The organism is Microvirga sp. KLBC 81 (genome assembly GCF_003075415.1).
In the GTDB taxonomy this organism is placed as follows: domain Bacteria; phylum Pseudomonadota; class Alphaproteobacteria; order Rhizobiales; family Beijerinckiaceae; genus Microvirga.
Genome location: NZ_QDAH01000029.1, coordinates 1 through 55,454 on the forward strand (window position 1 = coordinate 1; position 55,454 = coordinate 55,454).

General features: G+C 62.2%; 60 protein-coding genes (1 of these 60 running past the window's edge). 25 read left to right on the plus strand and 35 right to left on the minus strand.

The features are described 5' to 3' along the window. Window positions 1–83: 83 nt before the first annotated feature. From DC522_RS17590 to uvrC, 9 genes are all read right to left on the minus strand, one after another. Window positions 84–689, minus strand: coding sequence for a glutathione S-transferase (locus DC522_RS17590; protein ID WP_116530042.1), 606 nt, complete (start codon window positions 687–689; stop codon window positions 84–86). 78 nt (window positions 690–767) lie between these two features. Beyond that, window positions 768–1,616 (minus strand): 23S rRNA (adenine(2030)-N(6))-methyltransferase RlmJ, encoded by an 849-nt coding sequence (locus DC522_RS17595; RefSeq protein ID WP_116529977.1) that lies wholly within the window; start codon window positions 1,614–1,616, stop codon window positions 768–770. A gap of 10 nt (window positions 1,617–1,626) precedes the next feature. Further along, entirely contained in the window at window positions 1,627–2,289 is a 663-nt protein-coding gene (locus DC522_RS17600; RefSeq protein ID WP_245444263.1) for a ribonuclease T2, read from the minus strand. Further along, window positions 2,286–2,738: a hypothetical protein gene (locus tag DC522_RS17605; protein WP_116529978.1), complete on the minus strand. Its 453-nt coding sequence runs from the start codon at window positions 2,736–2,738 to the stop codon at window positions 2,286–2,288. The genes DC522_RS17600 and DC522_RS17605 overlap by 4 nt, the downstream gene beginning before the upstream one ends. 81 nt (window positions 2,739–2,819) lie before the next feature. After that, entirely contained in the window at window positions 2,820–3,875 is a 1,056-nt protein-coding gene (locus DC522_RS17610; RefSeq protein WP_116529979.1) for an extensin family protein, read from the minus strand. Between the two features lie 782 nt (window positions 3,876–4,657). Beyond that, complete coding sequence (locus DC522_RS17620) at window positions 4,658–5,110, minus strand: molybdenum cofactor biosynthesis protein MoaE (protein WP_116529981.1); 453 nt, start codon at window positions 5,108–5,110, stop codon at window positions 4,658–4,660. Window positions 5,111–5,115: 5 nt separating this feature from the next. After that, entirely contained in the window at window positions 5,116–5,367 is a 252-nt protein-coding gene (gene moaD, locus DC522_RS17625; protein ID WP_116529982.1) for a molybdopterin converting factor subunit 1, read from the minus strand. 5 nt (window positions 5,368–5,372) lie between these two features. Then, window positions 5,373–5,951, minus strand: coding sequence for a CDP-diacylglycerol--glycerol-3-phosphate 3-phosphatidyltransferase (pgsA, locus tag DC522_RS17630; protein WP_245444265.1), 579 nt, complete (start codon window positions 5,949–5,951; stop codon window positions 5,373–5,375). 91 nt (window positions 5,952–6,042) lie between these two features. After that, window positions 6,043–8,058 carry an excinuclease ABC subunit UvrC gene (uvrC, locus tag DC522_RS17635; RefSeq protein WP_116529984.1) on the minus strand — a complete coding sequence of 672 codons (2,016 nt, stop codon included), beginning with the start codon at window positions 8,056–8,058 and terminating at the stop codon, window positions 6,043–6,045. A gap of 296 nt (window positions 8,059–8,354) precedes the next feature. Here uvrC and DC522_RS17640 point away from each other — a divergent pair, with 296 nt between their 5' ends. The 3 genes from DC522_RS17640 to DC522_RS17650 all read left to right on the plus strand — a co-directional run bounded on the left by DC522_RS17640 (window position 8,355) and on the right by DC522_RS17650 (window position 11,168). Beyond that, window positions 8,355–9,515, plus strand: coding sequence for a benzoate/H(+) symporter BenE family transporter (locus DC522_RS17640; protein ID WP_116529985.1), 1,161 nt, complete (start codon window positions 8,355–8,357; stop codon window positions 9,513–9,515). 61 nt (window positions 9,516–9,576) lie between these two features. After that, complete coding sequence (locus tag DC522_RS17645) at window positions 9,577–10,080, plus strand: hypothetical protein (RefSeq protein ID WP_116529986.1); 504 nt, start codon at window positions 9,577–9,579, stop codon at window positions 10,078–10,080. Window positions 10,081–10,235: 155 nt separating this feature from the next. Beyond that, on the plus strand, window positions 10,236–11,168 hold the full coding sequence (locus DC522_RS17650) for a ribose-phosphate pyrophosphokinase (RefSeq protein ID WP_116529987.1): 933 nt from the start codon (window positions 10,236–10,238) through the stop codon (window positions 11,166–11,168). A gap of 89 nt (window positions 11,169–11,257) precedes the next feature. Here DC522_RS17650 and DC522_RS17655 read toward each other — a convergent pair whose 3' ends face one another. Further along, window positions 11,258–12,028: a hypothetical protein gene (locus tag DC522_RS17655; protein ID WP_116529988.1), complete on the minus strand. Its 771-nt coding sequence runs from the start codon at window positions 12,026–12,028 to the stop codon at window positions 11,258–11,260. Window positions 12,029–12,248: 220 nt separating this feature from the next. Here DC522_RS17655 and DC522_RS17660 point away from each other — a divergent pair, with 220 nt between their 5' ends. The 4 genes from DC522_RS17660 (at window position 12,249) to DC522_RS34875 (ending at window position 14,996) form a co-directional block, all read left to right on the plus strand. Next, entirely contained in the window at window positions 12,249–12,863 is a 615-nt protein-coding gene (locus DC522_RS17660) for a 50S ribosomal protein L25/general stress protein Ctc (RefSeq protein WP_116529989.1), read from the plus strand. Between the two features lie 86 nt (window positions 12,864–12,949). Further along, window positions 12,950–13,561, plus strand: coding sequence for an aminoacyl-tRNA hydrolase (gene pth / locus DC522_RS17665; protein ID WP_116529990.1), 612 nt, complete (start codon window positions 12,950–12,952; stop codon window positions 13,559–13,561). Window positions 13,562–13,643: 82 nt separating this feature from the next. Beyond that, the gene (gene ychF / locus DC522_RS17670) at window positions 13,644–14,741 is read left to right on the plus strand and encodes a redox-regulated ATPase YchF (protein WP_116529991.1); all 1,098 of its coding nucleotides are present in this window, start codon (window positions 13,644–13,646) and stop codon (window positions 14,739–14,741) included. Window positions 14,742–14,831: 90 nt separating this feature from the next. Beyond that, the gene (locus DC522_RS34875; RefSeq protein ID WP_160310434.1) at window positions 14,832–14,996 is read left to right on the plus strand and encodes a hypothetical protein; all 165 of its coding nucleotides are present in this window, start codon (window positions 14,832–14,834) and stop codon (window positions 14,994–14,996) included. Between the two features lie 35 nt (window positions 14,997–15,031). Here DC522_RS34875 and DC522_RS17675 read toward each other — a convergent pair whose 3' ends face one another. The 3 genes from DC522_RS17675 to DC522_RS17680 all read right to left on the minus strand — a co-directional run bounded on the left by DC522_RS17675 (window position 15,032) and on the right by DC522_RS17680 (window position 16,265). Next, complete coding sequence (locus DC522_RS17675; RefSeq protein WP_165820194.1) at window positions 15,032–15,439, minus strand: DUF2335 domain-containing protein; 408 nt, start codon at window positions 15,437–15,439, stop codon at window positions 15,032–15,034. Beyond that, window positions 15,420–15,689, minus strand: coding sequence for a hypothetical protein (locus tag DC522_RS34880; protein WP_165820195.1), 270 nt, complete (start codon window positions 15,687–15,689; stop codon window positions 15,420–15,422). The genes DC522_RS17675 and DC522_RS34880 overlap by 20 nt, the downstream gene beginning before the upstream one ends. A 150-nt stretch (window positions 15,690–15,839) precedes the next feature. Further along, entirely contained in the window at window positions 15,840–16,265 is a 426-nt protein-coding gene (locus DC522_RS17680) for a group III truncated hemoglobin (protein ID WP_116529993.1), read from the minus strand. A 158-nt stretch (window positions 16,266–16,423) separates the two neighbouring features. Here DC522_RS17680 and nfi point away from each other — a divergent pair, with 158 nt between their 5' ends. Together nfi and DC522_RS17690 are read left to right on the plus strand one after the other, a co-directional pair. After that, window positions 16,424–17,092, plus strand: coding sequence for a deoxyribonuclease V (nfi, locus tag DC522_RS17685; RefSeq protein WP_116529994.1), 669 nt, complete (start codon window positions 16,424–16,426; stop codon window positions 17,090–17,092). 47 nt (window positions 17,093–17,139) lie between these two features. Further along, on the plus strand, window positions 17,140–18,156 hold the full coding sequence (locus tag DC522_RS17690; RefSeq protein ID WP_116529995.1) for a MaoC family dehydratase: 1,017 nt from the start codon (window positions 17,140–17,142) through the stop codon (window positions 18,154–18,156). An 89-nt stretch (window positions 18,157–18,245) separates the two neighbouring features. Here DC522_RS17690 and DC522_RS17695 read toward each other — a convergent pair whose 3' ends face one another. From DC522_RS17695 to DC522_RS17735, 9 genes are all read right to left on the minus strand, one after another. Further along, complete coding sequence (locus DC522_RS17695) at window positions 18,246–18,824, minus strand: HD family hydrolase (RefSeq protein ID WP_116529996.1); 579 nt, start codon at window positions 18,822–18,824, stop codon at window positions 18,246–18,248. A gap of 15 nt (window positions 18,825–18,839) precedes the next feature. Continuing rightward, entirely contained in the window at window positions 18,840–19,385 is a 546-nt protein-coding gene (locus tag DC522_RS17700) for an adenine phosphoribosyltransferase (protein ID WP_116529997.1), read from the minus strand. A 73-nt stretch (window positions 19,386–19,458) separates the two neighbouring features. Then, complete coding sequence (locus DC522_RS17705; protein WP_116529998.1) at window positions 19,459–20,337, minus strand: S-methyl-5'-thioadenosine phosphorylase; 879 nt, start codon at window positions 20,335–20,337, stop codon at window positions 19,459–19,461. A gap of 204 nt (window positions 20,338–20,541) precedes the next feature. After that, a complete protein-coding gene (locus DC522_RS17710; RefSeq protein WP_116529999.1) occupies window positions 20,542–21,150 on the minus strand; it encodes a 2'-5' RNA ligase family protein in 609 nt (202 codons plus the stop codon). Between the two features lie 102 nt (window positions 21,151–21,252). Then, a complete protein-coding gene (locus DC522_RS17715) occupies window positions 21,253–21,618 on the minus strand; it encodes a hypothetical protein (RefSeq protein ID WP_116530000.1) in 366 nt (121 codons plus the stop codon). A gap of 109 nt (window positions 21,619–21,727) precedes the next feature. Beyond that, entirely contained in the window at window positions 21,728–22,612 is an 885-nt protein-coding gene (locus DC522_RS17720; RefSeq protein WP_116530001.1) for a cytochrome c1, read from the minus strand. A 23-nt stretch (window positions 22,613–22,635) separates the two neighbouring features. After that, on the minus strand, window positions 22,636–23,916 hold the full coding sequence (locus DC522_RS17725) for a cytochrome b/b6 (protein WP_116530002.1): 1,281 nt from the start codon (window positions 23,914–23,916) through the stop codon (window positions 22,636–22,638). A 25-nt stretch (window positions 23,917–23,941) separates the two neighbouring features. Next, window positions 23,942–24,490 (minus strand): ubiquinol-cytochrome c reductase iron-sulfur subunit, encoded by a 549-nt coding sequence (petA, locus tag DC522_RS17730; RefSeq protein WP_245444269.1) that lies wholly within the window; start codon window positions 24,488–24,490, stop codon window positions 23,942–23,944. 209 nt (window positions 24,491–24,699) lie between these two features. After that, a complete protein-coding gene (locus DC522_RS17735; RefSeq protein WP_116530004.1) occupies window positions 24,700–26,565 on the minus strand; it encodes an ABC transporter ATP-binding protein in 1,866 nt (621 codons plus the stop codon). A 99-nt stretch (window positions 26,566–26,664) separates the two neighbouring features. On the opposite strand from DC522_RS17735, the gene DC522_RS17740 reads away from it, so the two are divergent. Together DC522_RS17740 and hemF are read left to right on the plus strand one after the other, a co-directional pair. Beyond that, on the plus strand, window positions 26,665–27,144 hold the full coding sequence (locus tag DC522_RS17740) for a tRNA (cytidine(34)-2'-O)-methyltransferase (protein WP_116530005.1): 480 nt from the start codon (window positions 26,665–26,667) through the stop codon (window positions 27,142–27,144). A 150-nt stretch (window positions 27,145–27,294) separates the two neighbouring features. After that, window positions 27,295–28,191, plus strand: a complete 897-nt coding sequence (gene hemF, locus DC522_RS17745) for an oxygen-dependent coproporphyrinogen oxidase (protein ID WP_116530006.1) — start codon at window positions 27,295–27,297, stop codon at window positions 28,189–28,191. A gap of 336 nt (window positions 28,192–28,527) precedes the next feature. Here hemF and DC522_RS17750 read toward each other — a convergent pair whose 3' ends face one another. Genes DC522_RS17750 through DC522_RS17765 form a run of 4 tightly spaced genes read right to left on the minus strand, consistent with a single transcriptional unit; the run spans window position 28,528 to window position 31,263 of the window. Continuing rightward, window positions 28,528–29,775 carry a CCA tRNA nucleotidyltransferase gene (locus tag DC522_RS17750; protein ID WP_116530007.1) on the minus strand — a complete coding sequence of 416 codons (1,248 nt, stop codon included), beginning with the start codon at window positions 29,773–29,775 and terminating at the stop codon, window positions 28,528–28,530. After that, entirely contained in the window at window positions 29,772–30,029 is a 258-nt protein-coding gene (locus DC522_RS17755; RefSeq protein WP_116530008.1) for a DUF6111 family protein, read from the minus strand. The genes DC522_RS17750 and DC522_RS17755 overlap by 4 nt, the downstream gene beginning before the upstream one ends. After that, the gene (locus tag DC522_RS17760; RefSeq protein WP_116530009.1) at window positions 30,026–30,664 is read right to left on the minus strand and encodes a CoA pyrophosphatase; all 639 of its coding nucleotides are present in this window, start codon (window positions 30,662–30,664) and stop codon (window positions 30,026–30,028) included. Before DC522_RS17760 ends, DC522_RS17755 begins: the two co-directional genes overlap by 4 nt. Beyond that, a complete protein-coding gene (locus DC522_RS17765; RefSeq protein WP_116530010.1) occupies window positions 30,661–31,263 on the minus strand; it encodes a DUF1285 domain-containing protein in 603 nt (200 codons plus the stop codon). The genes DC522_RS17760 and DC522_RS17765 overlap by 4 nt, the downstream gene beginning before the upstream one ends. Before the next feature lie 198 nt (window positions 31,264–31,461). Here DC522_RS17765 and DC522_RS17770 point away from each other — a divergent pair, with 198 nt between their 5' ends. Genes DC522_RS17770 through DC522_RS17785 form a run of 4 tightly spaced genes read left to right on the plus strand, consistent with a single transcriptional unit; the run spans window position 31,462 to window position 38,314 of the window. Continuing rightward, complete coding sequence (locus DC522_RS17770; RefSeq protein ID WP_116530011.1) at window positions 31,462–32,478, plus strand: MoxR family ATPase; 1,017 nt, start codon at window positions 31,462–31,464, stop codon at window positions 32,476–32,478. A gap of 11 nt (window positions 32,479–32,489) precedes the next feature. Beyond that, a complete protein-coding gene (locus DC522_RS17775) occupies window positions 32,490–33,416 on the plus strand; it encodes a DUF58 domain-containing protein (protein WP_116530012.1) in 927 nt (308 codons plus the stop codon). A gap of 3 nt (window positions 33,417–33,419) precedes the next feature. After that, window positions 33,420–36,224, plus strand: coding sequence for a DUF4159 domain-containing protein (locus DC522_RS17780; RefSeq protein ID WP_116530013.1), 2,805 nt, complete (start codon window positions 33,420–33,422; stop codon window positions 36,222–36,224). A gap of 17 nt (window positions 36,225–36,241) precedes the next feature. After that, the gene (locus tag DC522_RS17785; protein WP_116530044.1) at window positions 36,242–38,314 is read left to right on the plus strand and encodes a hypothetical protein; all 2,073 of its coding nucleotides are present in this window, start codon (window positions 36,242–36,244) and stop codon (window positions 38,312–38,314) included. Here the strand turns inward: DC522_RS17785 and DC522_RS17790 are convergent, their stop codons facing one another. Together DC522_RS17790 and DC522_RS17795 are read right to left on the minus strand one after the other, a co-directional pair. Further along, window positions 38,315–38,824: a GNAT family N-acetyltransferase gene (locus DC522_RS17790; protein WP_116530014.1), complete on the minus strand. Its 510-nt coding sequence runs from the start codon at window positions 38,822–38,824 to the stop codon at window positions 38,315–38,317. It lies immediately after the preceding gene. Window positions 38,825–39,096: 272 nt separating this feature from the next. Further along, window positions 39,097–39,579, minus strand: a complete 483-nt coding sequence (locus DC522_RS17795) for an NUDIX domain-containing protein (protein ID WP_116530015.1) — start codon at window positions 39,577–39,579, stop codon at window positions 39,097–39,099. 627 nt (window positions 39,580–40,206) lie between these two features. Between DC522_RS17795 and DC522_RS17800 the strand changes: the two genes are divergently transcribed. Both DC522_RS17800 and DC522_RS17810 read left to right on the plus strand, forming a co-directional pair. Beyond that, complete coding sequence (locus DC522_RS17800) at window positions 40,207–41,121, plus strand: metallophosphoesterase (RefSeq protein ID WP_116530016.1); 915 nt, start codon at window positions 40,207–40,209, stop codon at window positions 41,119–41,121. A 284-nt stretch (window positions 41,122–41,405) separates the two neighbouring features. Then, complete coding sequence (locus tag DC522_RS17810) at window positions 41,406–42,086, plus strand: DUF4142 domain-containing protein (protein WP_116530018.1); 681 nt, start codon at window positions 41,406–41,408, stop codon at window positions 42,084–42,086. 162 nt (window positions 42,087–42,248) lie between these two features. Here DC522_RS17810 and DC522_RS17815 read toward each other — a convergent pair whose 3' ends face one another. Together DC522_RS17815 and DC522_RS17820 are read right to left on the minus strand one after the other, a co-directional pair. Further along, complete coding sequence (locus DC522_RS17815; RefSeq protein WP_116530019.1) at window positions 42,249–43,175, minus strand: sugar kinase; 927 nt, start codon at window positions 43,173–43,175, stop codon at window positions 42,249–42,251. Window positions 43,176–43,180: 5 nt separating this feature from the next. Next, window positions 43,181–44,641: an FAD-binding oxidoreductase gene (locus tag DC522_RS17820; protein ID WP_116530020.1), complete on the minus strand. Its 1,461-nt coding sequence runs from the start codon at window positions 44,639–44,641 to the stop codon at window positions 43,181–43,183. A 113-nt stretch (window positions 44,642–44,754) separates the two neighbouring features. Here DC522_RS17820 and DC522_RS17825 point away from each other — a divergent pair, with 113 nt between their 5' ends. From DC522_RS17825 to DC522_RS17850, 6 genes are all read left to right on the plus strand, one after another. Next, window positions 44,755–45,453, plus strand: a complete 699-nt coding sequence (locus DC522_RS17825; RefSeq protein WP_116530021.1) for a fumarylacetoacetate hydrolase family protein — start codon at window positions 44,755–44,757, stop codon at window positions 45,451–45,453. A 125-nt stretch (window positions 45,454–45,578) separates the two neighbouring features. Beyond that, entirely contained in the window at window positions 45,579–46,424 is an 846-nt protein-coding gene (locus tag DC522_RS17830) for a lysine/arginine/ornithine ABC transporter substrate-binding protein (protein ID WP_116530022.1), read from the plus strand. Between the two features lie 220 nt (window positions 46,425–46,644). After that, on the plus strand, window positions 46,645–47,490 hold the full coding sequence (locus DC522_RS17835; RefSeq protein WP_116530045.1) for a lysine/arginine/ornithine ABC transporter substrate-binding protein: 846 nt from the start codon (window positions 46,645–46,647) through the stop codon (window positions 47,488–47,490). A 132-nt stretch (window positions 47,491–47,622) separates the two neighbouring features. Beyond that, window positions 47,623–48,345, plus strand: coding sequence for an ABC transporter permease (locus DC522_RS17840; RefSeq protein WP_116530023.1), 723 nt, complete (start codon window positions 47,623–47,625; stop codon window positions 48,343–48,345). Continuing rightward, window positions 48,345–49,070, plus strand: coding sequence for an ABC transporter permease (locus DC522_RS17845; protein ID WP_116530024.1), 726 nt, complete (start codon window positions 48,345–48,347; stop codon window positions 49,068–49,070). The genes DC522_RS17840 and DC522_RS17845 overlap by 1 nt, the downstream gene beginning before the upstream one ends. Then, complete coding sequence (locus DC522_RS17850) at window positions 49,063–49,857, plus strand: ABC transporter ATP-binding protein (protein ID WP_116530025.1); 795 nt, start codon at window positions 49,063–49,065, stop codon at window positions 49,855–49,857. Before DC522_RS17845 ends, DC522_RS17850 begins: the two co-directional genes overlap by 8 nt. Before the next feature lie 51 nt (window positions 49,858–49,908). On the opposite strand, the gene DC522_RS17855 is transcribed toward DC522_RS17850, so the two are convergent. Beyond that, window positions 49,909–50,346: a DUF4112 domain-containing protein gene (locus DC522_RS17855; protein WP_116530026.1), complete on the minus strand. Its 438-nt coding sequence runs from the start codon at window positions 50,344–50,346 to the stop codon at window positions 49,909–49,911. 365 nt (window positions 50,347–50,711) lie between these two features. Here DC522_RS17855 and DC522_RS17860 point away from each other — a divergent pair, with 365 nt between their 5' ends. Together DC522_RS17860 and DC522_RS17865 are read left to right on the plus strand one after the other, a co-directional pair. Then, on the plus strand, window positions 50,712–51,383 hold the full coding sequence (locus tag DC522_RS17860) for a D-Ala-D-Ala carboxypeptidase family metallohydrolase (protein ID WP_116530027.1): 672 nt from the start codon (window positions 50,712–50,714) through the stop codon (window positions 51,381–51,383). A gap of 116 nt (window positions 51,384–51,499) precedes the next feature. Continuing rightward, entirely contained in the window at window positions 51,500–52,444 is a 945-nt protein-coding gene (locus DC522_RS17865) for an alpha/beta fold hydrolase (protein WP_116530028.1), read from the plus strand. Between the two features lie 399 nt (window positions 52,445–52,843). Here the strand turns inward: DC522_RS17865 and DC522_RS17870 are convergent, their stop codons facing one another. The 4 genes from DC522_RS17870 to DC522_RS17885 form a co-directional block, all read right to left on the minus strand. Then, the gene (locus tag DC522_RS17870) at window positions 52,844–53,608 is read right to left on the minus strand and encodes a LamB/YcsF family protein (protein ID WP_116530046.1); all 765 of its coding nucleotides are present in this window, start codon (window positions 53,606–53,608) and stop codon (window positions 52,844–52,846) included. A gap of 5 nt (window positions 53,609–53,613) precedes the next feature. Further along, complete coding sequence (gene pncB, locus DC522_RS17875) at window positions 53,614–54,906, minus strand: nicotinate phosphoribosyltransferase (RefSeq protein WP_116530029.1); 1,293 nt, start codon at window positions 54,904–54,906, stop codon at window positions 53,614–53,616. Window positions 54,907–54,989: 83 nt separating this feature from the next. Continuing rightward, window positions 54,990–55,319: a cytochrome c gene (locus DC522_RS17880; RefSeq protein ID WP_116530030.1), complete on the minus strand. Its 330-nt coding sequence runs from the start codon at window positions 55,317–55,319 to the stop codon at window positions 54,990–54,992. Window positions 55,320–55,376: 57 nt separating this feature from the next. Further along, a protein-coding gene (locus tag DC522_RS17885; protein WP_116530031.1) for a sorbosone dehydrogenase family protein crosses the window boundary here: on the minus strand, window positions 55,377–55,454 show its 3' end. It continues 1,188 nt past the right edge of the window; the window shows 78 of its 1,266 coding nt (coding positions 1,189–1,266); the start codon falls outside the window, past its right edge; the stop codon is at window positions 55,377–55,379.

A 55,454-nucleotide genomic window follows, 5' to 3' on the forward strand; every position in this document is an offset into this window, starting at 1 on the left:
AGCTGAACTTCAAGTTCGGCACCTACTAAGAGCCGTCGCAGCCGCGACAGACAAGGCCCGGGGAAACCCGGGCCTTTTTACCGTCATGCGGTCACCTTGGTTTTTGCGAAGGCCGGGACGCGCGCTTCGAAATCGGCAAGCCACACTGCGAGCTTCGGATGTGTCTCGCGCCAGCGGCCCGCAAAACGCAGATCGAGATAGCCGAGCGCGCAGGCCAATGCGATGTGGCCGATATGCAGGGAGCTTGCCGGCGTCGAGAGGTGTGACTCCGCATAGGCCAATCCACGCTCCACCTTGCCGGCCTGATGATTGACCCATTTCGGCTCGTGCTTGTCGTCCGAGCGGAAGCGGCCCTCATAGACCTGGAGCAACGCGGCATCCGTGATGCCATCGGCCAGTGCCTGCTCGCGCAGAGCCATGAAACGCGCTTCGCCAGCCGGATAGATGCGCCCGCCACCAGCGAGAAAATCTAGATACTCCACGATCACGCGCGAGTCGTAGAGCACTTCTCCATTCTCCAGCACCAACGCGGGAATTTTGCCCAAGGGATTCTGCTGACGGATGCTGTCCTCCGGGCTCATCGTATCCGCATCGACGATCTGGATACGGTCGGAGAGACCAAGAAGAGAAGCCGCGATCTTGACCTTGCGGCCGAAGGGCGATGCGGGAGACGAGCGAAGAACGGGCATGGATAGCTTCCTATCGAGGAGAGGTTCCGGTTGAATGGCTGCATTCATGGACCCTCCTGAGTGAGGCGGCAATCCATCTTATGCCGGAGGGCCGAAGGCTTCACAGCGATAAGCGCCATAGCCGCTGCGGGAGAGGCGCTCTGCGAGAGCAGGCAGAAGGATCTCCGCCTCATCCTTCAGCGACCAGGGCGGGTTGAGCACGAAGAGCCCGCTGCCATTGAGACGCGACGGGTCGCGCGGATCGTCCACGTAAAGCTCGAGGCGCAGGCCGGGACGCGGGCTCTGCTCGTGCAGCCGCTGAGCCACGGCATCGACTGGGGCCACATCCTTGATGGGATACCAGCCCGCATAGACGCCGGTCGGCCATTTCCTGAGCGCGGCGAGCAGCTCCGTCCCGAGCCGCTCCAGCTCGCCCGTTTTCTCGTAAGGCGGATCGATGAGTACCAACCCGCGCTTCTCCTTCGGAGGGATGAGCGCGTGAAGCGCCGTCCATCCATCGAGATGCATCACCCTCAGATTCGAGACCGCATTGAAAGCCTCATTCAGCACCGCATAGTCTGCGGGATGCAGCTCGACGAACACGCCCCGGTCCTGACGGCGCAGAAGCTCCCGAACGATGCCCGGCGAACCGGGATAGATGGTCTCTCCGTGCCGGGCGCGCACATCTGCAATCACCTTGCGGTAAGGCGAGAGGATGGGCTCGACCTCGGGCGCAAAAGGCTCATCGAGGCGACCGATACCCTCGACCCATTCGCCTGTCCGCTCTGCCTCGTCGGCGGTAAGATCGTACAGTCCGATCCCCGCATGGGTATCGATGACCCGCAGAGGCGTTTCCTTGCGCTGCAAATAGGTGAGAATCCTCACCAGGAGAGCGTGTTTCATGACGTCGGCGAAATTGCCGGCGTGGAAGGCGTGTCGGTAATTCATCGATCAAGTCCTATCGGACCGCCGGAATCGTGAGCTCACCCGCGCGGCAGCCGTCCCGATCGACCTCGGGGCACTGGCGGAAGCCACGCAGATCCTTGTCGAGGCAGATCCGCACTTCCTGAAAGATACGCCGTCCGCAGGAAACCGAAATCATGTCGGCGCGTAGTCCTGGGTTAACGCTCATGAAGGCCCGTTCGATCTCGCTCGGCAGAACCTTGGAGCGATCGCCCAGGGCCTTGAAACTGTCCGGAATACGGACGCGCTCGCGGGCGCGCTGGACGGCTCTGAAATAGCCGCTCGGACTCTCGCCGGAGCAGCTGCCGTGCTTGCGCCATTGATAGCGGGCGAGATTATCATCGGGAAAGAGGCCCGAGATTTCCTTGATCGCCGTACTGGGAACGAAGCGGCCGATGGGCTCGCAGAAGCTGGGATAGCCCTGCTCCATCTGGGGCCACAGGCCATGCACGACAAAGCCGAGGCCGCTCCCGTCCTCGCATTGCCGGCTCTTCCGGCCGCGGATCTCACAGAAGCCCGGCGACCAGGACAGGGCGAGCACATAGAAATCGAACTGCCCCATGGGGGCGCCCCTCGCCTCACGCGGCGCTTGCGCAACGGAAGGCGAGGCAAGCAGAAGGCAGGCACCCGCGAAGGCGAGACACCGGCTCAAGCTCAAGGGGCGGCCTGCTTGCAATGGGGAGCGTAGGCGTAGTTGCGATCGAAGCCGTCGACGCAGGAATCAGTGTTCCAGCCAATGCCGATGAAGCCCAGGTCCTCGCGGATCGAGAAGTTGACCTTGTGCCTGTAGCCGTCGGACACGACGACCGTGCCGGTGCAGTAGCGGCGAGGGATGTAATCGAGGCCCCAGGGACGCCAAGCCACCTGCACAATCCCTTCGAACGCCAGGATCTTGAGACTGGAGTTCCAGAACCGGCGCTCCTTTTTCTCAAATCTTGACGCAACATCGTTGAGCACAGCCGGATCGGCGCAGGCCGGCAGGCCAGCATCGTACTGCCTCAAGGAAAGCTCGTGAGCCCTCTCCCGCCGCTCTGCCGGGTTTATCTCACGAGAGAGAGCGGGAGCGCTCAGAACAACGCAGGAGATAAGGGCCGCCAGCCACTTCATTCTAATGCTCCAAGAGGTCGATGACTTTGTCACATCGACCATGTGGGCGGCAGCCCCGAACGTCAAGGCTCCGCTTACCGATTAATAGACAGCGTGTCTGTTCAGCACCATCGGTTCCCCTGTGGACGAGCGCATCGGTCTTGGCGGTGCATAGGTCTGCTGGGGCTGCTGAGTGCTCTGCCGGGGAAATGGCGCGCCATATCCCGGAGGCGGCGGAGGCGTATAGACGTCCTGGGCCGTATTGCCGGAATAGGTCGGGTTAGCGGGATAACGCGGTGCCGGCGGCGGCACGGGAGCCGAGACCAGCGGCGGCGCCATGGGGGCTCCCATGGGCGAGTCCGCAGCGTAACCTGCGGAGCCCCCCTCCTCCGGCACATCCTGCTCCAGCTCTGTCGTCGGCAGATCGCCTTGAGCACTCACGCTCTGGAGAATCTGGCGGCTCTGCTCAGGGTCGATGCGCGGCGTGAACTTGATGATCGGCTTGCAGATGCGGCGCTCGCCACGCGGGTCATGCCGCGCCAGGTCGATATGCAGGTGGTCGTAGTGGAAAGCATCCGCACCCGGGCCCAGCACCGTCGTGAAATAGCGGCAGGCGCCCACAAAGGCCTCACGCAGGAAGTCCTGCTCGGCAGGATCGCCCCTCCAGCCCTTCATGACTGTAATCTCGCGACCGTCCGCCAGAACAAAGGCCATGACGTCGAGTGCGTTGCCGAAGGAGTGCTCGGAGAGCTTGGCACCGCGCTGGTTGTTGCGCGGGCGGCAGGAATAGGAGCCCGCCTTCAGATCCACGACCGGGACGCCGAAATGCATGACGGCGGCAGGTTTCACGATTTCATCGAGCCAAGTATCGATGCGCGGGATGATCGGGCAAGCAAGGGTCACCTTGGATTTCAGGCCGACTTCGCCGTTGCTGAAGGCGGCGACCTTGAAGGGATAATCCATGCCGCAGACACCGGGGCCGTCGATCTTGGACGACAGGGCCACATAAGCCGATGGCTGCACGAGCCGCTGCGACAGGCAGGCTTCCTCAGCCTGCGCGCGCCAGGGCTCGCGCTGTTCGAACCGAAACAACCCGCAACCGGTCAACCCGAGCCCAACAAGCGATAGGGCAACAAACGCAACTAACCCACGACGCATGGGCGGGACCCTAGCCTGCTGCCGGTAAACATCCCGTCAACGGCCCTTCCCAAGGTTCAGACCATCTCCGGACCGGTTGTTTCGAGAAATAGGCTAAAAGGGCGGGAGAGTGCGCTCTGCAGGCAGGATTCCAAAAATTTCTCTACTTCTCGAAGGCAGCTTTCTTCTTAATCGGAGCAAGGAGTTAACCATTTGTTAACCATTTTTACAGTCTATTTGTAGTATTTTTCAGGACCAGCCCGCCCTTTTCAGATCCTTGGGATCCTGATAAGTTCCCCCTCCATTCAGATAGGGGCCTATCATGAACCTGACGTCGAATGCCGATTGGACCGCCAAGCTCAACGTGGCAGCGGCCTGCGTCTCTTTCTCTTTCATTTGCGCCATCGTCGCCGGTCTTTTCTAAGACGACCTCAGCCCTCACGGCTCAAGCAACCGGACCCGTTCTTTTTAAGCGCTGCCGCAGATTCGGCGGCGTTTTTTATGCCTCAGGGCACGGTTTCGAGGTGATGCTCCAGGACATCACATTGATCTCCATCCGGCATTGCGCGAGCCTTGGCCCCTCCGCCGTCTTGAGACAGATCGTTTCTCCAGGAGCAAAGGTCCGTCCCTGGGCCCGGCAATAGCAGTCAATGGGGTTATGACCGGGTGCCTGCACATGTTGGGCACCGGCAGGCGCAGAAGCCACCAGGGCGAGAAAGACCAAGACGTTCGGCATAGGCGCCTCCGCTCGTCATCTGCGAAAGATGGTCCTCCTCCAGCCGAAGCAGGTCAAGATCTACCGGTCAGCCCCACCGCTCCATGGCCGTGTCGTCGGCACTCTTCGCGTCGACCCACGCGCCGACAGTGCCGTCCTTCAGGTGCTCCCGCTTCCAGAAGGGAGCATGGGTTTTCAAGTAATCCATCATGAACTCGGCGGCCTCGAAGGCTGCGCGACGATGGGCACTAGCCGCCAGCACCAGCACGATGGGCTCACCCGGACGGATCAAGCCGTAGCGATGAATGACGGTAAGCCCCATCAGAGGCCAGCGTGCCTCGGCCTCGCTCGCGATGCGGGCCATCTCGGCTTCGGCCATGCCGGGATAGTGCTCGAGCTCCAGGGCGGAGAGCCTGCCGCCCTCATCACGGCAGAAGCCGGTAAAGGCGACCGTCGCGCCGATATCCCCGCGCCCGGCTGAGAGAACCGCCGTCTCGGCAGCAGCATCGAAGGCCTCGACCTGGATGCGGATGATGGGCATGGTCCCTACCCGCCGGTCATGGGCGGGAAGAAGGCGATCTCCCGCGCGCCGGCAATCGAGGCTTCGGGCTTCACATGCTGATGGTCGATGGCGGCGCGGACGATGGCCTCGTTCTCGAAGGCATATTCGTATTCCTCGCCCCGCGTCTTCAGCCATCGCACGAGATCGGCAATCGTTGCAATCCCTTCCGGCAGGTCGATGGTCTCGTCCGTCCTGCCGATCCGCTCGCGCACCCAGGCGAAATAGACGAGCTTCATGGAGCCTAGCCCTCATCCATCAGGTGATGAATGCCGGTTCTGAGATAATCCCACCCGGTATAAAGTGTCAGGATCGCGGAAACCCATAAGAGACTGAGCCCGATCATGGTGTTTCCAGGCAGTACCGTATCTCCCGCCGGTCCCGCGATCAGGAAGCCGAGGGCGAGAAGCTGGAATGTGGTCTTCCACTTGGCGACGCGGCTGACCGGCACCCCGACTTTCAGCTCCGCCAGGAACTCGCGCAGGCCCGATACCAGGATCTCGCGGCAGAGGATGACGAGGGCTGCCCAGATATGCCAGCCCTGGATCGTCTTGTCGGAGACCAGCATGAGCAGGCAGGCGGCCACCAAGAGCTTGTCGGCGATGGGATCGAGCATGCGGCCCAGGGCCGATTGCTGGGAGAAAGTTCGCGCGATGTAGCCGTCGAAATAATCGGTGATGGCCGCCAGCGCGAAGACGGCCAGAGCAAACCAACGCGACCAGTGATCCTCCGGCCAGAACAGCAGGCCGACCACGGCCGGCACGGCCACCAAACGGCCATAGGTCAGCAGATTGGCAAGATTGAAGGCCTTGGACCGGCGCATGGAACGTGCAGTGCTCATAGGATAGGCAGGAAGCATGCCTCGGCTCGATCCGTCAACCGTGGGGCGCCCCACATTGGCGTTATCGCAGGCTTTACCCCCGCTCGTGGAAGAAATCGTACACGGCTCGGGCTGTGGCCGCATTCACCCCAGGGGCCTTCATGAGGTCTTCCAGGGCAGCGCGCTGGATTGCCTTGACGGTTCCGAAATGGTGCAGCAGCGCCCGCTTGCGAGTGGGCCCGATGCCAGGGATCTCGTCGAGCGGGTTCTTGACCATTTCGCGCTTGCGCTTGGCCCGGTGCGTGCCGATGGCGAAGCGGTGAGCCTCATCGCGAAGCCGCTGCACGAAATAGAGCGCAGGGTCCCGGGGCGGCAGCTTGAAGGCGGGCTGACCGATCTTGAAGAAGGTCTCGCGTCCCGCATCGCGGTCGCGCCCTTTGGCGATGCCGACGAGGGTCACGTCGTCTTCGCCGACGCCGACATCTGCCAGAGCTTGGCGAGCGGCTTCGAGCTGTCCCTTGCCACCATCGATGAGGACGAGGTCGGGCCATGAGGGGAAAGCATCCTCGGAATCAGAGGAACTTGCATTCTCCTGCTGATCGGGGGTTCTCGGCTCCTCCTTCACGAGCCGTGCGAAGCGCCGCTGCAGCATCTCGCGCATCATGCCGTAATCGTCGCCGGGCTTCAGGTCTTCCGACTTCATGTTGAAGGTGCGGTAATGCTGCTTCATGAAGCCGTTCGCGCCGGCGACCACCATGGCGCCCACCGCATTGGTGCCCATGATGTGCGAGTTGTCGTAGACCTCCACGCGCCGCGGGGCCTTGTTCATGCCGAAGGCCTGGCCCAGCGAAATGAGCAGCTTCTGTTGCGAAGCAGTATCCGCCAGGCGACGTCCCAACGCTTCCTTCGCATTGCGCAGAACGTAATCGATGAGCTGCCGGCGCTCGCCGCGCTGCGGCGCGTGAATTTCCACACGCGTCTCACTTTTCGTCGAAAGCGCGGCTGCCATCAGCTCCGCGTCCTCGATCTCGTGCGAAAGCAGGATGAGACGCGGCGCGGGCTTGTCGTCGTAGAACTGAGCCAGGAAGGAGCTGAGCACCTCGTCCGGCGTCATGGACTTGTCGGCCTTCGGGAAATAGGCGCGGTTGCCCCAGTTCTGCCAGTTGCGGAAGAAGAACACCTCCACGCAGAACTGTCCCGCCTGCTCGTCGAGCGCGAACACATCCGCCTCTTCCACCGATTGCGTGTTGATGCCCTGCACGCCCTGAATGGCGGAGAGCGCGGCAAGCCTGTCACGGCAGCGCGCCGCCCGCTCGAACTCGAGTTCTTCGGCGGCCTGTTGCATCTCTTCGGTGATGCGCTGCTTCACGGCATTCGACTTACCCGACAGAAAGGCACGCGCTTCACTGACAAGCTCAGCGTAATCCTCCGGCGAGATTTCGTTGGTGCAAGGACCCGAGCAACGCTTGATTTGGTAGAGCAAACAAGGCCGCGTGCGGTTCTCGAAATAGCTGTCGTTGCATGAGCGCAGCAGGAATGCGCGCTGGAGCGCATTGATCGTGCGGTTCACCGCCCACACGCTCGCGAAGGGGCCATAGTAATCCCCTTTCCGCTTCCGCGCGCCGCGATGCTTCACGAGCTGCGGCGCCGGATGATCGGCGGTAAGCAGGATGTAGGGCAGCGACTTGTCGTCCCGCAACAGCACGTTGTAGCGGGGCTTCAGCTGCTTGATGAGATTGGCCTCGAGCAGCAGCGCCTCGGTTTCCGTCGCCGTGGTGACGAACTCCATGGAGGAGGTCTCGGCGATCATGCGGGCGATGCGGTTCGAATGCGCCTGGCCGCGCGCATAGGAGCCCACGCGTGCTTTAAGGCTCTTCGCCTTGCCCACGTAAAGCACGTCGCCCTTCAGGTCCAACATGCGATAGACGCCCGGCGCGTTGGGCAGCGTCGTCCAGAACCGGCGGATGACTTCCGTGCCCCGCTGGACGGAACTGGGGTTCGCCTCGAGGTCGAACTCGACATCCGAGCCGCTCTCCACGGCTACGCTGTCGTCATCCTCCTCATTGTCCAGGATATCCGGCGGAACGTCGTTATAGGTGTTGCGACTCATGAGGGAGATTTAAGGGCTGACAGCCTTTGAGGAAAGTGCAGCTAGAGCACCCGACACAAAAGTGGACTGCACTTTTGGGATTGATGCTTCTCCCTTCGTCATGGCCGGGCGTGTCCCGGCCATCCCGATGCGAAGGGCGCGGTGCTCCAAAGAATCGAGATCACGGGCACGAGGCCGGTGATGACGTGGGAGGATGACGCGGACCTTCGGTTCCGCACGATGCGCTAGCAAACTGGCGCGGCCATCGTATTCGGTCTAAACGGCTGAGCCTGCCGAACCTGAGGGGAAGCCGATCCATGCGCCTGTCGATCATCACATCAGCCGTCGTTGCGGCCCTTGTGGGCTTTGGCAGCACGATTGCCATCATCATCGCGGCGGCCCAGGCTGTGGGAGCGGATGCGGCGCAGACCTCGTCCTGGGTGGCGGCCTTGTGCCTCTCCATGGCGGCAACGAGCGGATATTTGAGCGTTCGCTACCGCATGCCCGTGGTCACCGCCTGGTCGACCCCGGGCGCGGCGCTGATCGCTGCCTCCAGCGGCCTCTCCATTCACGCCGCCGTCGGCTGCTTTCTGCTCACCGGTCTCCTCATCATGCTGGCGGCCTTCATTAAGCCGTTCGGGCGCTTGATCGAGAAGATCCCGACCTCGCTTGCCGCTGCCATGCTGGCCGGAGTCCTGATCCGGTTCGTCATGGCCGTGTTCGAGAGCGCGCAAGGAGCCCCCGGCCTCGTGCTGCCCCTGGTCGGCATCTTCCTGGTCGTTCGCCTGTTCAACCCGGCCATGGCTGTGCTCGCGGTGCTGTTCATCGGTCTCGGAATCGCCTTCGGGGGCGGATTGGCCAAGCCGCCCGCCTCGGATCTCAGCCTCTCCTCGCTGACATTCATCACGCCTGCCTTCGAACCGGCCGCACTGATCGGCCTCGGACTTCCCCTCTTCCTGGTGACGATGGCCTCTCAGAACCTGCCGGGTTTCGCGGTCCTGCGGGCCTCCGGCTACACGCCACCGACCCGTCCGATTCTGGCCGTCACGGGTCTCGCCTCCATGGTGACGGCTCTGTTCGGGGCCCACACCAGCAACCTTGCGGCCATCTCGGCGGCCATCTGCACCGGGCCGGACACCCATCCCGATCCCGGCAAGCGCTGGATGGTCGGGCCCTTCTATACCTTGAGCTACCTGACCTTCGCGGCCTTCAGCGCCGCCCTCATCGCGCTGATCGGGGCGCTGCCGCCGGAACTCATCAAGACGGTGGCGGGCCTCGCCCTCATGGGCGCCTTCGCCGGAGCCCTGGGCTCTGCCCTGTCGGATGAGGCCAAGCGCTTCCCGGCCGTGCTGACGCTGGCCGTCACCGCGTCAGGGATCACTCTCTACGGTATCGGCTCCGCCTTCTGGGGACTGGCTGCCGGCCTGATTGCGCTTGGGCTCGATTTCCTCATCGTTAACTTGCGCAAGCGTGGCTGATCTGGACGGCGGCTCCCGTTACGGTTAATATTTCGTTACCGAAAATAAAACAGGAGCCTTTATGGCCGGGACGAAGCGTTGGGGGCGGCTTGCCGCTATGGCAATCACGATGGTTCTGGGTGCCTGTCAGGGGTCTCTTCTGGGTGGCTCGCCCGAAGGTGTGCCGGTGGCCTTTGAGAGCATCGACGGTGCCCCTGCCCCGGTCCAGACCGCCCTCCTCGACGAACTCGCGACCGCAGCCTCCGATCGCAAGGTTGAACTCGTCGGCTCCAGCGCCCAAGCCCGTTACCGGGTTCGGGGCTATCTCTCCACCGCCACGGAAGACGGGGAGACCAAGGTTTCCTATGTCTGGGACGTGTTCGATTCCCAGAAGCGCCGCGCCAAGCGACTGGAAGGATCCCGAGCCGTTACCCTGGCCTCCGGCTCGATCTCTGCCATCGACAAGGAGACCCTGGCCAAGCTCGCCCAGTCCAGCATGGACGAGATCGCCGAGTTCCTCAGCAACTCGAAATCCATTCAAACGGCGGATGCTTCGGACGAGGAAACGCCCGTTGCTCTGCAGTAACCGCATGGCCGCAAATCGCTATTGCGGCACTTAATCCAGCACGACTCGTATTGTGACGTTTTGATATCGCTGCTAAGAGCCTTGCGCCTGGCCGCGCAGACGTCTCTATATTGCGCAGCGGGCTCGACAGGTCACTCAAAGCTGAAGTTGCTTTCATGAAGCTCGTTGCGGGAAACTCCAACCGTCCCCTGGCCGAGGCCATCGCCGCCTATCTCAATGTGCCCCTGGCCAAGGCCCAGGTGAGGCGCTTCGCGGACATGGAGGTGTTCGTCGAGATCCAGGAGAACGTGCGCGGCGAGGATGTCTTCATCATCCAGTCGACCTCGTTCCCCACGAACGATCACATCATGGAGCTCCTGATCATCACGGATGCGCTGCGCCGCTCTTCGGCAAGGCGCATTACGGCGGTGGTGCCCTATTTCGGCTACGCGCGGCAGGACCGGCGCATGTCGGGCCGCACGCCGATCTCGGCCAAGCTCGTGGCCAATCTCATCACCCATGCGGGCGTGGACCGCGTGCTGACGCTGGATCTCCATGCCGGTCAGATCCAGGGCTTCTTCGACATCCCCACCGACAACCTGTTCTCCGCCCCCATCCTGGCCCGTGACATCAAGGAGCGCCTTGACGGCGGAAACCGCATGGTGGTCTCCCCCGACGTCGGTGGCGTGGTGCGCGCCCGCGCGCTCGCCAAGCGCATCGACGCCCAGCTCGCCATCGTGGACAAGCGCCGCGAGCGCCCCGGCGAGTCGGAGGTTATGAACATCATCGGCGACGTCTCCGGCCGCTCCTGCATCCTGGTCGACGACATCGTCGATTCCGGCGGCACCCTGGTGAACGCTGCCGACGCTCTCCTCGCCAAGGGCGCGAAGGAGGTCTACGCCTACATCACCCATGGTGTGCTCTCGGGCGGCGCGGTCGCCCGCATCGCAAGCTCGCGCCTGAAGGAACTGGTGATCACCGATTCCATCATGCCCACCGAGGCCGTGAAGGTGGCCCGCAACATCCGGGTGATCAGCATCGCTCAGCTGATGGGCGAGGCGATCGGGCGCACGGCTACCGAAAGTTCGGTGTCGAGTCTGTTCGACTAGAGCACCCGACACAAAAGTGGACTTGCACTTTTGGGATCCATCCGCCGACGCGGACCTCCGGTTCCGCACGAGGCGCCAGGCCCTTGAGGTCATACCTCTGGGACGACGCCGGTGTTGAATAAGACATCCCAGAGAGCCGTCGGTGCTCCATACCAGTGCCAGAAAGAATAGCCTGGTAAATCATATCTCCGGCAAAGCATCATGAATGCGAGCGCGCGCTCCGCACAATCATTCGCGCTCGCACATCCCCCACCCGGACCGACCCAGCCAGCGCCGACAGGAACCATCGGTATCTGAAGATCGGCGTTTGCGTCCACGGCCCTGTCGAGGCGGTTCTTCACGCTTGAGCTTGCTCCATAATAGACCTGAGGAGCATTGACATCGACGTGCTGCGCAAAGCTCCAGAATGGAAATTCCGGAAAGTTCGTTGGGATGTCATGGCTCGACAGAGCGACGGCCTTTCCCTGGTCAGCCATCAACTGCCGCAAACGAGAAGCATATATGCTCGCATCGGCAGGGGTCCCCTGAAAGAAGGACGACCCCGCCTCTGCATCGATGAGAGCGCCATCGAGGTGAAAGGTAGAGGCGAGGCTGGCCACCAGTTCTGCCTCATCCGTGGCATGGGCCGGCTGAAGCACCCGTGGAACGTGCCACCCCCAGACCTGGATGCCTGCCCCGTGCATCCCGTCCACCAGCCTCGCAAACTCGCGCGCCATCGCTCCCGTTGCATTCGAATAGGCCGTGTTTCCGTTCGCGACCTTGACCCAGATGCTGGACAACTTTGCCCGCTGAGCCTTGACGACCATGCTCTCCACTCCCCCCTCGACGTCCATGATCGGGGCGAGCTTCCAGATGTACATTCCCCTGCCATCCAACACGTGCAATCCCTCCCCCTGTCGCAACTCTTGATGGTATCAACGAGGCAGGATCGATCCAGAATCTCCTTTGGTTGCAGGGAAGGGAATATCGAGGTATAAGCCGCCTCGCGCCCGCTCGACACCCTTGGAGGCACGGGCGCGGACCTCATGGCCGCCTTAAGGCGGCCATCGGTTTTTAACTCCCATTCAAAGGACCACGACCATGAGCGAAATTAAGCAAATCAAGGCCGTGGCGCGCGACCGGAGCGGCAAGGGGGCCGCCCGGGCTGTTCGTCGCCAAGGCCAAGTTCCTGCTGTTATCTACGGTGCCGGTCAGCCGGCCGAGGCGATTGCTCTCGACTTCAACCAGACCAAGCAGCTGATCTTCGCCGGCCACTTCCTGACCACGATCTTCGAGATCGACGTCAACGGCAAGACGGTTCGCGCCATTCCGCGCGACTACCAGCTCGACCCGGTGCGCGACTTCCCCGTGCACGTCGACTTCCTGCGCGTCTCCGCCGGCCAGACCATCAAGGTCGTGGTTCCGGTGCACGTGGTCGGCCAGGAAAAGAGCCCCGGCGTGAAGCGCGGCGGCACCCTCCAGATCGTCGAGCACACCGTCGAGCTGCAGGTTTCGCCCGATGCGATCCCGGACTACATCGAGGCTTCGGTCGAGGGTCTCGACATCGGCTCCTCGGTCCACCTCGCGGATGTCAAGCTGCCGAACGGCGCCAAGGCGACCTCTGCCGAGAACCTCACCCTCGTCACCGTCGTGGCCCCGACCGGCCTGAAGGAAGAGGCCGCCGAGGCTCCGGCTGCTGAAGGCACCGCCGCCTAATCGGCCTCATCGGGCGTTCAAGCCCATTGACCGGCTTCAACGCTCCGACCGCAAGGCCGGAGCGTTTCTTATGAGAATACCTTGCGATGCGCCTTTTTGTCGGCCTTGGTAATCCCGGCTCCCGCTATGCCAGAAACCGCCACAACATCGGTTTCATGGCCGTGGACGAGATTGCGCGCGTGCACAACGCAGGTCCGTGGCGCAAGCGTTTCCAGTCCCAGGCCGCGGATGCGGTGATCGGCGGCGAGAAGGTGCTGCTTCTCAAGCCGCAGACCTTCATGAACCTGTCTGGCCAGGCGGTGGGAGAAGCGCAGAACTTCTTCAAGATCCCGCTCAAGGACGTCACGGTTTTCTACGACGAGCTCGATCTACCGCCCGCCAAGCTGCGCGTGAAGATCGGCGGCGGCAATGCGGGCCACAACGGCCTGCGCTCGATTTCCGCCCATTGCGGCAACGATTATCGCCGGGTGCGGCTCGGCATCGGCCATCCCGGCCACAAGGCGCTCGTGCAGCACCATGTGCTCGGCGATTTCGGTAAAGGCGAGGAAGCATGGGTCGAAGACCTGTGCCGCATCATCGCTGACAACGCTCCCCTCCTCGCCAAAGGCGAAGACGGAAGCTTTCAGAACAAGGTCCACCTCGCCATGGAGGCGAGAGGCTGGACGGATGTGAAGCGGCCTGGAGAGAAGGCCAGCTAGGCTTAAAAAACAACGCCGGCTGTTTGCCGGCCAAAGGAATCATCACGCCGGCCTACACCGGCTATGAACAAGGAGTGAGGCCATGGGCTTCAAGATGGGCATCGTCGGCCTGCCAAACGTGGGCAAGTCCACCCTCTTCAATGCGTTGACGCAGACCGCGGCGGCGCAGGCTGCGAACTATCCGTTCTGCACCATCGAGCCGAATGTGGGCGACGTGGCGGTGCCGGACGACCGGCTCGACCAGCTCTCCGCGATCGCAGGCTCGGCGCAGATCATCCCGACCCGCCTCACCTTCGTGGATATCGCGGGCCTCGTGCGCGGCGCATCCAAGGGCGAAGGCCTCGGCAACCAGTTCCTCGCCAACATCCGCGAAGTCGATGCCATCGCTCACGTGGTGCGCTGCTTCGAGGATACGGACGTCACCCACGTCGAGGGCAAGATCGATCCGATTGCCGATATCGAGACCATCGAGACCGAGCTGATGCTCGCCGATCTCGACAGCCTTGAAAAGCGCGTGACCGCACTCGAAAAGAAGGCCAAGGGCAACGACAAGGAAGCAAAGGAAACGCTCGACCTCGTCAACCGTACCCTGCCGTTGCTGCGTGACGGCAAGCCCGCCCGCATGGTGGAGCGCAAGCCCGAGGAAGAGCGCCTGTTCCAGATGCTGGGCCTCCTCTCCTCCAAGCCCGTTCTCTACGTGTGCAACGTGGAAGAAGCCTCTGCCGACAAGGGCAACGAGTTCTCGGCCAAGGTCTTTGAGCGCGCTAGGCAAGAAGGCGCCAAGGCTGTCGTCGTCTCGGCCAAGATCGAGAGCGAGATCGCCGTTCTGCCGCCCGACGAGCAGAAGGAATATCTTGAAGCCGTGGGCCTCGCCGAGCCCGGTCTCAACCGCGTGATCCGCGCGGGCTATGAGCTGCTCGGCCTCATCACCTACTTCACCGTCGGCCCGAAGGAAGCCCGCGCCTGGACCATTACCAAGGGCACGCGCGCTCCTGCGGCGGCTGGCGTGATCCATACGGATTTCGAGAAGGGATTCATCCGCGCCGAGACCATCGCCTATGCCGATTACACCTCGCTGAAGGGCGAAGCGGGTGCGCGCGATGCAGGTCGCCTGCGCCTGGAAGGCAAGGACTACGTCGTCCAGGACGGCGACGTGATGCACTTCCGCTTCAACACTTAACGGGTTTACGAATCTGTCTGAAACCTGAACGCGCGCTTTTTCGAGCGTTCAGGACCATTCTGCTTTGATGTCCTGCATGGAGGTAGACCCATGCAGGACGTTCTTGGAAATCTGGTCTCGACCGTCGTTTCGCCGAGCATCGGCACGGCCGAGTTTTTCGTGGCCGTGCTCGTGGCCTGCGGCCTCGTCATGATCGCGATCTCGTCCTTGCTGCCGAAGACGGCTGCGGACGATCTGGAATGGTGGGAGCGCTAGAAAAATGGAAAGCTTCTAGCCCCTGTGGGGGATTATTAATTGGCTTTCCAAGTCTGCTTTAGAAACGCATAAACAATAGGCACAAGCACGCTGCCGCCTATGATGGTCGCCGCCCACTGGGCACCAGCATAAATTGCAAAGGCTGCAACAGACAGACCTGCGAGCGCAAAGGTACCTGCCAAGGCCTGACCTATATGGGTGTCGCGGATCACGAACCTGGTCTGACTTCTTTCCAGAGCACGCCGGTGATCGGCTTCCTTCTCAAACTGATCGAAAATGCGAGCTGCTCCGCCCGGAACGATTTGGTCGAAAGCAGCAAGAGTTTCGGGGTCTGGAAGTGGTCCGCTCCAGTGCTGCTGAACCTGTTTTATTTCCAACTTTGCAACTTGGTGCTCATCCGCATTATCGCGACGAACCGGTGTGTTACGCTTTGTCTTTGACAAGCTGCTCTTCTTTTTCAATGGCCCGGCGCATGTCGCCCCCAATCTTCCTCCAATCATTTCGGAGTGCAGTGGTGGCTGAAATGCTCGTTGGGAAGCGTTCAACAGCGCTGGCCTGACCAAGAAGGGCCATTTGGGTGACACCATGCACAAAGCCGCCCGCAATCCGCAGGGCTGTGCGCTTCATATTCTGGCGCTTTGCTCTGTATGACATGGCTTCAATAGCTATCCTGGAACAGGCAATCGCCTGCAATACACAAAAGTTCCTACCACTAACGGCAAAGTTTTGAAAGTGCCTTCGAAAGAGGCGGTTTTAAAATCCGATCAAGAGCAACGAAGAACTGCCTATAAACAAAGGACTATCTGCCTGAAATCCTATATAAATTCGATCTGGCAGGCTGTTTTAGGGCAACGTTAGGGCCTTCGGGCCGATGCCAAGGCCGATCTGCAGGCTGTCCGCTATGCGCTGGGCGCGGACGATGAAGAACTCCGCCGTGTCGGGCTCAAAGATCTCCCGTGCCGTCGTCTCAAAGAGATCGAGCCAGCGCGTAAACAGCTCAGGCGTGAGATCGAGACCGAAATGCGCCGCCTGCGGCTTGCCGCTGTAGCGCGCCGTCCTCAGGGCGATTGACGACCAGAAATCCACCATGATCGCCAGATGCTCGCTCCACCGGCCCGAGAGCGCTTTGTGAAAGATGGGGCCGAGCTCAGGATCCTTCAGCACACGATCATAGAACGTGACGACAAGCTCACGGATCATCTCCTCCGTCACGCCTTCCGCCGGCGTGATGATCGGAATGCTGCGGCCTGTGGCGGTATGATGGGTCAATTGCGTCTCTCGATACCGGTTCTTCACAGGCTATATGGGCCTAAGCACGACATAACACCATCCGGATCATCCCTGAGTTGAGACCTGTGCATGGAGCATGGCGGATCGTTCCGCTACCTTGAGCGTTGAGCCGTACAGTACTCTCTCACTTCAGCCGCATGCAGCTTCACCACCGCCATTCCTGGGACCTCTCCCCCTCCGAGGCCATTGCCCTTCAGCAGGAGCTGAGGCGGGAGGTCGTGTCCGACCGGCCCATCGATCTCGATAGGGTCAAGCTCGTGGCCGGGGTCGATGTGAGCGTAAAGGACGAACAATCCCAGGCGGCCATTGTCGTCGTTACCTATCCGGGTTTTCTGCCTGTGGAGACGGTGCTGGCGCAGCGCCCGACTCCGTTCCCCTATGTTCCGGGCCTTTTGAGCTTTCGCGAGGGTCCGGTGCTGGAGGAAGCCTTCGAGAAACTGCAGGCTGAGCCCGACGTGTTCCTGTTCGACGGCATGGGCATCGCCCATCCTCGCCGCATCGGCATTGCGAGCCATATGGGCCTGTGGCTGCAGCGCCCGACCGTCGGCTGCGGCAAGACGCTGCTGTGCGGACGCTACAAGGATCTCGGGGAGGAGAAGGGGTCGTCAGCGCCCCTCGTCGACAGAAAGGAGATCATCGGCGTGGCCCTGCGCACCCGCACGGCCAAGAATCCGATGTTCATTTCGCCCGGGCATCTAGCCGATATCCCTACTGCAGCAGAGCTCGTGCTGCGCTGTTCTCCAAAGTATCGCTTGCCCGAACCGATCCGCCTGGCGCACAACGCAGCTGGACAGTTCAATCCCTGAACGATCCGACCGCAGGCGAAGCGCTGAAAACCGCATCGATCGAGACCATGCCCCGTTACGCATTCGAAGACCTCACACCCGGCACCACGCAGATGCTCGGCCCCTACACCGTCACGAAGGAGGCGCTGCTTGCCTTTGCGCAGGAATACGATGCGCAGCCCTTCCATGTGGACGAGGTAGCCGCCAGGGATAGCTTTATCGGCACGCTGATCGCCTCGGGCTGGCATACGTGCTCGATCAACATGCGCCTGCTCGCCGACGACCTGATCCTCGATTCCACCTCCATGGGCGCGCCTGGCATCGAGGAGGTGAAGTGGTTGAAGCCGGTGAGGCCTGGCGACAGCTTACGCTCGCGCATGACGATCCTGGAGAGCCGCCCTTCGAAGAGCCGCCCCTCCCTCGGCCTCGTGCGCTTCCAGTTCGAGATGCTGAACCAGGCCGACGAGGCCGTGTTCACTCAGAAGAACTGGGTGATGTTCGGACGCCGAGATGCGGAGCCTGTTACGGGCTCAGGTTCGAGCGTTCTCGCGGCTGCCGCCTCCGCCATGCCGGACCACACGCCGAAGCGGGAGCTGCCGCATATTTCCCCGAACCCTTATTTTGAGGATCTCGTGATCGGTGAGACGGAGGAGCTCGGCTCGTACCACTTCGAGCCTGACGATATCATCGCGTTTGCCGAGCAATTCGACCCGCAGCGTTTCCATGTGGATTCGGAGGCCGCGAAAAACAGCCTTTTCGGTGCACTCTGCGCCTCAGGCTGGCACACAGCGAGCGTGTGGATGAAGCAGATGGTCGGCTATCGCAGCCGCATTCGCGCGAATGCGCTGGCCCACGGCGCTCGGCCCGCAAGGCTTGGCCCCTCCCCGGGCTTCACGGATCTGAAATGGCTGAAGCCCGTTTACGCGGGAGACACCATCACATATCGCTCCACGGTGACGGGCAAGCGTGTGTCGAACTCGCGCCCCGGCTGGGGTCTGGTGTTCCATCACAACAGCGGCACGAACCAGCGCGGAGAAGAGGTCTTCTCCTTCGAGGGCATGGTGTTCTGGGAGCGGCGGCCTTAGAGCTGATTCCATTGGCATGGAATCAGCTCTCTTCTTTGCGGGGCCGCATTTTCTGACGGCGAACCGGATCCACTTCGCCGGAAAATGCTCTAAACGGCCTTTGAGCCTTCAGCCCGCGCGCGGGTCTCTTCGTCGAGAACGGCGCGGATCTTGGCGAGCAGTGGATGGGCTGCGGTCTGCTTCCGACCGTAGCCGAGATTGAACGTGTAATCGAAATCGGAAGGGTTTTGCCCCTGATTGTGCTGGAGGATCGTCTCCAGCTTGTCGAGCCCTTTGGCGATGATGGCCTCGGGCGTGGAGGCCGACTCGTACTCCTCCCACAAAGCCAAGATCTCACTGCGCTTCGTTGGATGAAGGGCTTTGGTCAGCACCTTCAGATCCGCCCTTTCCTGAGCGGCCTTGTTGGTGCCCTCGCTCTGCAAAATGGCGGGAATGTCTCCGCTCAAGGCTTCACCAAGATCATGCACGATGCAGAGCTTGATGAGACGTAAGGTATCGATGCTCTCGAATTCATCCGCGAACACGAGGGCCATGAGGCACAGCCGCCAGGTATGCTCGGCCACGCTCTCAGGCCGCCCGTTGGACGTATGCCCGCTGCGAAGGACATCTTTCAGCCTCTCCGCTTCGCGCAGGAACTCCAATGCTCCCAAGATGCGATCCGTCGGCATCGTCAGTGTTGTCCCTTAATGCCCCTCGAAGCTCACGAGGCTGCGCACTTCCACACCAAGATCACGCAGCTTCTGTGCGCCGCCAAGATCGGGGAGATCAATGATGAAGCAGGCGGCGACGATCTTCGCACCCATCTGGCGAAGCAGCTGCGTGGCCGCGACGGCCGTGCCGCCGGTGGCAATGAGGTCATCCACGAGGATCACGCGCTCGTCCTGGCCGATGGCATCCGTGTGGATCTCCATCTCGTCCACGCCGTATTCCAGCGAATAGGCGATGCGCACCGTCTCGTGCGGAAGCTTGCCCTTCTTGCGGATCGGCACGAAACCTGCGGAGAGCTGATGTGCCACAGCGCCGCCGAGAATGAACCCGCGCGCCTCGATGCCCGCAACCTTATCGACACGACCTCCTGCGAAAGGATGCACCAACTCGTCCACTGCACGGCGGAAGGCGCGCGCATCCCCGAGCAGGGTCGTGATGTCGCGAAAGACGATGCCGGGCTTCGGATAATCCGGGATCGAGCGGATCGCTGCTTTGAGATCGGTGAGGAGACGCTGGTCCATGGAGTGCCTGCCGTGAGTGCGAATATCGTCTGGTCTGGGAGGCACGCGACAAAACCATGCCTGCCTGGGTGCTCTATGCGGGGTTTAGCACACGGCCCGCAATAGCATCGAGTTTTTTCAAGAGCTCCGGATCGCGCGCGGAGGGAGCCGTCATGATGGCGCCATCGAGCGCCCGATCCGAACCCACGGGGCACGGCTCGTGCTCAGCCGGGAAATAGCGCGCGACGCGGGCGATAAGGCGGGCCACTTTGGTGGCGTTCTGCTTGGCGACCGTAACGACGGCAGCGACGTCCACGCTGTCATGGTCAGGATGCCAGCAATCGTAATCGGTCACCATGGCAACGGTGGCGTAGGTGATCTCTGCCTCACGCGCGAGCTTGGCCTCGGGCATCGCCGTCATGCCGATCACGTCATAGCCCAGCGTTTTGTAGGTCATGGACTCGGCGTAAGTAGAGAATTGCGGCCCCTCGATGCACACGAGCGTGCCGCCGATCGTGAACGGGATCTTCTCGGCTACCGCCGCATTCGCAATGCGTTGCCGGAGCAGAGGACCGACCGGATGCGCCATAGGCACATGCGCCACGCAGCCTTTGCTGAAGAACGAGCTTTCGCGCTTGTGCGTGCGGTCCACGTATTGGTCCACCAGAACGAAAAAACCAGGATAATACTCGTCCTTGAAGGAGCCGCAGGCGGAGACCGAGATCAGGTCCGTCACGCCGGCGCGCTTCATCACATCGATATTGGCGCGGTAATTGATGTCGGATGGCGACAGGCGATGGCCACGGCCATGGCGGGGAAGGAAGGCCACATCCGTCTCGCCGATGCGGCCCATGCGCAGAACGTCGGAGGGCTCACCCCAGGGAGAGCGGCTTTGCACTTCGCGCACGTCCTCGATCCCCGGAAGATCATAGACTCCCGATCCACCGATGATCCCTAGAACCGCCTTCGTCATCTCTTCGTGCCCTCTCAACAAGCTCGAGGCGCGACCATAGCGGCTGCTGAGGCCAAACCCAAACGGGGTTGCCCCTAGAGCCTCGGACCCACGGGTGAAATCCACTTTTGGGTCCGAGGCTCTCTTCTTTTGCTGGAGCATCGTTGAACGCGGGATACCGGATCCACTTTTCGCTGACGCGGCCCTTCGGGTCCGCACGATGCGCTAGCGGAGCGGGAACGAGAAGATCTCGTCGAGTTCCTGGCAGGGAAAGAGGGTTTCCCGGATGATCTTGAGACGCTCCACGGGAGCCGCAATCGAAATCGGGATCGCCTCGACTGCCTCTACGACGCTGTCCGACACCACGTCCGAGGTCCGGTAACGCGCGAGTGTCGAGTGGATGAGGTTGTAGCGCATGGGCTTGAGGCCGGGCGGCGGCGGGATGGAATCCGCGATCTTCTCCCGCAGGGCCGCGATCAGGCCCGTCTCATCGGTTGTGACGGCAATGATCGCGGTGTCCGTCACTTTCAGCTTCGAGAACCGTAAGCTTAGAGGGCCATGGCCTGAGCAGAGGCCCTCCAGCAAGGCGCGGCAGGGCTCGGCGATGCTGCTCCAATAGCCCTCCTTGTCGAACCGCTCCTTCACCTGCACCAGGGCATAGAGCGTGACGTGCAGCGCCTCGGGTGGAGCGAAATGGAGCGGGACGGGCCAGCGTGCGGCTATGGACTCCTGAAGCTCTCCCAGAGAGGTGTGGGTCTCAGGTAAAAGGTCCGGCTGGACGTGATAGGCGAGGCACGGCTCGCCCCAAATATCGTCGGCGATGGTCTGCAGCATGCGGACGCCTTAAGACCATCGTTACCGGAAGTCACCAGAAAACCCGGCCTGAGGACCAAGGCGCGATCATAGATTTCGCAAACGAGAAGGCTGGGCCTGGAGCTACACGCCGAGTTGGAAGACAAGGAACAACCCAAATCCGACGACGATCAGCCCTGCGCTCACGATCTTCGCCACAAGCAGCGGTGATCCGGCGCTCTCGATTTCGGCACGCCTTTCAGCCCTCTCGGCTGCGGACATTCTCTCTTCAGCGGCCATGAACTGGATATAGAGACTTGCAGCCTGATCGTGGACAAGAGGTCTTCCCCCTTCCAACTCAACGGTCAGCGCGATCACCCCGATGATCAGTCCAAGGACTCCTATCCCGAGAAAGCCGACGATCTGGTAGGCGACATAGGACGTCGCTCCCAGACTGGCCACCAGCAGGACGAGATGAACGACGTCTGATGTCCTGAAGCGCAGATGCATGTTGTCTCCAGGGACAAGGTCCATTTGACAACACTATTCAGCTATTTGGGTTCGTTGACCACATGAGGCCAAAAGAAAAAGGCCCCGATTTCCGGGGCCTTTCTCGAAATTACGGATTGTGCGTCATCGGCGGGGTGGCGTGGCCTTCGACCTCGCCGCCCACCCGGGACCACACCTTCTTCTTCGTGAAGTAGAGCAGGCCCGAGAGCACCAGCAGGAACAGCATGACCTGGAAGCCGAGGCGCTTGCGGGCTTCGAGATGCGGTTCAGCCGTCCAGGTGAGGAACGCCGTCACGTCCTTGGCGTATTGATCGACCGTCTCCGGAGCCTGAGGCTGGCCGGCCTCGTTCTTCGGATATTCGACCTGGCCGTCGCTGAGCGGCTTAGGCATGGCGATCACGTTGCCCGGGAAGTAGTGGTTGTAGTGACCACCTGCCGGAACCTGGAAACCGGCCGGAGCCTCCTCGTAGCCGTTGAGCAGCGCCACGAGGTAGTCGGCGCCGTTCTCGGAATACTGGCGGAACACGTCCGTGATGAACCAGGGGAAGCCGCGCTCGTAGGTGCGGGCCTTCGAGATCAGCGACAGATCCGGCGGAGCCTTGCCACCGTTGGCCGCAGCCGCCGCGTTCTCGTTCGGGAACGGAGCCGGGAAGCGGTCGGCCGGACGGCCGGGACGCTCGAACATGTCGCCGGCATCGTTCGGGCCGTCCTGGATCTTATACTCCGCAGCGAGCGCTTTCACCTGCGCCTCGGAGAATTCCGGGCCGCCTGCCTCGGCGAGGTTGCGGAACGCGACATAGGTTAGGCCGTGGCAGGAGGCGCAGACCTCCCGGTAGACCTTGAAGCCGCGCTGCAACTGAGCCCGGTCGAAGGTGCCGAACGGACCCTGGAAGCTCCACTTCAGCTGCGGCGGGACCGGGGTCTCGCCAGCGGCAAAGACCGGGGCCGAGAGGCCGAGAACGGCAGCGGCGATGAGAAGAGTACGCTTCATCATTGTTCTATTCCTCAACGCTCGCATCAGCCCTTGGACGACGGCTCGGCATTGGCGCCGGCCGGCACGCCGGCCCCGCCCTTCTGCACGCCCATGACGGATTCGAGGATCGAATTCGGCAGCGGCAGCGGACGCTCGACGAAGCCGAGCACCGGCAGGACGATCAGGAAGTGGGCGAAGTAGTATGCCGTGCAGATCTGCGACGCGATCACGTACCAGCCCTCAGCCGGGCGGGAGCCCAGCCAGCCGAGCAGGAAGCAGACCACCACGAACAGCCAGAAGAACTGCTTGTAGAGCGGGCGGTATGCCGTGGAGCGCACTTTCGAGGTGTCGAGCCAGGGCATGAAGCACCAGATCACGATCGCCGCGCCCATGGCGATGACGCCGCCGAGCTTGTCGGGAATGGCGCGCAGGATCGCGTAGAAGGGCAGGAAGTACCACTCCGGCACGATGTGCGCGGGCGTCACCGCCGGGTTCGCCGGGATGTAGTTGTCCGCATGGCCGAGGTAGTTCGGCATGTAGAACACCCAGTAGGCGAAGAAGAGCATGAACACGACGACAGCGAAGATATCCTTGATCGTCGCGTAGGGGGTGAAGGGAACGGCGTCCTTGCCCGACTTGATCGGAATGCCGGTCGGGTTGTTCTGGCCCGGCACGTGCAGCGCCCAGATGTGCAGGGCAACGACGCCCGCGATCATGAAGGGCAGCAGATAGTGCAGGGAGAAGAAGCGGTTGAGCGTCGGGTTGCCCACCGAGTAGCCGCCCCAGAGGTAGCTGACGATCGTGTCGCCGACCATCGGGATCGCCGAGAAGAGGTTCGTGATCACGGTGGCGCCCCAGAAGCTCATCTGTCCCCAGGGAAGCACGTAGCCCATGAAGGCGGTGGCCATCATCAGGAGGAAGATGATCACGCCCAGGATGTAGAGCACTTCACGCGGCGCCTTGTAGGAGCCGTAGTAGAAGTTGCGGAAGATGTGCACGTAGACCGCGACGAAGAACATCGAAGCGCCGTTGGCGTGCAGGTAGCGGAGGAGCCAGCCATAGTTCACATCGCGCATGATGTGCTCGACGGACTGGAAAGCCAGTGCCGCATTCGGCGTGTAGTACATGGCCAGGAACACGCCCGTCACGATCTGCGAGACGAGCATGAACACCAGGATGGCGCCGAAGGTCCAGAAATAGGTGAGATTCCGCGGCACCGGGAAGGCGATGAACGAGGAATGGATGAGACCTGCGATGGGCAAGCGGCTCTCGAACCACTTGGCGAAGGCGCTCTTGGGAACATAGGTTATAGGATGCTGGCTCATGGATGTCGCCTGATCGTCGCTTAGGTTACGCCGTGGCTTCTTGGCCGATGATGATCTTCGTGTCGGACGCGAAGGTGTAGGGCGGGATCGGCAGATTGATGGGAGCCGGACCACCGCGGACGCGGCCGGAGGTGTCGAACACCGAACCATGGCAGGGGCAGAACCAGCCGTGATACTCGCCCTGCTGACCCAGCGGCACGCAGCCCAGGTGGGTGCAGTTGCCGTAGACGACGAGCCATTGGTCCTTGCCCTGCTTCACGCGGTCGGCATCGGCCTGCGGATCGCGCAGGGAGGCCACGTTCACGTCCTGGGCAGCCTTGATCTCTTCGGCCGTGCGGTGACGGATGAAGATCAGCTTGCCGCGCCAGAAGACCTTCACGATCTGCCCTTCGGCGATCGGGGACAGGTCTACTTCGACGGGGGCGCCTGCAGCCACCGTCGCCGCGTCGGGCGCCAGGGACTGAACGAAAGGCCATACCAGGGTTGCTCCGCCGACAACGGCGGCTGCGCCCGTGGCGATGTAAAGGAAATCGCGCCGTGTCGGCTCAGCGACATGAGTGGTGGTCTCGGCCACGTGGCTCTCCAGCATTGAACAAAAACGAGAACCGCACGTCTTCAATGCCTCGCGAGACAAGGCATTCGGCACGCCAGTTCCTAGCTTGAAGGAACAAGCATACGCGTCAACGCGCACGCAATGCGACTGGGAGTCGCCGCGCGGTGGCTCTTTGGCACGGTCACGCCCCGCTGTCCATAGGCGGATTGGAGATGTTCCAACCTGTTTCCTTACAGCGACACCGGCTCCCGGGCCCCTTCTCCCTCCCCTGCCCCAAGGAAGCCACCGGACTGGCGCCGCCAGAGCCGGGCATAGAGCCCACCGGCCCGAAGCAGCTCCGCGTGGCTTCCCTCCTCCACGATCTGGCCCTCTTCAATGACAATGAGGCGGTCGAGGGCCGCAATGGTGGAGAGGCGATGGGCAATAGCGAGCACGGTCTTGCCCTTCATCAGCGTCGCCAAGGAATCCTGGATCGCTGCCTCGACCTCCGAGTCCAAGGCGGAGGTGGCCTCATCCAAGACCAAAATGGGAGCATCCTTGAGGATCACACGGGCAATGGCGATACGCTGGCGCTGGCCGCCGGAGAGCTTCACCCCCCGCTCGCCCACATGGGCATCATAGCCGCGCCGGCCCCGGTGATCCTCCAATCCCATGATGAAGTCATGAGCATGGGCTAGGCGCGCCGCCTCGACGATATCGCGGTCTGTGGCCCCTACCCGGCCATAGGCGATATTATCCCGGATCGAGCGGTGCAGGAGCGAGGTGTCCTGAGTGACCACGGCGATGGAGGAACGCAGGGAATCCTGGGACACCTTGGAGATGTCCTGCCCGTCGATGAGGATGCGCCCGCCCTCAACGTCGTGAAGGCGCAGAAGAAGCGAGGTGATGGTGGTCTTGCCCGCACCGCTGGTGCCGACGAGTCCGACCTTTTCGCCAGCGCGGATCGTGAGGTTCAATCCTTCGATGACACCGCCTTCCTTCCCGTAATGGAAAGACACGTCCTTGAAGCGGATCTCGCCCCGGCCAACCTTCAGGCGCGGAGCCTGCGGCATGTCCACCAGGCCATGCGGGCGGGCGATGGTCTGCATGCTTTCCTGGACCGTGCCGATATTCTCGAACACGTCGCGGACCGTATGCATGACCCAGCCGGACATGGCGAGGATGCGCATGACAAGGGCAAGCCCGGACGCCGCCTCGCCACTCGTCATGACGCCCCGGCTCCACAGGAGCACCGAGAGGGCTCCAGTGGCAGCAAGCAGCAGGCTGTTCATGATGGACAGGAGGCCCGAGACAGTGGAGTTCAGCCGCAACGAATGGAGGAAGGCCTCAGTGTTGGCCCCGACTGCCTCCTTGACGGCTGAGCGCTCCTCGGCCCCCCGGGCGAAAAGCTTCACCGTCAGGATGTTGGTGTAGCTGTCGACCACCCGGCCCACGAGGGCCGAGCGGGTATCGGCCACCTTGAGCGAGCGCTCCTTCGCCTGGGGAACGAAGAAGCGCAGGAGAACGATGTAGCCTACGATCCAGAGCCCCATGGGCAGGGCAAGCCAGGGGCTGACACTGGAAAAGACCCCGAGGGCCGTGACCGCATAGATCGCCACGTAGAGCAGCGTGTCGATGAGCGTCACGGCAATGCTGCGGATCGCGCCACCGCCCTGCATGATGCGGTTGGCGAGGCGGCCCGCGAAATCGGCCTGGAAATAGCTCACCGCATGGCCCAGCGTGTAAACATGGGTTCGCCAGCGGATCATATTGGTGCTCTGCGCGATGATCACCTGGTTGGAGATCAGCTCATGCGCAAAATTCAGGGCTGGCCTGACAAAAACGACGAGAGCCGCCATCATCATCAGGGTGGTTCCGTGCTCGGCCCAGACCCGGTCCGGCGTGGAATTGGCCAGGATATCCACCAGCCAGCCCAGCAGAATGTAGAGGGACGATTCGAACAGGCCGACGGTCAGCGCGACAAAGAACAGGATCACCAGCCAGAAGCGCACCGGCTTGAGATAATGCCAGGTAAAGCTCCCCACCTTATTCGGCGGCGTCTCGTTTTCATCGAACGGCGCAAACGGATCGATCCGCTTTTCCAGCCACCGGAACATTCCCTTCCCCGATTCCTGTTCTCAAGTCCCCAGGTTTAACACGGGCGGAACCGAAAGCGTTCACTTGACGTGAGCCGCGCCTGCCCCGATGACGGTGCCATGCCTCGTCTTGCCATTTTCCAGCCGGACATCCCGCAGAACACCGGCACCATGCTGCGCCTGGCCGCCTGCCTCGGCGTGCCGGTCGAGATCATCGAGCCTGCGGCCTTCGACGTGTCGGACCGGAACCTGCGCCGCTCCGGGATGGATTACCTCAACCACGTGACGATCACACGTCACATTTCCTGGCGCGCTTTCGAGGAATGGCGGCGCGAGGGAAGAGGCCGGCTGGTGCTGGCCACCACCAAGGGCGCCGTGCCCTACACCGATTTCCAGTATGAGCCCGAGGACATCATCCTGGTAGGTCGCGAGTCCGCCGGCGTGCCGAACGAGGTCCATGCGGCGGCGAATGCCCGGATCATCATCCCCATGCAGGCGGGCATGCGCTCGCTCAACGTGGCCGTCACCGCCGCCATGATCCTCGGCGAAGCCTTGCGGCAGACGGAATCCTTTCCAAACATCGGCATTTCGGGGCAATAAGGGCCTTGAGAAACACCCTCATCCTGAGGAGCCGCTGCAAGCGGCGTCTCGAAGGATGATCCAGAGGGCGCTGGGGCCTCCTTCGAGACGGACCTGATGGTCCTCCTCAGGATGAGGCTGTGTTGGCGCCTACCGACGAGACATGAACAGATGACCGACAAAGCCCATATCGAGCGCCTGCAGATCGAAGCCCCGCTCTGGTTCGCCTCTCTCCGCGACCGGATCTGCGCCGCCTTCGAGCAGCTTGAGGACGAAGTCACGGCTCCTCTGCCCCCGGAGGCCTCGGAGCCCGGGCGCTTCGAGCGCACGCCCTGGGAGCGCAAGGACTACAACGGTGTGCCGGGTGGCGGCGGCATCATGTCCATGATGCGCGGGCGCGTGTTCGAGAAAGTGGGCGTGCATGTCTCGACTGTGCATGGCGAGTTTGCACCGGAATTTCGTGGTCAGATCCCGGGTTCCGACCAGGACCCGCGCTTCTGGGCCGGCGGCATTTCGCTCATCGCCCATCCGTGGAACCCGAATGTGCCCACCGTCCACATGAACACGCGCTTCGTGGTGACGACCAAATCCTGGTTCGGCGGTGGTGCCGATCTCACGCCCGTGCTCGACCGTCGACGCACGCAGGAGGATCCTGACAGCATCAGTTTCCATGCCGCCATGGAGGATGCCTGCCGTCGCCATGCGCCTGAAGGCTCTTATGAGAAGTACAGGAAGTGGTGTGATGAGTATTTCTACCTCAAGCACCGCCACGAGCCGCGCGGTATCGGCGGCATCTTCTATGATTACCACTGGACCGGAAATCCGGACGAGGACCTTGCCTTCACCAAGGACGTGGGCGAGGCCTTCCTGACAATCTATCCCGAGATCGTGCGCCGCAACGTAACGAAGAACTGGACGGAAGAAGACCGCTTCGAGCAGCAGGTCCGCCGCGGCCGCTATGTTGAGTTCAACCTGCTCTATGATCGCGGCACGATCTTCGGCCTGAAGACTGGCGGCAACATCGCCTCGATCCTGTCTTCGATGCCGCCAACGGTGAGGTGGCCGTAGGCTCCAGCGCCAACACGGATCATTGCCGCGCATTCCACGCGCGACAGGCTCCTCACGTCATGCCCGGGCTCGTCCCGGGCATCTCGCTTCAGAAAAGCGCCGAGCTTCACTGGAACGGGATCACCGGCACAAGGCCGGTGATGACGTGGTAGGGTGACGGAACTAAGCGGCTGAACCTCGACTGTCATTCCCGCGCAGGCGGGAATCGATAACCGCTGTGAGTGCAAGCTGGAGCGCTGTCGTAGTTATGGATCCCGGCCTTTGCCGGGATGACAGTGCTGGGTTCTGAGAACGATCCCGGATCTCCGCTCCGCTTCGTCCGGGAGGACGTGTTGTTCAGGCCTGCGCCAAAATCCGCTTCAACAAATCCTTAGCGTAAGCCTCATCCGTCCGACATCCTTCAGAGAGCCAGGCCTGACGAGCTAAGCTGAGGATCTCGCCGACCTTCGGCCCTTTCGGAATGCCGCGCTCCACGAGATCAGCACCACGCAAAGGGAAAGCCGGCACGCTCTCCTCACCGCTTCGATAGCGCTCAAGGGCGCTCAATGCATCCCCATCGATGTGGGGCGAAGGCTCTCCATCGATGGCGGCGAGAACGACGCTCAACGTCTCGGCGCCGTGATCGGCCACGAGGCGGCGGATCGCATTTGCATCGAGCGGCGCGCCCCATGTTTTCAAAACGACGAGCAGGCGCGCATAGGCCACGAGCCTTTTATGTTCGTCATTGGAGAGCCTGAGATGCTCGCGCAGGCGATCTGCATCCTGCTCGACCATCATGGCAAGCGCCGCGAGACGCCAGATTGCAACCGGGTTGTCCTTGTCGAACACGGCCATTCGACGGAAGCGACCGAATTCGGCGGGGCCGGCGATGAGCCATGTCAGAAAGCCATAATGGCTCAGGACTTGCAGCGTCTCTTCCGCGCGTCGTGCTACGAGAAGCCTGAGCAGTTCGTGGCGAATTCTCTCTTTCGAGAGAATGGACAACCCCTGTCGCTCGATGCCCGATGCATCAAGGCCTTCCGCATCAGGCTCGCCTTCCGCATATTCCGCATGGAAGCGGAAGAAGCGCATAATGCGCAGGTAATCCTCGCGAATGCGCTTATGCGCATCGCCGATGAAGCGCACGCGCCGCGCCTGGAGATCGGCAACACCGTTAGTGTAGTCGTAGAGCTTCCCATCGGGACCGAGCGAAAGGGCGTTGATGGTGAAGTCGCGTCGCCTTGCATCGAGCAAGAAATCGCGTCCGAAATGCACGACCGCATAGCGCCCATTCGTTTCCACATCCACGCGCAGGGTGGTGGCTTCGAAGGGCTCGCCGTCGACGACGACAGTCACTGTGCCATGGTCGATGCCGGTGGGCACAGGTTTGAAGCCCGCGTCATGCGCCCGCTTCACCATCACGTCAGGCAGCATGGTGGTCGCGCAATCGACCTCCGTAACGGGTCGTCCGAGCAAAGCATTGCGCACGGCACCGCCGACGATGCGCGTCTCTTCGCCGTGGCCGTTGAAGGCCTCGAGCAGGCGCCGCAGTCGCGGACGCTCAAGCAGGCCGAGAAGCGCCTTGTGATCGAGGGTCTCACTCACTGAAACTGTCCCGGGACGACTCGTCCATTTTCGATATGGGTCGGCACGAAGGCGCCGGTATGACGCTCGGTCATCAAGCCTGTGACGATGAGCGAGGCGATGACCATAGCAAGGCCCGCGATGGCAAGCCAGAATGATTGATCGCTCCAGGACGACCAAGCCAGAGCGTTGCGACGGCGGATGACGAGGTAGAGGCCGAAGAGAACGAAAGGCAGGAAGAACAGCACCAATCCCTGCAGGAACGCGCGCGTCATGGCGTGTAGAGCCTCTCGTAGAGATTGCGGATGATCCCCGCCGTCACGCCCCAGATATACCGCCCCTCAAAGGGCATCGCATAGTAGCGGCGAAGCCTGCCCTTCCATTCGCGCGAATGAAGCTCGTGACGAGCCGGGTCCATGAGAAAGCTCAAGGGCACCTCGAAGGCATCGGCCACCTCGTTGGGATTGAGATTGAGCGTGTAGGACGGCGAGACCCGCGCCACGACCGGAATGACCAGGTAATTGGTGGTGGAGAGATAGGCGTCGAGATAGCCGAGGGGCGAGATGAAGCGACTGTCCAGTCCAATCTCCTCTTCAGCTTCACGGCAGGCCGCCGCCAGAATCGATTCATCCGTTGGATCGACCCGCCCGCCGGGAAAGGCGATCTGGCCCGAATGCTGGCGCAAGTGAGCGGAACGCTCGGTGAGCAGCAAAACTGGCTCCTCCCGCATCACCACGGGCACCAGTACGGCAGCGGGCTTGGGCTCCAGGGGATAGACCAGGGGCACATTGTCGAGGCTGTGGTCGCCGCGCGGGTTGGCAAGCGCATCCTCCAGATGCGGCGGCTCATGGCGCAGCCGCTCGGCAGCCAGCGTCAGGAAATCCGGCTTGTCCAGGGGAGCAACCCTCATGCGAGGCCCTCTAGGTCAGAAGCCGAAGCAATGGGGAAGAAAGCCCCCTTCACCGCGACCCCGAACAGATTCCGTCCCTCGACCTCCCGCTCCTCAGCCAAAGCAATCAGGTCCATGGTCAAGGCACGGGTCACGAGAGCCCACAGATCGCCCCGGACCTTCACGTAAGGCTTCACGCCCCCGTGTTCCTCCTGCTCGAAGCGCAGAGGATGGTCGAACCCTACCTGCACAAGGTCGTCCACATTCGTGCGGAAGGCGATCTGGCGATCATCCCCTTCCGCTTCCACCGCCATCTCGACGGCAAGGAACGGAGCATCCTCGACGGCGATCCCCACCCGCTCCACGGGGGTGACGAGCACATAGCGCTCCGGGTCCCTGCGAAGAACTGTGGAGAACAGCCTTACAAGTGCGGGCCTGTTGATGGGCGAGCCCATGTAATGCCAAGAGCCGTCGGCGGCGATGCGCATGTCGATCTCGCCGCAATAAGGCGGGTTCCAGCGCTCCACCGGAGGGGGGCCTTTCCGCTTGGCCTCGGTGCCGAGCGCCTCCGTGAGACGGGCCAGGGCAGAGCCGGGAGAAGGGGTGTTGGAATCCGTCATGACGCAAGCGTGAACAAGAAAGTGAACATTGAGGATCGACGAAGGGCTGCCATCGGCTAGTTCCTAAGCATAGAGTTCCCAGCAGCTTCGTCCAATCCTCCGGTCGCCCGCTGCGGCTGATCGACCCTTGCCACTCCATAGGGATCGAAGGCAGACTAGGTGTTTGGGGGCTTATGCAACGAGAGGGAGAATGACCTCATGACGGCCAGCATGTCTCAAGCGCCCACCGCCCTGGACGACGCGATCATCCGTAACGCGGAGGCGACGCTTGAGACTGTCGGGCGCGCCAGGGAGGCCATTCACACCGTCATCTTCGGCCAGGAAGACGTGGTCGATCAGACCCTGATCACCCTGCTTGCGGGCGGTCACGGCCTGCTCGTGGGCGTCCCGGGCCTTGCGAAGACCAAGCTCGTGGAAACGCTGGGCACCGTTCTGGGCTTGGATGCCCGCCGCATCCAGTTCACCCCCGATCTGATGCCCTCCGACATCCTCGGGTCCGAGATCCTCGACGAGGGCGCCGACCGTCGCCGCTCCTTCCGCTTCGTAAAAGGCCCGGTTTTCACCCAGCTCCTCATGGCGGACGAGATCAACCGCGCGAGTCCGCGCACCCAATCCGCCCTGCTCCAGGCCATGCAGGAGCATCATGTGTCCGTGGGCGGCGAACGGCATGATCTGCCCCAGCCCTTCCACGTACTGGCCACGCAGAACCCCATCGAGCAGGAAGGCACCTATCCCCTCCCCGAGGCACAGCTCGACCGTTTCCTGCTGCAGATCGACGTGAACTATCCGACGCGCGAGGCCGAGCGGCGCATCCTGATCGAGACCACTGGCGCGGAGGATCACAAGCCTGTTGCCGTAATGAACGCCGAAGCGCTCATGAACGCCCAACGCCTCGTGCGACGCCTGCCGGTGGGTGAGAGCGTGGTCGAAGCGATCCTCGATCTCGTCCGCTCCGCCCGTCCCGAGGGAGAGGCTGTCGATGGCGTCACCGACAGGATTCTCTGGGGCCCCGGCCCCCGCGCCAGCCAGGCATTGATGCTGGCCGTGCGCGCGAGAGCGCTCATTGAGGGGCGCGTTGCGCCCTCGATTGCTGACGTGATGGCGCTGGCCGAGCCCGTTCTCAAGCACCGCATGGCGCTCACCTTCTCCGCCCGTGCCGATGGAGAGACGCTCTCGAGTGTCATCGGCCGTCTCACCGCGCGGCTGGCAGGTTAAGGATCGCAGTCATGGCCCGTGTCCGGGTCCTTCCCGATAGCGCCCGCTCGCCGGGGCGTCAGGAAACAGAGAGCGCTCTGTCGCTTGCTCGCCGCATGCCCCGCCTCGTCCTGGAGGCAAGGCGGGTGGCCGCGAACCTCGCCCACGGCATCCACGGCCGCAGGCGCGCGGGCGTTGGCGAAAGTTTCTGGCAGTTCCGTCCCTTCGTGGCGGGCGAGGCCGCACAACGCATCGACTGGCGCCGCTCCGGCCGCGACGACCGGCTCTATGTGCGCGAGCGCGAATGGGAAACGGCGCAGACCCTCTGGATCTGGATCGATCGCTCCGCCTCGATGGGCTATGCCTCAGAGCTCGCGCAAGCTCCCAAGATCGAGCGCGCCATCGTGCTGGGATTTGCTCTGGCCGACTGTTTCGTGGAGGCAGGAGAGCGGATCGGCATGCTCGGCCTCATGGCGCCGCGCGCGACACGGCAGATCGCCGAGACCATGGCGCAGACCCTGGTGGCGGACCGCGCTTCCCTTGAAGAGGATTTGCCGCCCGGTGCTCCCATTGCGCCTCAGCATGAGGCCATTCTGATCAGCGATTTCCTCTCGCCCGTGCGCGACATCGCAGCCACCGTGGAAGGCATCTCCTCACGCGGTGCCCGCGGTCATCTCCTGATGATCGTCGATCCTGTTGAGGAGACCTTCCCGTTCCAGGGCCAAGCTGTCCTTCACGACCTGGAGGATGGTCTTTCTCTTCGCATCGGCGATGCCGAAGCCTGGGGGCGTGCCTACCGCGAACGGATCGACGCGCACCGGGCCGAGCTGCAGGAACTGACGCGCCGCCGGGGGTGGACCTTCACGATTCACCGCACCGACAGACCGGCCAGCGAGGTGGCTTTGCGCCTCATGACCCTGGTGTCGGCCTCTCGCGGCGCGGCGGTGGGAGGGCGCTAGATCATGCTGGGCCTCCCTCTCACCTTCACCGTTCCGCTCGTCCTGACGGCGCTTGCCGCCTTGCCGGCAATCTGGCTGCTTCTGCGCATCACACCGCCGCAGCCCAAGCGCGTGGATTTCCCACCGCTCAAGATTCTCGCCGATCTGCGACCTGAGCAGGAGACGCCGGCCCGCACGCCCTGGTGGCTTCTGCTCATGCGCCTGCTGCTCGCGGCCTTTCTCATTATCGCTGCCGCAGGGCCGATCTGGAATCCGCTGGCTGAGGACAACAGCCGCGCGCCGCTCCTCATCGTCATGGATAATGGCCTTGCCGCCGCGCATGACTGGCGAGATCGAATGAATCTTGCCTCCGAGCGCATCGAGGCGGCTGGCCGAGATGGACGCACCGTTGCCCTTGTCGCCACGGCGGAGCAGGTTTCCGCTATCGAATTGTCGAACCCCGGAGCCACCCTGGAACGTCTGCGCTCCCTGAAGCCGCAACCGCATCTGCAGGATCGCGCAGCTCACCTCGAATCCATCCGGCGGTTTCTGGAAAGCACGCCTGATGCACAGATCGTTTGGATCAGTGACGGGGTCGCCGGCGTTGATGGACAGGGCTTCATCGACGGCTTGGCACAGATGGCGGACGGTCGGCGGATCACGGTGCTCAAATCCGAGCGCGCCTCCACGCTTGCGGTCGCAGGCGTGGAGAATGCCGGCGGACGTTTGAACGCACGGGTGGTGAGGGCCGAACCCAACGGGCGCGATTCCGGCACGCTGCGAGCGCTCGATCTGAAAAACCTGCCGCTCGCCGACATGCGCTTCACCTTCGACGCGAACGCCACCGAAACCACTGTTGCCTTCGATCTTCCCACGGAGATCAGAAACGCCATCGCCCGCATCGAAATCCTCGGCGAGAGTTCCGCCGGCGCGGTGAACCTGCTCGACGAGCGCGGCAAGCGCCGCCGGGTCGGTCTCGTCTTCGGCGGCACCGCCGACCAAACGCAGCCGCTTCTCTCACCGCTCTATTACATCGAGCGTGCCCTCTCGCCCTATTCGGAAATCCGCATGGGTCGCGGCGGCGTGGCCGATGCAGTGAACCAGCTCATCGAGGAGCAGGTGTCCATACTCGTGCTCGCCGATGTGGGTGGCCTCGACCGCGAAACGCTCGGCAAGGTGACAGCCTTCGTCGAACAGGGCGGATTGCTGCTCCGCTTTGCGGGTTCTCGTTTGGCTGCGGGCAATGATGAACTCGTGCCGGTCCGCCTGCGCCGCGGTGGGCGCAGCCTCGGCGGATCCCTCTCATGGGATACGCCGAAGACCTTCGCGCCTTTCACGCGCGAGAGCCCCTTCTTTGGCCTAAAAGTTCCGGAAGAGATCGGCATCCGCCGCCAGATCCTCGCCGAGCCCGATGGCGATCTGCCCTCGCGGACCTGGGCCTCGCTGGCAGATGGAACGCCCATCGTAACAGCAGACAAGCGTGGCGACGGCCTCGTCGTTCTCTTCCATGTGACCGCGGACACCACCTGGTCGAACCTGCCGCTCTCGGGCCTCTTCGTCGACATGCTGCGTCGGATCACGGCTCTCGCTGGCGCGCCGAGCGATGTGAACGCAGAGGCGCGCAACGCCGAGAATGAAACCGTTGCTCCGCGCCTAACCCTCGATGGCCACGGCGTGTTCACAACACCACCTGCGAATGCCCGTGCCGTGGCTCGCAATTACACAGAGCGCGCGACAAGAGAGCATCCGCCAGGCTTCTATGGCCCCGCCGATTCAAGTCTCGCGGTGAATGCGCTTCTGCCGGACGACAAGCTCACACCGCTCAACATCGCCCCGCTCAGCGCACGGGTCGCACCGCTGGCGGGCGCTCAAACCATCGATCTGCGCATGCCTCTCTTCATGCTCGCTCTCATCCTGCTTCTTGCTGATACGCTGGCTTCGCTGTGGCTCGGCGGCCATCTCGCAAATCTTTCAGGACGCTTGCGCAAAGCCGGCGCGGCAGCCTCCGTCCTTCTCGCATTGATGATGCTCTTCACCTCCGCCTTCGATACGAGAGCGCAGGACCTTGGGCCGCGCCGGTTTGACGAGAGCGCGAGCCCGGCACTCGTGACGCGCTTGGCTTACGTGATCACCGGCGATGCGGGTGTCGATGAGGCGAGCAGGGCCGGCCTTCTGGGGCTGACGCAGGTTCTGTCGCAGCGCACGGCGCTGACGCCCGGCGATCCCATCGGCATCGATCCGTCGCGCGATGAAGTCGCCTTCTATCCGCTGATCTACTGGCCCATCGTCGCTACGCGGCCCATGCCGTCGGAAGCGGCGATCCGTAAGCTCGATGCCTTCATGAAAGGGGGAGGCACGGTGATCTTCGATACGCGCGACGCCTTCAATAACCGTCCCGATGGAGCAGTGAGCGCAGAGGGCCAGTATCTGCGCCGTATGTTGGCCACCCTCGACATCCCTGAGCTCGAGCCCGTGCCGACGGATCACGTGCTGACGAAGACGTTCTATATTCTCGAGTCCTTCCCCGGCCGCTACGCCACGGGCCAGACCTGGGTCGAGGCCCTGCCGCCTCAGGCGGAGGGCGAGGAGAACCGCCCTGCCCGCTCGGGTGACAGCGTGTCGCCGATCATCATCACCTCCAACGATCTGGCCGCCGCTTGGGCGGTCGGTGCGCGCGGAGAATACCTTTTCCCTGTTGTCGGCAGCGATCAGCGCCAGCGTGAGATGGCTTACCGCAGTGGCATCAACATCGTGATGTACTCACTCACCGGCAACTACAAGGCCGACCAGGTGCATGTGCCTGCGCTGCTCGAGCGGCTGGGGCAGTAAGGCGAGCCATGTTATCCGTGCTTTCGATCAGCTTCTCGCCCCTCATTCCAAGCTATGCGCTCTGGATTGTCGGTGCTATTGCCACGCTGCTTGCGATCCTTGCTATCATCTCACGCGGGCCTGTGGCGATCCTCCGGGCCATTGCGCTGGCGCTCGTGCTTCTTGCTCTCGCCAATCCGTCCCTTGTGCAGGAAGAGCGCGAGAAGGTGAAGGACATCGTGGCCGTCGTCGCCGACCGTTCGACCTCACAGACGCTCGGCGACCGTGCCGCCATGACGGATCAGGTGAGAGCGGAACTTGAGCGGCGCTTCGGCTCGCTCGCCGATGTGGAGCCGCGCTACATTCAGGCGGATGACAGCGGAGGCGATGAAGGAACGCGCCTGTTCGCTGCCCTCTCGAACGGCCTGGCTGATGTCCCGCCGGATCGTCTGGCAGGTGTGATCTTCGTCACGGACGGCGTGGTGCACGATATCCCGCCCTCCATCGACGCGCTTGGTTTCCGCGCCCCTCTGCATGCCCTCGTTACAGGCAGGCCCGATGAGCGCGACCGGCAGATCAAGCTGCTCGAAGCTCCGCGTTTCGGCATCGTCGGCAAGGAGCAGACCATCCGCGCACAGGTGATGGAGCGCGGCGGCACAGGCTCGGCTGTCGTCACGCTTCGCAGGGATGGACAGGTTCTTTCGCGTCAGCAGGTGCGCTCCGATACGCCATTCTCGCTGCAGGTGCAGATCGAGCATGGCGGCACGAATGTGGTCGAGCTCGAGGTGGAAGGCTTACCCAACGAGCTGACGCAGGCGAATAACCGCGCCGTCGTGCCCGTCGAAGGCATTCGCGAGAAGCTGCGCGTGCTCCTCGTCTCCGGCGAGCCTCATGCGGGTGAGCGCACGTGGCGCAATCTGCTGAAGTCGGACGCCAACGTGGACCTCGTGCACTTCACCATTCTTCGTCCGCCGGAGAAGCAGGACGGCACGCCGATCAACGAATTGTCGCTGATTGCCTTCCCGACGCGCGAGCTTTTCCAGCAGAAGATCAAGGACTTTGACCTGATCATCTTCGACCGCTACGCGAACCAGAGCATCCTGCCTTCGAGCTATTTCGAAAACATCGTGCGCTATGTGCGCGAAGGCGGCGCGATCCTCGTGGCGGCGGGCCCGGAATTCGCAAGCTATGGCAGCCTTGCGCAGACGCGTCTTTCACCAGTCATTCCCGGCATCCCCAACGGCCGCATTGTGGAGCAGCCCTATAAGGCCAGCATCACCGATACCGGCAATCGCCATCCTGTGACGCGAGATTTGCCGGGTTCCGAAACATCGCCTCCCTCCTGGGGCGAGTGGCTGCGCATCATCGGCTCCGACGTGCAATCGGGTGCAACGCTGATGTCGGGTGCGAACGATCTTCCGTTGCTCGTGCTGCGGCGCGAGGAGAAGGGCCGTGTTGCGCTGCTTCTCTCCGATCATGCTTGGCTTTGGGCGCGCGGCTATCAGGATGGCGGCCCGCATCTCGACCTGCTGCGCCGCTTGGCGCACTGGCTCATGAAAGAGCCGGCCCTGGAGGAGGAAGCGCTTCGCGCATCGGCTTCGGGCCGCACCATCCGCATTGAGCGGCAGACGATGGAGGACACGGCAGCGCCCGTAACCCTCGTGACGCCGAGCGGCGCGGAGAGCAGCATTCCCCTCACCGAAAGCCGGCCCGGTCTGTTCACGGCCGAGGTCGAAGGCAAGGAACTCGGCCTTCACACGGTGCGCTCCGGCGAGTTCATCGCCTTCGTGAGCATCGGCCCCGCCAACCCGCGCGAGCTGATGGACGTGTTCAGCAACACGGAGGCGCTCACCCCCATCGCGGAAGCGACCGGCGGCTCCGTGCGGCGCGTGGCTATGGAGGGCGACCAGAGCATCACGGTGCCCCGCATCCTTGTGGTGCATTCCGGATCGCGCTTCTCCGGAGGCGATTGGATCGGCCTGAGGCCCAGTGAGAGCGCCATCGTGCGCGGCGTCTCCGTCTTCCCGCTGGCACTCGGCTTCGTCGGCCTCGCGCTTTTGATCGGCGCGACACTCGCGGCTTGGTTGACGGAAGGCCGCCGCAGGGCCTGATCACGCCTCTTTCGGAAGAGGCGTGACGATCCCCTTGGCGCGGGAGAGCGCTCCATCCTCCAGCTCTAGGGCGAGGAAGCGGGCAGGATTGACTGGGCCCGGCAATTGCAATTGCTGCGGCGGAACATGCTTGAAGCCGAAGCGGCTGTAATATGGCTCATCGCCCACGAGGAGCACCAGAGTGTGCCCCTTGGAGTTCGCGGCCTCCAGCGAGCGGCGCATGAGGGCAGCGCCGATGCCTCTGTTCTCAAAGGCCGGCTCGACGGTCAGCGGACCCAGCATCAAAGCGGGCTCCTCGCCTGCCATCACCGGAGTCAGGCGCACGGAGCCGACCAGCAGCGTGCCTACCATGGCCGTGAAAGAGAGATCGAGCAGATGGCCTGCGCCCTCCCGCAAACGGGAGGCGGTGCGGGCATAGCGGCCCGGGCCGAAGGCGCGCTCATGGAGGCGCTCGATAGCCTCGGCATCGACGGGTTGCTCGGAACGGATGAGAAGGGAAAGCTCGGTCATGACGGACTCAAGGTTCAAGACGACAATCAAAGGCGGCTGGACAATGAAATCAGCCCTGTCGTCGTCGCTGAATCCGGATGATGGTCATGGGCGGGGCATTTCCTTCTATGGTCCTGGCCATAGCGCGTCGTGCGGAAAGGTGGACCCGGTTTTCCGCATCGGACGATGCGCTACTCACAGAGAATGAGCATCGGATCGATCCCAAAAGTGCAAGTCCACTTTTGGGATCGATGCTCTATCAGCGTCGGGCACGCCACGCAAACCCTACTCTCTTACCAAGTGGTGGAGGGAGGCTGCCCTTCGAGGATTTCGGCAAGGCGCTGGCGGGTTGCCGCCGTCGTGCCCTCTGGCAATTGATCGAGCGGGAAGAACCCAGCCTCAGCGATCTCCCGGTCAGGCTTCTTTTCTTCCAGGACGCTGAAGTTCCGGATCACATAGACCAGCACGTGGTCGCGCCGCGAGCTCCGATGGTTGAAGAAAACACCTGCCAGGACCGGCGGCTTGTCGATGGAGATGCAGGCTTCCTCGCGCAGCTCGCGGGTCAGTGCATCGAGCGCCGCCTCCCCCGTTTCCACGCCACCACCGGGAAGGTGCCAGCCCGGCACGTAGGTATGCCGGATGAGAAAGACCCGGTTCTGCCCGTCGAGCACCACGGCACGGACGCCCAGGGTCATGCCTCGGGAAAAGCGCCAATAGGTATGCAACCCCCAGGTCACGAAGCGGGCAGCTTTGCTCTTTGGCGTTGAGTCAGACATTTGCTGAATAGATCATGGGAAGATTACAGGAAAATGAACGGAGACATTCATCCCATGCATAGCTGATCCATGGGAATAGCGCGTGACCTACACCCTACTAAGGTCTAACACAGGGCCAGCCAAAGGTGTTCCAATGTTTCTGACCCTGATCCTGTCCCGTATCAACCGTACCGCCCGCTTCTCCTGGTCCCCGGCCCTCAACCTTGAGGACCGTTCGATCTACTCGACCCTGATCCCGGGCGCCCAGTACTAAGGCTTTGAACTTCCGACATCCAAGCTCCGAGTGGCTTGGATGTCGGCCACGCCCTCCCCCAGACCGAGCCTCTTTGAGGGGCCATAAGGTCAGTATCTGAACTGATTGAGTGCGAAGTCTTTTCGCTCGCCACCGTCAGCGAAGGGAAGGCTCGCGAATGACCGGCATTTCGCGGACTGCCTTCGCGCCGACTTTCCCTCTTCCCCAAAGATCTTCGAAGGTATGGCCGAGGACGGGCCGCGATTCCCTGCGGCTGCACGGTTCCATAATGGCAGCGATCGCTCCGGTGCTTCTCGCCGGTATCTTCATCGGCAACGCTTGACGGCGCACGTGGGGCGGGCGAACTCTCGTCCGTTCACCTGTCCTAGGCCATCATGTTTCGCATTGCCCATCTCACGGACCCTCATGTGGGGCCCCTCCCCCGGCCCCGCTTGAAGCAACTGCTGAGCAAGCGCCTGACCGGCTGGTACAACTGGCATCGCAGCCGTCAGGACCTGCACGACATGGAGCTGCTGGCCGAACTCGTCGCCGACATTCACGCGCAGAAGCCAGACCACATCACCTGCACGGGCGACACCTGCAATATCGGCCTTCCTGATGAATGGGAGACATCGCGCATATTCATGCAGAGCCTCGGCGATCCGTCGCGTGTCACGTTCGTGCCGGGCAATCACGATGCCTATGTGCGCGGCTCGCTCGAAGGCTTGCTGAAGAGGATCGCTCCGTGGACGCGCGGTGACGATGGACGCGAGGCTGTGTTTCCCTATCTTCGTCGGTATGGGAAGATAGCCATGATCGGCCTGTCCTCTGCCATTCCTACGCTTCCCTTCGTGGCCACCGGGCGTGTGGGGTCGAAGCAAACGAAGGATACGGAGGCAATGCTGGCTGAGTTGGGGAAAGATCCCTTCTGCTTCCGCATCGTCCTCATTCACCATCCGCCCCACGTCGGCGGGGCCGAAGCTGGACGTAATCTGACCGACGCCAAGCGTTTCGAGGGCATGATCAGGCGTGTCGGCGCAGAGCTCATTCTTCACGGACATAATCACGTGGGCTCGCTCGCTCACATTGACGGGCCGCGCGGGCCTGTTCCGATTGTCGGAGCCCCTTCCGCTTCCGCGCGTGGAGGAACGCTCACGCACAAGGCGGGCTATCACCTCTTCACGATCGATCGCGATGAAACGGGCTTCCTGCTCACGGCCGAGCTGCGAGGGTTGAAGCCTGACGGTACGGTCGGGGGCATGGGGATGCTGTCCCTTGCCCGCATCAGACAATCCGAGGCCCGTCCATGAACGCACCGTTCCAGCAAGCTCGCAGAAGGTGAAGGATTTTGCGGCCAAGCTCGGCTTGGACGTTCAAGTGCGTGAGATGCCGCAGGCGACCTGCACGGCCGAGGAATCTGCTCACGCTTCAAGCCTAGCAGAGATCCAGGACTTGAGTGTGAACGACACGTATTTCCTTTTCTGGAACCGCTCAGATCGCTCCTCGTTGAAGGGGTGCAGCAGCCACCCATGAACTTAGCAAGCCTGGCGGGCTTCGCGCGGTGTCCTGCGCTCCCAGACACAGGAGTTACCTCATGAAGAAGCATGTTGTTCCCGTAGCCCTGCTTGCATCCATTTCCGCACCGGCTTTTGCGCAGACGGTCATGGATAGCCAGAGTTATCGCATGATGGCGGCCCAATCCGATGCATTCGAGATTGCCTCGAGCCAGCTCGCCCTCCAGCGATCGCGCAACCCCACCGTGCGCCGCTTCGCTCAGGAAATGATCCAGGCACATGCTCAGACCAGCCAGGCTCTGAATGGCGGTCGCCCCGTCTACACGGCTTCCGGTGAATTCATCGCCGGCTCGCTCGGCGGCACGCTGGCCGGTGCTGGCATCGGCGCTCTGATCGGCGGCCCTGTCGGCGCGGCTGTGGGCGCTGGCGTCGGCGCAGCGGCAGGCACCACTGCAGGCGCGGCAGCCGAAGTGCAGTCCACGGGATCGATCACGCCGGTCCGCATTGGCGTTCCGCTCAGCCCCGAAAAGACGGCCATGCTGAACCAGCTCGCCTCCACCTCCGGCGCGCAGTTCGACCGTCTCTACGGTCAGTATCAGCGCATGGGTCATCAGGAAGCGCTGGCCCTGCACGCCAACTACGCTCAGGCAGGCGGCGATCCTTCCCTGCGCCAGTTCGCGGCTTCCGTGGTGCCGCATATCGAGCAGCACATGGCAGACACGCGTCGTCTTCCCGGCGGCTCAGTGAGCCGTCGCCGCTAAGGCATCGATCCCACAAGTGGAGTCCACTTTTGGGATCGAGGCTCACTGTCTGTGAGTAGCGCATCGTTCTTTGCGGAAAGCCGGATCCACTATTCCGCACGATGCGCCAAGCGACCTTACAGTTTTGAAGATGTGGCGGCGGGTCCTATGGGCCCGCCGTTTTCATGCGCCTTGAAGAAAACGCTCGACTTCAGCGCGGTGAGGCATGGGCGCGACGGCACCCTTGCCCAAGGTCGACAAGGCGGCAGCCGCATTGGCGTAAGCCGCTGCGCGGAACGGGTCGCGATGCAGGAGCCACTCAGCGAGGAACGCTCCGTCGAATGTGTCGCCTGCACCTGTCGCGTCGACAGCCTCGACAGGCTTTGCCGCGATCACCTCCCGCTGCTCTTTTGTAGCCACCATCGTGCCGTTCTTGCCCATGGTCAGTGCAACTACGCCACAGCCGAGATTGAGGTAGAACGCACAGATCTCTTCAGGACTTTCCAGCCCTGTGAGCTGGCGCGCGTCGTCCAGACCGGGCAGAAGAATGTCGGACATGGCAGCCGCGCCATGAATGATCGCCCGGGCGCGCTCCAGCGGCCAGAGCTTCAGACGAAGGTTGGTGTCATAGCTCACGACCGTTCCGTTTGCCTTCGCATGGTTGATCGCGGCGAACACCGCATCGGTGCAGCTTTCCGAGATGGCCTGCGTGATGCCCGATGCGTGCAGGATGCGCGCGGACGCAATCTGGATCAGCGGCAGCTCATCAACAGTGATCAGGCTTGCCGCTGATCCTGCACGGGCATAAGAGAACACGTGCCCGTCCACGCCGTAGCTGATGAAGTATGCTCCCGTTCGCCCATCCTTGCGTGAAATGACGGATGAGGAATCGATGCCTTCGCGGCGCCAGAGATCGAGAAAATCCTGCCCGAAGAAATCGCGCCCCAGTGCGGTGAAGATCGCCGCTTTCGCGCCCTGGCGCGCTGCGGCAACGGCGGCGTTGGAAACGTCGCCACCAAAGCCTGGAAGATAGAGGCGCTCACCATCGCGCTGCACCTCCGCGAATTCCATCAGCGGCTCGCCGAAGGCGAGCAGGTCGATGCTCTTCATGGGCCTTATCCTACCTTGGGAAACGCCGCCGGGAGGTCGTCTCCAACCGCCACGACCTTGCCGGGATTGAGGATGTTCTGCGGATCGAGTGCGCGCTTGAGGCTGTGCATGAGGTCGATCGCCACCGCATCCTTGTAGTGAACCAGCTCATCGCGCTTGATGAGGCCGATGCCGTGCTCGGCGGAGATCGAACCGTTCATGCTGTGCACGATATCGTGCACGATGCGGTTGAAGCGCTCCCATCCGCTAAGATACTCGGCCTTATCCATGCCCACCGGCTGCGACAGATTGAAGTGAATGTTGCCGTCACCGAAATGGCCGAACGCGCATACACGCACACCCGGCATCTCCGCCTCGCAGGCCCTGGTCGCCACATCGATGAACTCGGCCACACGTGAGACGGGCACAGCCACATCGTGCTTGATCGACCCGCCTTCCATGCGCTGGACCTCGGAGAGATGCTCGCGCAGCCCCCAGAGCGCCTGGCTCTGCGCCTCGCTGGAACCCAGCACCGCATCCTGCACCAAGCCTTCCTCGAAGGCTTCGCCGAGAACGGCTTCGAGCTGGCTTTGCAGGTCCGCATCCTTCTGCGGTGACGACAGCTCGATCAATGCATAGGAATTGTGCTTCTCGGCAAGCGGTCGCACCGAACCCGGCATGTGCTTGAGAACGATCTCGATCCCGAACTCAGGCATGTACTCGAATGCCGTGAGCTGGTCGCCTGCCGCCTCGCGCAGACGCTGGAACACTTTGAGCGCATCGTAAGGCGAGGCGCAACCGATGAACGCGGTGACGCGTGCATGCGGTTTGGGAAAGAGCTTCAGTACGGCTGCCGTGATGACGCCGAGCGTGCCCTCAGACCCGATGAAGAGATCTTTCAGGTCGTAGCCCGTGTTGTCCTTGCGAAGACCCTTCAAACCATCCCAGACACGCCCATCGGCCAGCACCACTTCGAGGCCGAGCGTCAGGTCGCGCATGTTGCCGTAGCGTAGAACGGCGGTGCCGCCGGCATTGGTGGCTAGATTGCCGCCGATGCGGCACGAGCCTTCCGAGGCCAAGGACAGTGGGAAGAGGTAACCAGCGTCGCTCGCTGCATCCTGCACGGTCTTGAGAATGCAGCCGGCCTCGACTGTCATCGTAGCATTCACCGGATCGATCTCACGGATTCGGTCGAGACGGGTGAGCGACAGCACGACGCCACCATAAGGAACGCCGCCGCCGACGAGACCCGTATTGCCGCCTTGCGGCACCACAGGCACGCTGGCCTTTGCGCATTCCTGCAGGACGAATGCAACTTCGTCACGATCCTTAGGCCGCACCACGGCCAGAGCCTCGCCCCGATAAAGCCCGCGCGACTCGGTGAGGTGGCTGTCGATATCGCTTGCCGCCGTCAGCACATAGGCCTCTCCGAGCCGTGCCGTCAGGGTTTCAATGAGAGCCGTACCAGTGCTGCCGTTTGCGGTCATTGTCGTTCCTCATGTGGAGCCTCCGTTCATGACGTCTTGTGGTGCGGACTGCAAGGTGTAGGAAGGAGAAAGACGCCCCCCGCCCATTCACTGGAAAGCTCTCGCGAACCATCATGGCCTACGTCATCCCCACTCCCCCGGTTGCAGCCCTCCCGATCGCAGGCTCGGGCGATCTTTTTCCCGTGCGGCGCGTCTACTGCGTGGGCCGCAACTACGCCGCCCATGCCCGTGAGATGGGGGGCGACCCGACCCGCGAGCCGCCGTTCTTCTTCATGAAACCGGCCGATGCCCTGCAGGTCGTGCCGGAGGGTCAGGCGGTTGATCATCGCTATCCGCCCAAGACACAGAACTATCATTTCGAGGTGGAGCTGGTGGTCGTCCTCGCCAAGGGTGGCCGGGACATCCCGGTTTCGGAAGCGCTGGACCATGTCTTCGGCTATGCCGTCGGCCTCGACATGACCCGCCGCGACCTTCAGGACGAGGCCAAGCAGCTGCGCCGACCCTGGGAGCTCGGCAAGGCGGGGGATTTCTCGGGCCCCGTCGGTCCGATCCATCCCGCCACAGAAGTCGGGCATCCGGCCAAGGGCGCCATCTCTCTCACGGTCGACGGTACCGTAAAGCAGAAGGCCGATCTCTCGGACATGGTCTGGTCCGTTGCCGAGCAGATTGCTTACCTTTCCTCGTATTTCGAGCTCGCGCCGGGCGACGTGATCTTCGCCGGAACGCCGGAAGGCGTAGGGGCTGTGACGCAAGGACAAACCATGGTCGGGGCGATCGAAGGCCTCGGCGAGATCCGTTTGCGGGTTGTGTAAGGGGCTCTGAGGGCCCCTTGCCTTTTTCTTAAGATTGGCCGTTACTGCGTCACGGCGCGACCCGAGAAGGCCGCGAGCAAGATAGGCTCAAGGTGTATCTGAGCCCATAAAGTAAGGGAACGACTATGAAATTCGTTAAGACTGTCGGCCTCGCCGTCCTCGGCACCGCTCTCGCGATCGGCGGAGCGTCGGCCCAGCAGAAGACCGTCAAGATCGCCACCGAGGGCGCTTACGCTCCGTGGAACTTCACGGGCGCGGGCGGCAAGCTGGAAGGCTTCGAGATCGACCTCGCCAACGATCTTTGCGCGCGGATGAAGGTGAAGTGCGAGATCGTGGCTCAGGACTGGGACGGCATCATCCCGGCGCTTCAGGCCAAGAAGTACGATGCCATCATGGCCGGCATGAGCATCACCGACGAGCGCAAGAAGACCATCGACTTCACTGGCCCCTACGCGGCTGGCCCGAACGGCTTCCTGGTGCCCAAGTCCTCGCCGCTCGCCAAGATGCCGGGCACGGGCCAGGCCTTCAATCTCAGCACTCAGCAGGAAGCCGCCGAGAAGGCCATCGACGCCGTGAAGCCGCTCGTGAAGGGCAAGACGATCGGCGTCCAGGGCTCGACCATTCACGCGAACTTCGCCGACAAGTACTACAAGGGCACGGCTGAGATCCGCGAGTACAAGACCACCGAGGCCCACGATCTCGACCTCGCTGCCGGCCGCATTGATGCGGTTCTTGCCGACTCCACGGCAATCATCGGCACCCTCGAAAAGCCCGAGTTCAAGGATTACGCTCTCGTCGGCCCGTCCATCACCGGCGGCCTGCTCGGTGAGGGCGTCGGCGTCGGCCTGCGCAAGGAAGACCAGGAGCTGAAGAAGGCCTTCAATGAGGCCATCCAGGCAGCTGTCAAGGACGGCACCGTGAAGAAGCTGTCCGAGAAGTGGTTCAAGATCGACATCTCCCCGAAGGCCTAACGTTTCTGCCTTCACAGATCCAGGGCGCGGCTTCGGCCGCGCCTTTTTTTGTATGAAAACGGATCGAATGCGACCGAAAACGCCAGTCTAGCTCGTTTATTCGGCATGATTAGGCCTTGCGCCGGCTTGGCTTTTGGCTGTTACCTTTGGGGGCCGAATAATGAGCTGCAGCAGCCATTTGGGCAAAAAGGATCAGTCAAAGCTGACCAGAGGAACGATGATGAAACTGTTCAAGGTACTGGGTCTGACCCTGCTGGCCTCCACTCTCGCTATGGGCGGAGCATCTGCGCAGGAAAGGACCGTCAAGATCGCCACCGAGGGCGCTTACGCTCCGTGGAACTTCACGGGCGCGGGCGGCAAGCTGGAAGGCTTCGAGATCGACCTCGCCAACGATCTTTGCGCGCGGATGAAGGTGAAGTGCGAGATCGTGGCTCAGGACTGGGACGGCATCATCCCGGCGCTTCAGGCCAAGAAGTACGATGCCATCATGGCCGGCATGAACATCACAGAAAAGCGCCTGGAGACCATCAACTTCTCGCGCGCCTATGCCTCCGGCCCCCATGGCTGGGGCGTCATGAAGGGCTCCCCTCTCGAGAAGCTCGCAGGCACTGGCCAGCGCCTGAGTCTCGATAAGGAGCCCGAGGCTGCCAAGAAGATGATCGAGGAGTGGAAGCCGCTCCTGAAGGGCAAGACAGTGGGCACGCAGGGTTCCACCGTCAACGCCCAGTTCCTCGAGAAGTACCTTAAGGACACGGTCACGATCCGCGAATACAAGACCACCGAGCAGCATGACCTCGACCTGTCTGCCGGCCGCCTCGACGCGATCTTCGCGGCCCACTCCTCCCTGAAGGCCTCGACCGAAAAGCCGGAATTCAAGGACATGCAGATCGCAGGTGGCGCCGTCAGCGGCGATGTGCTGGGCCGCGGCGTGGCGGTCGGCCTGCGCAAGGAAGACGCCGAGCTCAAGGCCATGTTCGACAAGGCCATCCAGGCTGCCATCGATGATGGAACCGTTCAAAAGCTCACGCAGAAGTGGTTCAAGATCGACATGACGCCGCAAACCTGACAAGAGAGCGGCAAACACGTCTCCCCAGCCCAGCCCTGCTCGCCTGGGGAGCGGATACCGGCAAAGCCGGATGTGAGAGGAAACGGCCTGTCTTCCGCTTTAAGGGACGGGCACAGTCAAGAAAGTTAAAGCGTGCAACACCTGAGCTATTTCGAACTCGTCGGGTTCGGCCCCAACGGATGGGGATGGGCTCTTCTGACCGCGACAGGAATGACGATCGCCGTCGCCATCTGCGGCTTCCTCGCAGGTTCCGTCGTCGGAACCTTCGTGGCCTGGGGCAAGATCGGCGGCAATGCACCGGTCCGCTGGCTGGCAGATGGCTACACTACCGTCCTGCGCGGCATTCCCGATCTACTGGTTATCTATCTCTTCTATTTCGGCGGCAGCGCAGCGCTCGGCGCCATCGGCAGCCTCTTCGGCGCCGAGGGCTTCATCGGCGTCCCGGCCTTCGCCACAGGCGCCATGGCTATCGGCATCGTCTCCGGTGCCTATCAGGCCGAGGTGTTCCGCGGTGCTTTCCAAGTGGTCAGCCGCGGCGAGCTGGAGGCTGCCCGCTCGGTCGGCATGCACCGGTGGCTCATGTTCCGCCGGATCATCGCACCGCAGGTCCTGCGCTATGCCATTCCCGGCCTCGGCAATACATGGCAGCTGGTGCTGAAGGAATCCGCGCTGATCTCGGTCACCGGCCTCGTCGAGCTTCTGCGCCAGTCGCAGGTCGCCGCGGGCTCCACGCGCCGTCCGTTCGACTTCTACATCACGGCGGCGGTTCTCTATCTCGTCATCACCTGGGTTTCGACCTATCTGTTCCAGCGTGCGGAGACCTATTCGCTGCGCGGCATGCGGAGGGCTTCCTGATGGATTTCGCCTTCATGCAGGAAGCATTCCTGCGTCTCATCGCCGGCGTTCCACTCACCCTCAACCTCGCCTTCACTGCGATTGCGTTCGGCGCCGTCTTCGCCATGCTGCTCGCACTCATGCGCATGTCGAGTATCAAGCTGCTCGACTGGCCGGCGCAGGCTTATGTGTTCGTGTTCCGCGGCACGCCGCTGCTCGTGCAGATCTTCCTGATCTATTACGGCCTCGGACAGTTCCGCCCTACGCTGGATGCACTGGGCTTGTGGGGCTTCTTCCGCGAGCCATATTGGTGCGCGGTTCTCGCACTCACCATGAACACGGCAGCCTACGGCAGCGAGATCATTCGCGGCGGATTGCAAGCGGTTCCGCATCATCAGGTCGAAGCCGCGCGCGCCTGCGGCATGTCGGGTTTCCTGCTCTTCCGCCGGATCACCTTCCCCATCGCCGTGCGGCAGGCACTGCCTGCTTATGGCAGCGAGATTATTCTGATGGTGAAGGCAACGTCCCTGGCCTCCGTCATCACCATGATGGAAGTCACGGGCCTTGCGGCCAAAATGATTTCGCAGACCTTCCGCGCTGTGGAAGTGTTCATCGTCGCGGGTGCGATATACCTCGTTCTGAACTTCATCATCACACGCATCATCATGGCGGTCGAATGGTGGCTCTCGCCTCATCTGCGACGCCCGCCGGCCATTGAGCCGCGCCTGGAGGCCGCGCATGTCTAACGGAGTTTCGTCCTTGTCTTCCCAGACTGTTCCTGCTGTTTCGATCACGAACCTGCGCAAGAATTTCGGAGCTCTCGAAGTTCTCAAGGGCGTGTCGCTGAAGGCCAATGAAGGCGATGTGATCTCGATCCTCGGCGCCTCCGGCTCCGGCAAGTCGACGATGCTCCGCTGCATCAACATGCTCGAAGTGCCCGATGGCGGCGATGTCACCATCGGTGGCGAGACGATCAAGCTTAAAGCTGGTCGCAAGGGCATGGTCCCGGCGGATCAGCGTCAGGTGGACCGCATCCGCTCGCGCGTCGCCATGGTGTTCCAGAGCTTCAACCTCTGGTCCCACATGACGATCCTGGAGAACGTGATCGAAGCACCCGTGCATGTGCAGAAGCGCCCCAAGGCCGAGTGCATCGCGGAAGCCGAGGAACTGCTGGCGAAAGTCGGCATCGCCGACAAGCGCAATCAGTACCCCTCTCACCTCTCCGGCGGCCAGCAGCAGCGCGCGGCCATTGCCCGCGCGCTTGCCATGCGCCCGGACGTGATGCTGTTCGACGAGCCGACTTCCGCGCTCGATCCCGAACTCGTCGGCGAGGTGCTGCGCGTCATGCGCTCGCTCGCAGAGGAAGGCCGCACCATGCTGGTGGTCACGCACGAGATGGGCTTCGCCCGCGACGTGTCGAACCGCGTGGTCTTCCTTCACAAGGGCCTCGTGGAAGAGGAAGGTCCGCCGGCTGAGGTATTCGGCGCTCCGAAATCAGAGCGCTTCAAGCAATTCATCTCAAGCCATCGATAAAACAAAAGCGCGGCTCAAGAGCCGCGCTTCTCATTTGAGCTTCGCACCAGCTTAGCGTTCGCCGATACGGACCGCTGTACCGTCGATCTCCTTCGGACCCCGCTTGGGAGTGCCGAGGTGATCCTGGATGATCCGCAGGTTGCGTTCATTGGATTTGTAGAACACGTCGAACACGTCGCCGGCCAGTGGAATGGCGCCAATGGCCGTATCCACGGCCACGTTCGCCACCATGCGGGCGATCTTCCAGCGCGGCAGGCCGAGCTGGCGCGCCTCCCAAATGATGTAGCTCGCCAAGGCAGCTGAAAGGGCATCGCCGACGCCCGGCACGAGACCCAGGACGGCATCGAGACCGATGCGGCGGTTCAGGCCCGGGATGACGAAGGCGCTGTCCATCAGCTTCGCCACGAGCGTGATGCGCGCAAGGGAATCCTCCCGACTTGGGCCGGCAGCTTTGATGGCTTCAAACAGGTCACTACGGACAGCGGGCATTCCAGTCTCCAATTGCCGATGTTACGGCTCGCAACATGATATGCGTATCGTCAATAGAGCCCGCAAGACCTCGAAAGATGCAACATATAACATTAAGTATAAAATTTATTTGTAACATATAACATCAAGTATAAAAATTTCTCGAGGCTAAAACCCTTATAAAATAAGCATTCTGCGCACCGATAATCCTTTTGGATATATGATTTTCTCAACGTCACACTTGCCTAAACTAAGCAGCAACATAGGTATTTGCCCCTAAGCGGTAAACGCAACTGCCAGTTTACTGGCCAATAAATATTACTGCCGTTGGGAGGACCATCCACGCGGCGTTCCCTTGTGTGGGGGCTCAGAACGGGGAGATCCCGATGAGCACCGAATTGAAAGTTCGTCGCGCACCTTGGCTCGCCTTCGTGACCAGCGCTTGTCTCGTGGGCCTATCGCCGAACCTGGCCAATGCCCAAAGCCCATACCCTCAGCCAACCGGGATCGTGATCCCGATTTCCATTTCCAATCCTGATCCTTCGCCCGCAGCAGATCCTCTTCCCAAAACTCCTCCCAAAATCAAAGCTCTTCCTAAGGCCCTGCTCAAAGCTCTTCCCAAAGTCGAATACAGCAGCCTGCCCGCCGACGACCGGATCACCGATCCAGCCACGACCGCCAACCTGCCGAATGCCAGCACGTTCAGCAATCGAACCCTGTCCGGATTCGCCTCGCTGGTGTCGCAGGGCACCATCACGCTACGCGCCAGCGCCCCAACGAATTGCCTGCCTGGCAGCCTGCGGGAAGTCGTGGCGGATGTCGCGAGCAAGTTCGGCCCTGTCAGCGTCGAGTCCACGCACCGCAGCACGAGCCGCAACTGGCGTGCAGGCGGCGCGCGTCATTCGCTTCATCTCTCATGCCGCGCCATCGATTTCAGGGTGAGAACCCGCACCCGCGGCGTGATGGCCTACTTGAGCTCACGCCCGGAAGTCGGCGGCATCAAGATGTATCGCAACGGTGTCATCCATATCGACAACGGCACACGCCGCTCCTGGTAGCCCTCCCCTTCCAAAGCAGGCGAGACGGAAGCTGATGCAGACCTGCATTCAGAATGCCGCTCTCGCCTGCTTTTGTAGGGCTGGAACCTCGCGTGGAAGTGTAAGACACTCGAGATATGTTCGAGAACTTCACGCATCGCCGGATTGAAACATCCGAAGCCGTCATCAATCTCCGCCATGGCGGCAACGGCCCACCTGTCCTGCTGCTTCATGGGCACCCGCAGACCCATGTGATGTGGCACCGGGTTGCTCCGCGCCTTGCTGAGGATTTCACGGTCGTCTGCGCGGATTTACGCGGCTATGGCGACAGCTCAAAGCCTTCGGCTGCACCGGATCATGAGCCCTACTCCAAGCGCGCCATGGCCCGCGACATGGTCGAGGTGATGCACGCTTTCGGCTTCGAGCGCTTTGCTGTTGTGGGCCATGATCGCGGCGGACGCTGTGCCTATCGCATGGCGCTCGATCATCCCAGCCGGATCGCGGCCCTCTCCGTTCTCGACATTCTGCCAACCTATGAGCATTTCAAGCGCACAGACATGGCTTTTGCCATGGGCTACTGGCACTGGTTTTTTCTCGCGCAGCCGCATCCCATTCCCGAAACGCTGATCTCTGCCGATCCCGACACGTTCTATTTACGTCGGGGGCGCACAATGTTTGATGCGGAGGCTCTGGCAGAATACCGGCGCTGCTACACCAACCCGGAAACCATCAATGCCATGTGCGAGGATTACCGCGCCGCTGCGACCATCGACATGCAGCTGGACGAAGCCGACCAGCAGGCTGGACGACGCATTGCCTGCCCGGTGCAAGCGCTGTGGGGGTTAAGGAATGGGTTGGAGCGCTGGTACGATGTGCTGGCGGTCTGGCGCGATTGGGCGGATCATGTGGAAGGTCATGGCATCGAGTGCGGCCATTATCTTGCCGAAGAGGCACCCGAAGAAACATTGGCCGCTCTCGAGCCATTCCTTACAAAAGCGTTCGCAACTTCAGATGCGCCCGACGCGCAGCGACAAGGAAAACCGGATCATGCGCCGACGCTGCGGCTCGTTCCAAAGACTTAAGAGATCACGCCGGAACTGCTCGAACGGTTCACGCCCCTGCGCCTTCTCAAGCCCGCGCGCCGCTGACCACGTATCGCTATAACCGAGCGAGCCGGAGGCCTGCCAACGGCACCTTGATCGCCAGCGGCGGCGCAGCCCGCTCCTCAAAGGGAAAGTCGAAGGAGCGGTAGCCATTCTCGACATGGCCACGCTCCGGTGGCCAATAGGGTCCGACCACCTCTTGTAGAAATGCTGGACCACCGGGTCGATTTCGGGATCGACCCGGATGACGCCATAGGCGATGAGCGCGAGGACCGCGTCCGGCTTTCCGACCCGGCGCGCTTCCACATAAAACGCATCGAGATCGAACCAGTGGGCCGCCTGCGCCGCCTGTCGAGAAGTGATCCTTGAACGGTATTCCTAACGTTCAGAGAACGGAGCAATGGTGATGCCGTTTGCTTCGAGCTTCGCCCGGACCGTACGCGCCATGGCAACCGCACTTGGCTCATCACCATGAACGCAGATCGTGTCGATCTCGATGGGAATGCGCTTTCCGGATGTCGTGATGACGGCCTTGTCCTGGAGGGTGCGCAGCGCGCGCTCGGCCGCAGCATCGGCATCGTGCAGAACGGAGCCGGGCTTTTTCCGGGAGGTCAGCGTGCCGTCGTCTTCATAGGTACGGTCGGCAAAGAACTCACGCGCAACAGGCACACCGATCTGCTCCGATGCCCTCTCCATGAGAAGGCCCGGCATGCACACATTGATGAGACTTCCATCGACACCCTTGATGGCACGGGCAATCGCAAGCGCCAGGCTCTCGTCCTCGTTTGCCATATTGTTGAGCGCACCATGCGCTTTCACGTAGGTGACCTTGTGACCGGCAAGGGCCGCCATGGCCTGCATGGCGCCGATCTGATAGGCCACCATGCGCTCGATTTCCGCAGGAGAGTCTCCACGGATCACACGCCGTCCAAATCCATGCAGATCGTTGAAGCCCGGATGGGCGCCAACAGCCACACCCTTGCGCTTCGCTGTCTCGGCGGTGCGGAACATGATGGACGGATCACCCGCATGGAATCCGCACGCGATGTTTGCGGAGGAGACGATGTCGAGCATCGCCTCGTCATCACCCATGGGCCAGGGACCGAAGCCTTCGCCCATATCGCAGTTGAGATCAACTTTCATGGCAATCACACCACAACCGGCTGCGCAATCTGCGCACCCACATGGAACACACGCTTATAACGCTCGATTTCCTCTTCCGGCCCCAGAGCCTTCGTCGGATTGTCGGAAAGCTTCACGGTCGGACGTCCATCGGCCGAGATGACCTTGCAGACGATGGAGATAGGATCGAGCCCGCCCTCGGGAGCAAGGCCGCGGAAGTCGTTGGTCAGCAGCGTGCCCCAGCCGTAGCCGATGCGCATGCGGCCGCGGAAATGCTCGTGGATCCGCTCGATCAGATCCACATCGAGGCCATCGGAGAAGATCGCGAGCTTCTCCTTCGGATTCTGCCCGCGCTGCTGCCACCAAGCGATGGCCTCCTCGCCACCTTCGATGGGATCCTTGGAGTCGACGCGGATACCCGTCCAGAAGGGCACCCAATCGGGAGCATTCTGCAGGAAGTTCGTCGTGCCGTAGGTATCGGGCAGGATAACGCGCAGGTTGCCCTCATAATCTTCCTGCCAATCGGCCAGGACGCGATACGGAGATTTCGCCAATTCCTCATCGCTGTCGGTGAGCGCCGCATAGACCATGGGAAGCTCATGGGCGTTGGTACCCACTGCCTCCACCTCGCGGCGCATGGCGATGAGGCAGTTGGACGTGCCAAGGAAAGACGGCCCAAGACCTTCGATCATCGCCTGCACGCACCAGTCCTGCCACAGGAAACCGTGGCGGCGGCGGGTGCCGAAATCTGAGATGGAGAGATCAGGCAGTTTTCTGAGACGTTCGATCTTCTCCCACACACGTGTCATGGCGCGGGCATAGAGCACCTGGAGCTCGAACTTGCCCATGCCTCTCAACACGCCACGCGAGCGCAACTCGTTGAGAATGGCGAGCGCCGGGATCTCCCACATGGTGGTTTCGATCCAGGGACCGTGGAAGGTCAGAACATATTGGCCGTCTTCCTTTTCCAGCAAGTATTCCGGAAAACGGAAGGTCTCGAGCCAGTCCATGAATTCCGGCGAGAACATCTGCCGCTTGCCGTAGAAGGTGTTGCCGCGCAGCCAAGTGGATTCACCGCGCGTCAGAGAGAGGCTGCGCACATGGTCGAGCTGCTCGCGCAGTTCGCCCGCATCGATGATATCGGCCAAACGGATCCGGGTGGTGCGGTTATGGATGCCGAAGGTGACCTGCACGTCCCGATGGCGGCGAAAGATCGTCTGCGCCATCAGAAGCTTGTAAAAGTCCGTGTCCAGGACCGACCGCACGATCGGGTCGATCTTCCAGGTGTGGTTATAGACCCTGGTTGCGATGTCCACCATCGCCTGCTCCTCGCCGTTTCGGGAGGCAGGACAATAGCGAAGGCTTTTAGCCGAAGAAAGGGTGGTTGGCACCAATCCCCGCCTCATGGGGGCAGAACATCGACTTGGATGGAGGAGTAATAGGCCGCGATATCGGCCATGTCCTGGTCCGACAGGTCCTTCGCTACAATATTCATGGCCTCGTTCTTGCGCGCGCCGGACTTGTACTCCGCCAGCGCTTTCACGAGATAGCCTTCGATCTGCCCCGCCAAGTTTGGCGCTTCAGGGTTCTTGGAGAGGCCGTCCAGCCCATGGCAGGCTTGGCAAGTGGTAATCTTCTGGCGCCCTGCCCTGGCATCCGACGCATCGGCTGTCGCAGCGGCAAGCAAGCTCAGGAGAGCCCCGGCAAATGCCAAGGCATAATTTCTCTTCATGGTATTTCCTTATAGGGGAGAACAGGCGCGCCAGTGAGCGCGCCTGCCGGGACAGCCTTATTGGCCTTCATAGGAGATGCGGTAGATCGCGCCTGCCGTGTCATCCGAGACGAGGAGCGAGCCGTCGAGCAGTAC

Coding starts and splice junctions, on each gene's coding strand:
- DC522_RS17590 (WP_116530042.1), bottom strand. CDS start 689: ATGCCCGTTCTTCGCTCGTCTCCCGCATCGCCCTTCGGCCGCAAGGTC.
- DC522_RS17595 (WP_116529977.1), bottom strand. CDS start 1,616: ATGAATTACCGACACGCCTTCCACGCCGGCAATTTCGCCGACGTCATG.
- DC522_RS17605 (WP_116529978.1), bottom strand. CDS start 2,738: ATGAAGTGGCTGGCGGCCCTTATCTCCTGCGTTGTTCTGAGCGCTCCC.
- DC522_RS17610 (WP_116529979.1), bottom strand. CDS start 3,875: ATGCGTCGTGGGTTAGTTGCGTTTGTTGCCCTATCGCTTGTTGGGCTC.
- DC522_RS17620 (WP_116529981.1), bottom strand. CDS start 5,110: ATGCCCATCATCCGCATCCAGGTCGAGGCCTTCGATGCTGCTGCCGAG.
- moaD (WP_116529982.1), bottom strand. CDS start 5,367: ATGAAGCTCGTCTATTTCGCCTGGGTGCGCGAGCGGATCGGCAGGACG.
- pgsA (WP_245444265.1), bottom strand. CDS start 5,951: ATGCGCCGGTCCAAGGCCTTCAATCTTGCCAATCTGCTGACCTATGGC.
- uvrC (WP_116529984.1), bottom strand. CDS start 8,058: ATGAGTCGCAACACCTATAACGACGTTCCGCCGGATATCCTGGACAAT.
- DC522_RS17640 (WP_116529985.1), top strand. CDS start 8,355: ATGCGCCTGTCGATCATCACATCAGCCGTCGTTGCGGCCCTTGTGGGC.
- DC522_RS17645 (WP_116529986.1), top strand. CDS start 9,577: ATGGCCGGGACGAAGCGTTGGGGGCGGCTTGCCGCTATGGCAATCACG.
- DC522_RS17650 (WP_116529987.1), top strand. CDS start 10,236: ATGAAGCTCGTTGCGGGAAACTCCAACCGTCCCCTGGCCGAGGCCATC.
- DC522_RS17655 (WP_116529988.1), bottom strand. CDS start 12,028: ATGTACATCTGGAAGCTCGCCCCGATCATGGACGTCGAGGGGGGAGTG.
- DC522_RS17660 (WP_116529989.1), top strand. CDS start 12,249: ATGAGCGAAATTAAGCAAATCAAGGCCGTGGCGCGCGACCGGAGCGGC.
- pth (WP_116529990.1), top strand. CDS start 12,950: ATGCGCCTTTTTGTCGGCCTTGGTAATCCCGGCTCCCGCTATGCCAGA.
- ychF (WP_116529991.1), top strand. CDS start 13,644: ATGGGCTTCAAGATGGGCATCGTCGGCCTGCCAAACGTGGGCAAGTCC.
- DC522_RS34875 (WP_160310434.1), top strand. CDS start 14,832: ATGCAGGACGTTCTTGGAAATCTGGTCTCGACCGTCGTTTCGCCGAGC.
- nfi (WP_116529994.1), top strand. CDS start 16,424: ATGCAGCTTCACCACCGCCATTCCTGGGACCTCTCCCCCTCCGAGGCC.
- DC522_RS17690 (WP_116529995.1), top strand. CDS start 17,140: ATGCCCCGTTACGCATTCGAAGACCTCACACCCGGCACCACGCAGATG.
- DC522_RS17695 (WP_116529996.1), bottom strand. CDS start 18,824: ATGCCGACGGATCGCATCTTGGGAGCATTGGAGTTCCTGCGCGAAGCG.
- DC522_RS17700 (WP_116529997.1), bottom strand. CDS start 19,385: ATGGACCAGCGTCTCCTCACCGATCTCAAAGCAGCGATCCGCTCGATC.
- DC522_RS17705 (WP_116529998.1), bottom strand. CDS start 20,337: ATGACGAAGGCGGTTCTAGGGATCATCGGTGGATCGGGAGTCTATGAT.
- DC522_RS17710 (WP_116529999.1), bottom strand. CDS start 21,150: ATGCTGCAGACCATCGCCGACGATATTTGGGGCGAGCCGTGCCTCGCC.
- DC522_RS17715 (WP_116530000.1), bottom strand. CDS start 21,618: ATGCATCTGCGCTTCAGGACATCAGACGTCGTTCATCTCGTCCTGCTG.
- DC522_RS17720 (WP_116530001.1), bottom strand. CDS start 22,612: ATGATGAAGCGTACTCTTCTCATCGCCGCTGCCGTTCTCGGCCTCTCG.
- DC522_RS17725 (WP_116530002.1), bottom strand. CDS start 23,916: ATGAGCCAGCATCCTATAACCTATGTTCCCAAGAGCGCCTTCGCCAAG.
- DC522_RS17735 (WP_116530004.1), bottom strand. CDS start 26,565: ATGTTCCGGTGGCTGGAAAAGCGGATCGATCCGTTTGCGCCGTTCGAT.
- DC522_RS17740 (WP_116530005.1), top strand. CDS start 26,665: ATGCCTCGTCTTGCCATTTTCCAGCCGGACATCCCGCAGAACACCGGC.
- hemF (WP_116530006.1), top strand. CDS start 27,295: ATGACCGACAAAGCCCATATCGAGCGCCTGCAGATCGAAGCCCCGCTC.
- DC522_RS17755 (WP_116530008.1), bottom strand. CDS start 30,029: ATGACGCGCGCGTTCCTGCAGGGATTGGTGCTGTTCTTCCTGCCTTTC.
- DC522_RS17760 (WP_116530009.1), bottom strand. CDS start 30,664: ATGAGGGTTGCTCCCCTGGACAAGCCGGATTTCCTGACGCTGGCTGCC.
- DC522_RS17765 (WP_116530010.1), bottom strand. CDS start 31,263: ATGACGGATTCCAACACCCCTTCTCCCGGCTCTGCCCTGGCCCGTCTC.
- DC522_RS17770 (WP_116530011.1), top strand. CDS start 31,462: ATGACGGCCAGCATGTCTCAAGCGCCCACCGCCCTGGACGACGCGATC.
- DC522_RS17775 (WP_116530012.1), top strand. CDS start 32,490: ATGGCCCGTGTCCGGGTCCTTCCCGATAGCGCCCGCTCGCCGGGGCGT.
- DC522_RS17780 (WP_116530013.1), top strand. CDS start 33,420: ATGCTGGGCCTCCCTCTCACCTTCACCGTTCCGCTCGTCCTGACGGCG.
- DC522_RS17790 (WP_116530014.1), bottom strand. CDS start 38,824: ATGACCGAGCTTTCCCTTCTCATCCGTTCCGAGCAACCCGTCGATGCC.
- DC522_RS17795 (WP_116530015.1), bottom strand. CDS start 39,579: ATGTCTGACTCAACGCCAAAGAGCAAAGCTGCCCGCTTCGTGACCTGG.
- DC522_RS17800 (WP_116530016.1), top strand. CDS start 40,207: ATGTTTCGCATTGCCCATCTCACGGACCCTCATGTGGGGCCCCTCCCC.
- DC522_RS17810 (WP_116530018.1), top strand. CDS start 41,406: ATGAAGAAGCATGTTGTTCCCGTAGCCCTGCTTGCATCCATTTCCGCA.
- DC522_RS17815 (WP_116530019.1), bottom strand. CDS start 43,175: ATGAAGAGCATCGACCTGCTCGCCTTCGGCGAGCCGCTGATGGAATTC.
- DC522_RS17820 (WP_116530020.1), bottom strand. CDS start 44,641: ATGACCGCAAACGGCAGCACTGGTACGGCTCTCATTGAAACCCTGACG.
- DC522_RS17825 (WP_116530021.1), top strand. CDS start 44,755: ATGGCCTACGTCATCCCCACTCCCCCGGTTGCAGCCCTCCCGATCGCA.
- DC522_RS17830 (WP_116530022.1), top strand. CDS start 45,579: ATGAAATTCGTTAAGACTGTCGGCCTCGCCGTCCTCGGCACCGCTCTC.
- DC522_RS17835 (WP_116530045.1), top strand. CDS start 46,645: ATGAAACTGTTCAAGGTACTGGGTCTGACCCTGCTGGCCTCCACTCTC.
- DC522_RS17845 (WP_116530024.1), top strand. CDS start 48,345: ATGGATTTCGCCTTCATGCAGGAAGCATTCCTGCGTCTCATCGCCGGC.
- DC522_RS17850 (WP_116530025.1), top strand. CDS start 49,063: ATGTCTAACGGAGTTTCGTCCTTGTCTTCCCAGACTGTTCCTGCTGTT.
- DC522_RS17855 (WP_116530026.1), bottom strand. CDS start 50,346: ATGCCCGCTGTCCGTAGTGACCTGTTTGAAGCCATCAAAGCTGCCGGC.
- DC522_RS17860 (WP_116530027.1), top strand. CDS start 50,712: ATGAGCACCGAATTGAAAGTTCGTCGCGCACCTTGGCTCGCCTTCGTG.
- DC522_RS17865 (WP_116530028.1), top strand. CDS start 51,500: ATGTTCGAGAACTTCACGCATCGCCGGATTGAAACATCCGAAGCCGTC.
- DC522_RS17870 (WP_116530046.1), bottom strand. CDS start 53,608: ATGAAAGTTGATCTCAACTGCGATATGGGCGAAGGCTTCGGTCCCTGG.
- pncB (WP_116530029.1), bottom strand. CDS start 54,906: ATGGTGGACATCGCAACCAGGGTCTATAACCACACCTGGAAGATCGAC.
- DC522_RS17880 (WP_116530030.1), bottom strand. CDS start 55,319: ATGAAGAGAAATTATGCCTTGGCATTTGCCGGGGCTCTCCTGAGCTTG.